This window comes from Ferribacterium limneticum (genome assembly GCF_020510565.1).
Taxonomy (GTDB): Bacteria; Pseudomonadota; Gammaproteobacteria; order Burkholderiales; family Rhodocyclaceae; genus Azonexus; species Azonexus limneticus_B.
This window is the reverse complement of sequence record NZ_CP075189.1, coordinates 4,023,734-4,080,237: the sequence shown is the minus strand read 5'-3', so window position 1 is coordinate 4,080,237 and position 56,504 is coordinate 4,023,734. Positions and strand designations below refer to the sequence as shown.

55 protein-coding genes and 1 other RNA gene (2 of these 56 running past the window's edge) are annotated in these 56,504 nt (G+C 62.1%); 24 read left to right on the top strand and 32 right to left on the bottom strand.

Going from position 1 to position 56,504, the window contains the following annotated elements:
* Together KI610_RS19625 and KI610_RS19620 are read right to left on the bottom strand one after the other, a co-directional pair.
* Positions 1-80: the 5' end (the start) of a DUF1631 family protein gene (locus KI610_RS19625; protein WP_226496617.1), read on the bottom strand. The gene continues 1,984 nt to the left of window position 1, outside the view; only the first 80 of its 2,064 coding nucleotides appear in the window; it begins with the start codon at positions 78-80; its stop codon lies off the left edge, out of view.
* Positions 81-88: 8 nt separating this feature from the next.
* The gene (locus KI610_RS19620; protein WP_226496616.1) at positions 89-2,020 is read right to left on the bottom strand and encodes a lytic transglycosylase domain-containing protein; all 1,932 of its coding nucleotides are present in this window, start codon (positions 2,018-2,020) and stop codon (positions 89-91) included.
* Positions 2,021-2,034: 14 nt separating this feature from the next.
* Here KI610_RS19620 and KI610_RS19615 point away from each other — a divergent pair, with 14 nt between their 5' ends.
* Positions 2,035-2,616 carry a 5-formyltetrahydrofolate cyclo-ligase gene (locus KI610_RS19615; RefSeq protein ID WP_226496615.1) on the top strand — a complete coding sequence of 194 codons (582 nt, stop codon included), beginning with the start codon at positions 2,035-2,037 and terminating at the stop codon, positions 2,614-2,616.
* Here the strand turns inward: KI610_RS19615 and KI610_RS19610 are convergent.
* The 3 genes from KI610_RS19610 to cysK are packed head-to-tail and all read right to left on the bottom strand — an operon-like array spanning position 2,597 to position 4,943.
* The gene (locus tag KI610_RS19610) at positions 2,597-2,887 is read right to left on the bottom strand and encodes a hypothetical protein (RefSeq protein ID WP_226496614.1); all 291 of its coding nucleotides are present in this window, start codon (positions 2,885-2,887) and stop codon (positions 2,597-2,599) included. The two genes, KI610_RS19615 and KI610_RS19610, sit on opposite strands and share 20 nt — an antisense overlap.
* Entirely contained in the window at positions 2,884-4,014 is a 1,131-nt protein-coding gene (locus tag KI610_RS19605; RefSeq protein ID WP_226496613.1) for a MalY/PatB family protein, read from the bottom strand. Before KI610_RS19605 ends, KI610_RS19610 begins: the two co-directional genes overlap by 4 nt.
* Entirely contained in the window at positions 4,011-4,943 is a 933-nt protein-coding gene (cysK, locus tag KI610_RS19600; protein ID WP_226496612.1) for a cysteine synthase A, read from the bottom strand. The genes KI610_RS19605 and cysK overlap by 4 nt, the downstream gene beginning before the upstream one ends.
* A 375-nt stretch (positions 4,944-5,318) precedes the next feature.
* Here cysK and KI610_RS19595 point away from each other — a divergent pair, with 375 nt between their 5' ends.
* Complete coding sequence (locus KI610_RS19595; protein WP_226496611.1) at positions 5,319-5,762, top strand: hypothetical protein; 444 nt, start codon at positions 5,319-5,321, stop codon at positions 5,760-5,762.
* A gap of 68 nt (positions 5,763-5,830) precedes the next feature.
* Here the strand turns inward: KI610_RS19595 and KI610_RS19590 are convergent, their stop codons facing one another.
* Complete coding sequence (locus tag KI610_RS19590; RefSeq protein WP_226496610.1) at positions 5,831-6,823, bottom strand: nucleotidyltransferase family protein; 993 nt, start codon at positions 6,821-6,823, stop codon at positions 5,831-5,833.
* A gap of 267 nt (positions 6,824-7,090) precedes the next feature.
* On the opposite strand from KI610_RS19590, the gene KI610_RS19585 reads away from it, so the two are divergent.
* Entirely contained in the window at positions 7,091-7,792 is a 702-nt protein-coding gene (locus KI610_RS19585; protein WP_226496609.1) for an AzlC family ABC transporter permease, read from the top strand.
* Positions 7,789-8,115: an AzlD domain-containing protein gene (locus KI610_RS19580; protein WP_226496608.1), complete on the top strand. Its 327-nt coding sequence runs from the start codon at positions 7,789-7,791 to the stop codon at positions 8,113-8,115. The genes KI610_RS19585 and KI610_RS19580 overlap by 4 nt, the downstream gene beginning before the upstream one ends.
* Before the next feature lie 73 nt (positions 8,116-8,188).
* On the opposite strand, the gene ilvA is transcribed toward KI610_RS19580, so the two are convergent.
* Entirely contained in the window at positions 8,189-9,721 is a 1,533-nt protein-coding gene (ilvA, locus tag KI610_RS19575) for a threonine ammonia-lyase, biosynthetic (protein ID WP_226496607.1), read from the bottom strand.
* Between the two features lie 38 nt (positions 9,722-9,759).
* Here ilvA and KI610_RS19570 point away from each other — a divergent pair, with 38 nt between their 5' ends.
* Positions 9,760-10,185: a YqaA family protein gene (locus KI610_RS19570; RefSeq protein ID WP_226496606.1), complete on the top strand. Its 426-nt coding sequence runs from the start codon at positions 9,760-9,762 to the stop codon at positions 10,183-10,185.
* Positions 10,186-10,331: 146 nt separating this feature from the next.
* Here KI610_RS19570 and KI610_RS19565 read toward each other — a convergent pair whose 3' ends face one another.
* Together KI610_RS19565 and KI610_RS19560 are read right to left on the bottom strand one after the other, a co-directional pair.
* Positions 10,332-12,302 carry a putative bifunctional diguanylate cyclase/phosphodiesterase gene (locus KI610_RS19565; RefSeq protein WP_226496605.1) on the bottom strand — a complete coding sequence of 657 codons (1,971 nt, stop codon included), beginning with the start codon at positions 12,300-12,302 and terminating at the stop codon, positions 10,332-10,334.
* The gene (locus KI610_RS19560; RefSeq protein WP_226496604.1) at positions 12,302-13,096 is read right to left on the bottom strand and encodes a PhnD/SsuA/transferrin family substrate-binding protein; all 795 of its coding nucleotides are present in this window, start codon (positions 13,094-13,096) and stop codon (positions 12,302-12,304) included. Before KI610_RS19560 ends, KI610_RS19565 begins: the two co-directional genes overlap by 1 nt.
* A 199-nt stretch (positions 13,097-13,295) precedes the next feature.
* On the opposite strand from KI610_RS19560, the gene KI610_RS19555 reads away from it, so the two are divergent.
* The 6 genes from KI610_RS19555 (at position 13,296) to KI610_RS19530 (ending at position 21,134) form a co-directional block, all read left to right on the top strand.
* Positions 13,296-17,171 (top strand): DUF3683 domain-containing protein, encoded by a 3,876-nt coding sequence (locus KI610_RS19555; RefSeq protein WP_226496603.1) that lies wholly within the window; start codon positions 13,296-13,298, stop codon positions 17,169-17,171.
* 110 nt (positions 17,172-17,281) lie between these two features.
* Entirely contained in the window at positions 17,282-17,713 is a 432-nt protein-coding gene (locus KI610_RS19550; RefSeq protein WP_226496602.1) for an HIT family protein, read from the top strand.
* A gap of 62 nt (positions 17,714-17,775) precedes the next feature.
* A complete protein-coding gene (locus KI610_RS19545; RefSeq protein WP_226496601.1) occupies positions 17,776-19,329 on the top strand; it encodes a hypothetical protein in 1,554 nt (517 codons plus the stop codon).
* Between the two features lie 62 nt (positions 19,330-19,391).
* Complete coding sequence (locus KI610_RS19540; protein ID WP_226496600.1) at positions 19,392-19,811, top strand: gamma-butyrobetaine hydroxylase-like domain-containing protein; 420 nt, start codon at positions 19,392-19,394, stop codon at positions 19,809-19,811.
* Between the two features lie 4 nt (positions 19,812-19,815).
* Positions 19,816-20,553, top strand: a complete 738-nt coding sequence (ubiE, locus tag KI610_RS19535; protein WP_319004197.1) for a bifunctional demethylmenaquinone methyltransferase/2-methoxy-6-polyprenyl-1,4-benzoquinol methylase UbiE — start codon at positions 19,816-19,818, stop codon at positions 20,551-20,553.
* Positions 20,554-20,564: 11 nt separating this feature from the next.
* Positions 20,565-21,134, top strand: coding sequence for a ubiquinone biosynthesis accessory factor UbiJ (locus KI610_RS19530; protein ID WP_226496599.1), 570 nt, complete (start codon positions 20,565-20,567; stop codon positions 21,132-21,134).
* A 66-nt stretch (positions 21,135-21,200) separates the two neighbouring features.
* On the opposite strand, the gene KI610_RS19525 is transcribed toward KI610_RS19530, so the two are convergent.
* The 15 genes from KI610_RS19525 to KI610_RS19455 all read right to left on the bottom strand — a co-directional run bounded on the left by KI610_RS19525 (position 21,201) and on the right by KI610_RS19455 (position 35,142).
* Positions 21,201-21,626, bottom strand: coding sequence for a F0F1 ATP synthase subunit epsilon (locus KI610_RS19525; RefSeq protein ID WP_226496598.1), 426 nt, complete (start codon positions 21,624-21,626; stop codon positions 21,201-21,203).
* A gap of 27 nt (positions 21,627-21,653) precedes the next feature.
* On the bottom strand, positions 21,654-23,054 hold the full coding sequence (gene atpD, locus KI610_RS19520) for a F0F1 ATP synthase subunit beta (protein WP_226496597.1): 1,401 nt from the start codon (positions 23,052-23,054) through the stop codon (positions 21,654-21,656).
* A gap of 31 nt (positions 23,055-23,085) precedes the next feature.
* The gene (atpG, locus tag KI610_RS19515; RefSeq protein WP_226496596.1) at positions 23,086-23,946 is read right to left on the bottom strand and encodes a F0F1 ATP synthase subunit gamma; all 861 of its coding nucleotides are present in this window, start codon (positions 23,944-23,946) and stop codon (positions 23,086-23,088) included.
* A 17-nt stretch (positions 23,947-23,963) separates the two neighbouring features.
* A complete protein-coding gene (gene atpA / locus KI610_RS19510; protein ID WP_226496595.1) occupies positions 23,964-25,502 on the bottom strand; it encodes a F0F1 ATP synthase subunit alpha in 1,539 nt (512 codons plus the stop codon).
* Positions 25,503-25,511: 9 nt separating this feature from the next.
* Positions 25,512-26,048, bottom strand: coding sequence for a F0F1 ATP synthase subunit delta (locus KI610_RS19505; protein WP_226496594.1), 537 nt, complete (start codon positions 26,046-26,048; stop codon positions 25,512-25,514).
* 3 nt (positions 26,049-26,051) lie between these two features.
* Positions 26,052-26,522, bottom strand: coding sequence for a F0F1 ATP synthase subunit B (locus tag KI610_RS19500; protein WP_226496593.1), 471 nt, complete (start codon positions 26,520-26,522; stop codon positions 26,052-26,054).
* Between the two features lie 40 nt (positions 26,523-26,562).
* Positions 26,563-26,823, bottom strand: coding sequence for a F0F1 ATP synthase subunit C (gene atpE, locus KI610_RS19495; protein WP_117610057.1), 261 nt, complete (start codon positions 26,821-26,823; stop codon positions 26,563-26,565).
* Between the two features lie 71 nt (positions 26,824-26,894).
* The gene (gene atpB, locus KI610_RS19490) at positions 26,895-27,695 is read right to left on the bottom strand and encodes a F0F1 ATP synthase subunit A (protein ID WP_226496592.1); all 801 of its coding nucleotides are present in this window, start codon (positions 27,693-27,695) and stop codon (positions 26,895-26,897) included.
* 16 nt (positions 27,696-27,711) lie between these two features.
* The gene (locus tag KI610_RS19485) at positions 27,712-28,068 is read right to left on the bottom strand and encodes an ATP synthase subunit I (protein WP_226496591.1); all 357 of its coding nucleotides are present in this window, start codon (positions 28,066-28,068) and stop codon (positions 27,712-27,714) included.
* Positions 28,069-28,187: 119 nt separating this feature from the next.
* Positions 28,188-29,042 (bottom strand): ParB/RepB/Spo0J family partition protein, encoded by an 855-nt coding sequence (locus KI610_RS19480; RefSeq protein WP_226496590.1) that lies wholly within the window; start codon positions 29,040-29,042, stop codon positions 28,188-28,190.
* A complete protein-coding gene (locus tag KI610_RS19475; RefSeq protein ID WP_226496589.1) occupies positions 29,039-29,800 on the bottom strand; it encodes a ParA family protein in 762 nt (253 codons plus the stop codon). The genes KI610_RS19480 and KI610_RS19475 overlap by 4 nt, the downstream gene beginning before the upstream one ends.
* On the bottom strand, positions 29,797-30,414 hold the full coding sequence (gene rsmG / locus KI610_RS19470) for a 16S rRNA (guanine(527)-N(7))-methyltransferase RsmG (protein WP_226496588.1): 618 nt from the start codon (positions 30,412-30,414) through the stop codon (positions 29,797-29,799). The genes KI610_RS19475 and rsmG overlap by 4 nt, the downstream gene beginning before the upstream one ends.
* A complete protein-coding gene (gene mnmG, locus KI610_RS19465; protein WP_226496587.1) occupies positions 30,411-32,342 on the bottom strand; it encodes a tRNA uridine-5-carboxymethylaminomethyl(34) synthesis enzyme MnmG in 1,932 nt (643 codons plus the stop codon). The genes rsmG and mnmG overlap by 4 nt, the downstream gene beginning before the upstream one ends.
* Before the next feature lie 156 nt (positions 32,343-32,498).
* A complete protein-coding gene (locus KI610_RS19460; RefSeq protein WP_226496586.1) occupies positions 32,499-33,821 on the bottom strand; it encodes a GGDEF domain-containing phosphodiesterase in 1,323 nt (440 codons plus the stop codon).
* Position 33,822: 1 nt separating this feature from the next.
* A complete protein-coding gene (locus KI610_RS19455; protein WP_226496585.1) occupies positions 33,823-35,142 on the bottom strand; it encodes an HD-GYP domain-containing protein in 1,320 nt (439 codons plus the stop codon).
* 160 nt (positions 35,143-35,302) lie between these two features.
* On the opposite strand from KI610_RS19455, the gene KI610_RS19450 reads away from it, so the two are divergent.
* From KI610_RS19450 to ssrA, 5 genes are all read left to right on the top strand, one after another.
* Positions 35,303-37,015, top strand: a complete 1,713-nt coding sequence (locus KI610_RS19450; protein WP_226496584.1) for a response regulator — start codon at positions 35,303-35,305, stop codon at positions 37,013-37,015.
* Between the two features lie 129 nt (positions 37,016-37,144).
* On the top strand, positions 37,145-39,505 hold the full coding sequence (locus tag KI610_RS19445; protein WP_226496583.1) for a DUF6600 domain-containing protein: 2,361 nt from the start codon (positions 37,145-37,147) through the stop codon (positions 39,503-39,505).
* 171 nt (positions 39,506-39,676) lie between these two features.
* A complete protein-coding gene (locus KI610_RS19440; RefSeq protein ID WP_226496582.1) occupies positions 39,677-40,270 on the top strand; it encodes a riboflavin synthase in 594 nt (197 codons plus the stop codon).
* A 4-nt stretch (positions 40,271-40,274) separates the two neighbouring features.
* Positions 40,275-40,802, top strand: coding sequence for a hypothetical protein (locus KI610_RS19435; RefSeq protein ID WP_226496581.1), 528 nt, complete (start codon positions 40,275-40,277; stop codon positions 40,800-40,802).
* A gap of 12 nt (positions 40,803-40,814) precedes the next feature.
* Positions 40,815-41,142, top strand: a transfer-messenger RNA (tmRNA) gene (ssrA, locus tag KI610_RS19430).
* A 129-nt stretch (positions 41,143-41,271) separates the two neighbouring features.
* Here ssrA and KI610_RS19425 read toward each other — a convergent pair.
* Entirely contained in the window at positions 41,272-41,952 is a 681-nt protein-coding gene (locus tag KI610_RS19425; protein WP_226496580.1) for an energy transducer TonB, read from the bottom strand.
* 127 nt (positions 41,953-42,079) lie between these two features.
* On the opposite strand from KI610_RS19425, the gene KI610_RS19420 reads away from it, so the two are divergent.
* Genes KI610_RS19420 through KI610_RS19395 form a run of 6 tightly spaced genes read left to right on the top strand, consistent with a single transcriptional unit; the run spans position 42,080 to position 48,030 of the window.
* A complete protein-coding gene (locus tag KI610_RS19420) occupies positions 42,080-42,745 on the top strand; it encodes an energy transducer TonB (protein ID WP_226496579.1) in 666 nt (221 codons plus the stop codon).
* 12 nt (positions 42,746-42,757) lie between these two features.
* Positions 42,758-43,492 (top strand): MotA/TolQ/ExbB proton channel family protein, encoded by a 735-nt coding sequence (locus KI610_RS20100; protein ID WP_319004196.1) that lies wholly within the window; start codon positions 42,758-42,760, stop codon positions 43,490-43,492.
* A 2-nt stretch (positions 43,493-43,494) separates the two neighbouring features.
* Positions 43,495-43,905 (top strand): ExbD/TolR family protein, encoded by a 411-nt coding sequence (locus KI610_RS19410; protein WP_226496578.1) that lies wholly within the window; start codon positions 43,495-43,497, stop codon positions 43,903-43,905.
* Positions 43,906-43,954: 49 nt separating this feature from the next.
* Entirely contained in the window at positions 43,955-46,363 is a 2,409-nt protein-coding gene (locus KI610_RS19405) for a TonB-dependent receptor (protein ID WP_226496577.1), read from the top strand.
* A 15-nt stretch (positions 46,364-46,378) separates the two neighbouring features.
* Positions 46,379-47,569 carry a sialidase family protein gene (locus tag KI610_RS19400; RefSeq protein ID WP_226496576.1) on the top strand — a complete coding sequence of 397 codons (1,191 nt, stop codon included), beginning with the start codon at positions 46,379-46,381 and terminating at the stop codon, positions 47,567-47,569.
* A complete protein-coding gene (locus tag KI610_RS19395; protein ID WP_226496575.1) occupies positions 47,566-48,030 on the top strand; it encodes a TlpA family protein disulfide reductase in 465 nt (154 codons plus the stop codon). Before KI610_RS19400 ends, KI610_RS19395 begins: the two co-directional genes overlap by 4 nt.
* Before the next feature lie 2 nt (positions 48,031-48,032).
* Here the strand turns inward: KI610_RS19395 and KI610_RS19390 are convergent, their stop codons facing one another.
* Complete coding sequence (locus tag KI610_RS19390) at positions 48,033-48,242, bottom strand: cyclic nucleotide-binding domain-containing protein (protein ID WP_226496574.1); 210 nt, start codon at positions 48,240-48,242, stop codon at positions 48,033-48,035.
* Between the two features lie 461 nt (positions 48,243-48,703).
* A complete protein-coding gene (locus KI610_RS19385; RefSeq protein ID WP_226496573.1) occupies positions 48,704-50,956 on the bottom strand; it encodes a TonB-dependent receptor in 2,253 nt (750 codons plus the stop codon).
* Between the two features lie 162 nt (positions 50,957-51,118).
* Here KI610_RS19385 and KI610_RS19380 point away from each other — a divergent pair, with 162 nt between their 5' ends.
* Entirely contained in the window at positions 51,119-51,706 is a 588-nt protein-coding gene (locus KI610_RS19380) for a tetratricopeptide repeat protein (protein ID WP_226496572.1), read from the top strand.
* 95 nt (positions 51,707-51,801) lie between these two features.
* Here the strand turns inward: KI610_RS19380 and ptsP are convergent, their stop codons facing one another.
* From ptsP to KI610_RS19360, 4 genes are read right to left on the bottom strand one after another with little or no spacing between them, the layout of a single operon-like run.
* The gene (gene ptsP / locus KI610_RS19375; protein ID WP_226496571.1) at positions 51,802-53,559 is read right to left on the bottom strand and encodes a phosphoenolpyruvate--protein phosphotransferase; all 1,758 of its coding nucleotides are present in this window, start codon (positions 53,557-53,559) and stop codon (positions 51,802-51,804) included.
* Between the two features lie 6 nt (positions 53,560-53,565).
* Positions 53,566-53,835 carry an HPr family phosphocarrier protein gene (locus KI610_RS19370; RefSeq protein WP_226496570.1) on the bottom strand — a complete coding sequence of 90 codons (270 nt, stop codon included), beginning with the start codon at positions 53,833-53,835 and terminating at the stop codon, positions 53,566-53,568.
* Between the two features lie 5 nt (positions 53,836-53,840).
* Complete coding sequence (locus KI610_RS19365; protein ID WP_226496569.1) at positions 53,841-54,230, bottom strand: PTS sugar transporter subunit IIA; 390 nt, start codon at positions 54,228-54,230, stop codon at positions 53,841-53,843.
* A gap of 24 nt (positions 54,231-54,254) precedes the next feature.
* Positions 54,255-55,142: a DMT family transporter gene (locus tag KI610_RS19360; RefSeq protein ID WP_226496568.1), complete on the bottom strand. Its 888-nt coding sequence runs from the start codon at positions 55,140-55,142 to the stop codon at positions 54,255-54,257.
* A gap of 83 nt (positions 55,143-55,225) precedes the next feature.
* On the opposite strand from KI610_RS19360, the gene KI610_RS19355 reads away from it, so the two are divergent.
* The gene (locus KI610_RS19355; RefSeq protein WP_226496567.1) at positions 55,226-56,134 is read left to right on the top strand and encodes a LysR family transcriptional regulator; all 909 of its coding nucleotides are present in this window, start codon (positions 55,226-55,228) and stop codon (positions 56,132-56,134) included.
* On the opposite strand, the gene KI610_RS19350 is transcribed toward KI610_RS19355, so the two are convergent.
* On the bottom strand, positions 56,118-56,504 hold the 3' portion of the coding sequence (locus tag KI610_RS19350; RefSeq protein ID WP_226496566.1) for a Tll0287-like domain-containing protein. It continues 180 nt past the right edge of the window; 387 of the gene's 567 nt are visible here — the last part of the coding sequence; its start codon lies beyond the right edge, outside the window; its stop codon occupies positions 56,118-56,120. The genes KI610_RS19355 and KI610_RS19350 overlap by 17 nt on opposite strands.

Sequence of the window (56,504 nt, the reverse complement as noted above, 5' to 3'; positions counted from 1 at the left end):
TGCAGCAAGGCGCCGAGGTGCTTGAGGAAAAGAGCCCGGGTATCGCTCAGGAGATGGAATGAGTCGGACTGCACCGCCATGTTTATTCCTAGGGGAGGTCTGCGTCTTTCATGCCTTCGGCGGTTTTGGCACCAACCACGCCGAGGCGAGTTTTCAGGGAATCGCTCTTGCCGTTGAACTGGGCCGAATAATAAACCGCGTTGCTCATGACTTTCTTGACGTAGTCGCGTGTCTCGCTGAACGGGATGGTTTCGGCGTAGATGGCGCCTTCGAGCGGCCGGTCGGCGCGCCATTTCTTGGCCCGGCCGGGGCCGGCGTTGTAGGCGGCGGAAGCGAGGACCGGGTGGTTGTCGAGGTTTTCCATGACCAGGCGCATGTAGCTGGTGCCGAGCAGGACATTGGTTTCTGTGTCGTTGACGCGGCCGTGGCTGAAATCGCGCAGGCCGATCTTTTTGGCGACCCATTTGGCGGTGGCCGGCATGAGCTGCATCAGGCCGGAGGCGCCGACATTCGACTTGGCGTTGGTGATGAAGCGGCTTTCCTGGCGCATTAGGCCATACACCCAGGCGTCGTCGAGCGACTGGTTCTGGGCGGCCGGGCGCACCGTTTCACCGTAGGGAGCGAGGAAACGCAGGGAAAAATCGTGTTCGTTGCGGGTCTTGTCGGCCGTGTTGATGGCGCGGTCCCAGATCTGGTTGCGCTTGGCCAGATTGGCCGCGGCGAGCAGCTCGCGGTCGTCCATGCCGCGCAGGGCCCAGTTCCATTCCTTGACCGCCTCGGTGCGCAGGTCGAGGCGGAAGAAGGCCATAGCGCGGCGGATGCCCGGGTTGTCGATGGCGGCCCTGGTTTCCTCGGCAGTCGTCGCCTTGGCCTTGGGCGGCAGCGTGATCTTGCGCTCGAGTTCCTCGTCGGCCAGGTTGCCGTAGAAATTGGGCTGGCCAGCGATCCTGTCGAACAGCGCGTCGGCTTCCGTCGTGCGGCCGCCGGATTTGAGGGCGCGGCCGAGCCAGTAGACCCACTCCGGCCTGGCGGCGAGTTCGGCCGACATGGCCTGGATGGCGTCGCGGACGACACCCCACTCCTGGGCGCGCAGGGCGGCGCGGACCTTCCACTGGGCGCCCTCATCGGACAACGGCGCCTTGCCGGCATTGGCGTACCAGTCGACTGTCTCGGGCAGGTGCTTCTTGGCGCCTTGCAGGGCGATCTGGGTCCACGCCCACTGGCGTTCGGAATCCTGCAGTTTTCCTTTGATCTTTTCCAGTTCGTCGGCGGCGACGCGCGGGTCATTGGCGGCGAGGCGCGAGATGGCGAAAGCGGCGAGTTCGCGCCCGGCCCGGCTGGCCGACCAGTTGCCCGGCTGGCGGACGAGGTAGCTCATGGCGCTGTTGATCGCGCTGTCGAAAGCCTTGCTGTCCGGCATCTGGCTTTCGGGCAGGTAATTGAGCGTGGTCTTGGCCCACCCCGGGCGATTGGCTTCGACCTGGCGGCGGGCGCGCGCCCAGACGTCGTCGGCCGTCTTGCGCTGGTTGGTGACGAGGGCGTCGAGCACGGGCCGGCAGGGCTCCGGTGGTTCGAGCTGGCTCAGCCACTGTTTTTCGGCTTCGGCCAGCACGCTCTGGTCGAAGCGGGCGAGCCGGGCTTGCTGGCTGTAGCAGATGACATCCGGTTCAGGGGCGAGCATTTTGGGGAATTCGGCGTCCACCTCGTTCCACGTCAGGCGCTTGCCGAGCCAGCGTATCCAGTCGGCGCGCAGCTTTTCGGCGACGTAGCTGCCTTCGTTGCGTTGCAGGAAGTCGCGCAGGTTGTTCGGGTCGCCCTGTTCCATCCACATGCGTAGCCGGTAACTCTCGACGTACACGGCCAGTTCATGGTTGCCGAGCTGGCTGCTGGCCCGTTCCAGCTTGGTGATGTTGCCGGCCCGGAAAGCATCGCGGGCGGTCAGGAAAGCGGTGTCGCCATTGCTCTGGGCAAGGACGGAAAACGGGAGGGCGAGGCCGATGAGGATGAGGCGAAACTTCATGCTAGATTAGTGCCATGGTTGAACCGAACGAGGATAACACGGCCTGGCGCCGGGCATTGCGACGCGACATGGTGGCGCGACGTGCGGCGCTGGGCGAGGCGGAGCATGCCGGACTCTCGGCGCGCATTGTCGAACACTTGCTGGCCGCCTTGCCGGTGCCGCGCATCGTCGCCTTTTGCTGGCCGATCAAGCACGAGCCGGATGTGCGGACAGTGGTTGAACGGTGGGCGGCGCTCGGGGCGCAGGCAGCCCTGCCGGTCGTCGTTGCCGAGGATGCGCCGCTGGCCTTTCGCCTGTGGACGGATGAAACGCCGCTGGAGCCGGATCGGTACGGGATTCCGACGCCGGTGGCCGGCGATTTCGTGCGGCCTGACCTGATTTTGCTACCGCTCAACGGTTTTGATGCTGCCGGTTATCGGCTGGGTTACGGCGGCGGCTATTTCGACCGGACGCTGGCGGCGCTCTCCCCTCGCCCACTGGCCGTTGGCGTTGGCTTCGAGATCAACCGGCTGGACAGCATCCGGCCGGAAAACCACGATCAGCGACTCGACTGGATCGTCACCGAGGCCGGCAGCTTCAAAATTTCAGCCGCCTGAGCTGCCACACGGCGAAGCTCGTCGCCAGCCCGGCGAGCATGACCAGCGTGGCCTGGCGGAAATCGTAAAGTCCCGTTTGCAGGGCGAGGTTGAGCGTGTAGCTGTGGTGCAGCGCGAGGAGCAGTGTGCCGATGCTAACTGCGACCCACAGGCGCCAGCGTTCGCGTGGCAGATCGCGCTGCAGCGATGACTTCAGGGCAAAAGCGCCGATCAGCGCCTGGCTCAGAGCGGCGATGAAGAGGAAATAGAGGCTCAGAAGGTAGGTGTTCATGCGGCCCGGCAGGCGGTGGTGAATCGCTTGAGCGCTTCTTCCAGCGTGCTGCGCGGGCAGCCGAAATTGAGCCGTAGCCAGCCCGGTGCGCCGAAATCGGCGCCGTCGGAAAGGCCGAGGCCATGCGCTTCGAAATGCGCGGCCGGCTTGGCCAGCCCGAGTTCGCGGACGTCGATCCAGGCCAGGTAAGTGGCTTCGACCGATTTCATTTTTGCCCCTTTTTCCCAGTTGACCGTAGCAATCACCAAATCGCGGTTGGCGCGCAGGTAGGTGATCAATTCACGATGCCAGTCGCCGCTGTCGCGGTAGGCCGCTTCGCAGGCAGCCAGCCCGAGGACATTCACATGCGGGACGATGCCGTGCATGGCGTGCTCGAAGCGGCGGCGCAGGCTGGTGTCGGGAATGACCGCGAAAGCGCAGCCGAGGCCGGGGATGTTGAAGGTTTTCGACGGCGCCATGAGCGTGATGCTGCGTTTGGCGGCCTCCGGCGACAGGCTGGCGAACGGGATGTGGCGCTTGTCGACGTCGAGGATCAGGCCGCAGTGGATTTCGTCGGAGCAGACGATGAAATCATTGGCTTCGGCCAGCGCGGCCAGTTCGAGCAGTTCATCGCGGCTCCAGCAGCGGCCGACCGGGTTGTGCGGGTGACAGAGCAGGAACAGCTCGGTAGCTGGCGTCAGCGCGGCTTGCAAGGCGGCTTGGTCAAAACGCCAGCCGTCGTCGGTGCAGGCCAGTTCGGCGCGATTAAGTTTGCGGCCGGAGAAATGCGGGGCGGAGAGGAAAGGCGGATAGATCGGCGTCGCCGTCAATACCTCGCCATCGACGGCCCGGCAGGCGACGTTGAGCCCGGTGACCAGCCCCGGCAACCAGACGATCCATTCGGCTTCAATTCGCCACTGGTATTCGCTTTCAAGGTGAGCGAGTACTGACTCCGTGAGCGAAGGCCACGGTCCGCCATAGCCGAAAACACCGTGCTCGATGCGCCGGTGCAGGGTCTCGATAACGGCCGGCGGCGCGGCGAAATCCATGTCCGCGACCCATAGTGGCAGGACATCGCGGCCGGCGTACTTGCTCCATTTGATGGAGTCGGAGTTGCGCCGGTCGATCGGCTGGTCGAACGGGCTCAAACTTCGAGGTGCTGAAAGAGCACGGTCGACAGGTAGCGTTCGCCGCAGGACGGAATGATGACGACGATGTTCTTGCCGGCGTTCTCCGGGCGTTTGGCGACTTCGACCGCGGCCCAGCTAGCGGCGCCCGACGAAATGCCGACGAGCAGCCCTTCTTCGGTCGCCATGCGGCGGGCCATGGTCAGCGCGTCGTCGTTCTTGACGCGGATCACCTCGTCGTAGATGGCCGTATTGAGCACGGCCGGGACGAAGCCGGCACCGATACCCTGAATCGGGTGCGGGCCTTTGGCGCCACCGGACAGTACCGGCGAAGCGTCGGGTTCGATGGCGATGATCTGCACCTTCGGATTCATTGCCTTGAGCGCCTCGCCAACCCCGGTCACGGTGCCGCCAGTGCCGACGCCAGCGATGAAGATGTCGACCAGCCCGGCCGTGTCGCGCCAGATTTCCTGGGCGGTGGTGTTGCGGTGCACGGCCGGGTTGGCCGGGTTTTCAAATTGCTGCGGGATGAAATAGCGGCTGTCGGCGGCGGCCAGTTCGGTCGCCTTGTTGATGGCGCCACCCATGCCATCCGGTCCGGGGGTCAGGATCAGCTCGGCGCCGTAGGCCTTGAGCAGCAGCTTGCGTTCGCGGCTCATCGTTTCCGGCATCGTGAAAGCGCATTTGATGCCGCGCGCCGCGCAGACCATGGCCAGGCCGATGCCGGTGTTGCCAGAGGTCGGCTCGAGGACGACGGTGTCCGGGCCGATCTTGCCGGCGGCCTGGGCGGCGTCGAGCATGGCCACCGCGATGCGGTCCTTGACGCTGCTGCCCGGGTTGAAGAATTCCAGCTTGGCGAGCACCGTCGCGGCGCAGCCGGCGGTAACGCGGTTGAGACGAACCAGCGGCGTATTGCCGACCAGTTCAGTGACATCGTTGGCGATTTTCATGGCAAGGCTCCGGATGGGGATGAGTGATTGTAGGCGACTCTGCGCCTGTCGTGGGTGGGGCGGCAGTCGGCTACGGGCGCCGCATAGGCAACCGCGGCCAGAGATAACCCAAAACTCACGTGCTTTCCGACGGTCAACCGGGAAATTCGGCCAAAAATGAAATGCGCGGGTGACGGGCGAGGCACCGGAAAAGCGCTTCGCACGCCTCGCATGGGCGGGAGTGGCGCTGGTGCAATAGCCGCATATGACCTTTGTCGGATTGACGGATGAATATTGCGATGACATTCTGGTCATCCACGGCACGCGGTATTTCAGGGAGCAGTGCCGGATAGGTCATACCGCTTGCCGGATGGCCCGGGCCAAAGGAGTCCAGACATGCGCATCCTTCTCGCCGCAATTTTTTCTGTTTGCATGCTGGGTCAGGCACAAGCAGCGCCCCCGGCCTACGATCTCTACCTGCTGGCCTGCGACGGACAGACCGATTGCCGTCGTGTCGCCACCTTGGTACTCGGTGCCGACGGGCAAAAGAATGAATACCCGACCCCTGGTATCAATGTCCGGATCGATCAGCTATCGACCCTGCCCCAAGGCGCCGTGATCCGCATGGCCCTGACCCTCAACCCGGCGCAGATCGACGCCGCCGGCAACCCGGGCAGTCCCGGCAAAGGCGGCCAGGTCAGCATCGAAGTCGATTCGACCATCCTGCGCCAGGACTACTACAGCTCGCTCGTCGTTTTTTCGACCACCGGCAAGGTCTATCAGCTCTGGGGGCGGCAGGTCGGCGCCCCGGCAGCGGCGAAGAGCTTGGCGTTGCGCTAGAACGCCAAGCTCAGTCCTGCCGTTCGGCAATGCCAGCCCGCCCGCGCGCGACCTGGTGGGGGGGAATCTCAGGGCGATGGGCCGCTCAGGCAGTCGGCGAGCAGATCCTGCAAATCCGGGTGAGCGGCGGCGCTGCTCAGCAGTATGTCGCGCTGCGGGCGAATGGGCTCGGTGATGGCAGACGGTGCGGCTTCCCAGGCGGTGAGCATGGCCCAGGGGTCTTGCGCGAGCAGGGCGGCGGCGAGGCTGAGCGCCAGGCGGCGTTCGCTGTCTTGGCTGGTGCCGAGTTGGTGCCAGACGAGCCGGGCCGCCTGCGGCAGGCGGACGGGGATGCAATGGCCGCCGGCGAGCAGCACGCCGGGCACGGGGGCGGCAGTCAGGTAGTCGTGATCGGGGATGGTCGTGGCCAGCCAGGCCAGGGCTGAATCGGAGGTGTTGGCGTGATCGCCGACGAGGAGGCCGGCCGGAATGGGGCTGAGACCGGGAAGCGCAATTGCGGCGTGGCAGGCTGACGGCGTGGATGACTCGCTGCCGGCGACCAGCGGCAGCTTGGCGGCGACGGCTAGGCTGAAGAAGTTGGCTGGCGCGAGCAGGTCGAGGCGGGCCGTAGCCGCGCTACCCGCCGGCAGGCGAACGCGGGCGCCGAGCTCGTTGAGCCAGGCCATGCAGGCGAGCCGGCCGGCGAGCAGCAGCCCGGCTTCGAAGGCGCCGAGGTTGTGCAGTTCGACCAGGGCGCGGGCGGTGGCCTTGTCGGCGACTTGAAAGCCGAGTTTGCGCAGCATGCCGACCTGGCGGGCGGTTGATTCGGCGAAGCCCATCTGCGTCCGCATGGCGTTTTCGGCGGTGCTATCACCTTCGCGCCCGACCAGCGTTTCGGCCTGCTTGCCGGGCACCGGATAATAGACCCGGTACCAGTAGGCGTAGCCGGTGCCTCGGCGTAGTTGCAAGGTGCCCGGAGTGCCGGGCAGCAAGGCGCCGGCGGTGAGCGACTGCTCTCTAAGTGCAGCGTATTGCTGGCGGAAAGCGGGCTGGTTCTGGCGATAGAGCGCCGGGGTTTTCATGGCTTACCCAATAAATACAAATATTGTTGGGTAAGTGTAGCGTGGTTGAGATTAATTACCCAATAAATTTTTCAGCTATGGGGTAAATTTGAGGTTAAAAGGTGGGTTTGCCACGGTCAACCGGAAAAACTAGCCAAAATTGAAATGGCTGACCGGGTTGGCATGGGCTTTTCCTCGCACAATCAGTTTCCTGAATTTCAGCCCGAATGAGCGCCTTGGTTGCGATGGATTAGGATGGCGGCTTTGCCGATTTCTCTGCCTGACCCGATGTTTGACCATTCTCCCCGCGCCGAATTTCTTGGCGGCGTTCGTGCCGAGTTGCCATTGCTGCTTGGCGTCGTGCCGTTCGGGCTGATTTTTGGAGTGCTCGGGCTGGCGGCGGGGTTGCCGGGATGGGCGGTGGTATTGAGCTCGTCGCTGATTTTTGCCGGCTCGTCGCAGGTGGTCTTCGCCCAGTTGTGGGGCGGAGCAACGCCGCCGCCGGTGATGGTGGCGACGGTCGGCGTGGTCAATCTGCGCCACCTGCTGTACAGCGCGGCGGTGGCTGAATATTTGCGCGACCTGCCGTGGCGCTGGAGGTTGTTGCTGGCCTACCTGCTGACTGACGAGGCGTTTGCTGCGGCGATCGGCCGCCTGCGCGACGGTCCGGCGACGGCGCATCGGCATTTCTTTCTGCTCGGTACCGGCTTCACGCTGTGGGCTGGCTGGCAGCTTTCCACGCTGGCCGGGGTGCTGCTCGGGACGGCGATTCCCGAGAGCTGGTCGCTGGATTTTTCGATTGCGCTGACCTTCATCGCCCTGCTCGTGCTTTCCGTAAATAAGCGTAGCGATGCGTGGGCTGCGATTGTCGCAGCGGCCGTCGTCCTGCCGGCACTGGCCTTGCCGCACAAGTCGGGCATGCTGGTGGCGGCTGGCGTGGGCGTCGCGGTTGGGCTGCTCATGGCGCGCTTCGACGGGAAAAAGCCATGAGCACGACAGCGCTGTTGCTGACCATGGCGGCCTGCGGGCTGGTCACCTTCCTGATCCGCCTGTCGTTCATCGCCTTCGGCCGCCACTTGCCGGACGATCCGCGCCTTTCGGCCGTGCTGCGCTACGTCCCGCCAGCGATTCTGGGCGCCCTGATCGCACCGGAAATTTTCATGGTCGGCGGCAGCCTGAATGCGACGCCGGATAACCCGCGTCTGTGGGCGGCGTTGATCGCGCTACTGGTCGCCCGGATGACGGGCAGCGTACTGGCAACGATTGCGGCCGGCATGGCGGCCTTGTGGGTTGTTCAAGCCTGGTTCGCTTGAGGGGCTGGCAGCCGGGATTCCGATTTTGGCCGTTTTTTCCGGTTGACCGTGGCAGTCAACCGGATCGAATTCATCAGCCCAAAAACAGCTTATAAGCCGGATTCTGGCTCTCGTCCCAGTGCGCGTAGCCGAGCTTCTGCAGGAATTCCTTGAATTTCCCCATGTCGCCCGGCGGCACCTGCATGCCGACCAGCACGCGGCCGTAGTCGGCGCCGTGGTTGCGGTAGTGGAAGAGGCTGATGTTCCAGCCGGCGCTCATCTGGGTCAGGAAATTCATCAACGCGCCCGGTTTTTCGGGGAATTCGAAGCGGTAGAGCAGTTCGTGCATGCCCTTTTCGCAGACCGCCGGGGCGTGGCCGCCGACCATGTGACGGATATGGTTCTTGGCCATTTCGTCGTCAGTCAGGTCGAGCGTCGGGTAGCCGTGCTTCTGCAGGCTGTCGACGAGTTTGAGCGATTCCTTGCGCTCGCTGACCTGCACGCCGACGAAGACATGGGCTTCGCTGGCGGTGTGGTAGCGGTAGTTGAATTCGGTGACGTTGCGTTTGCCAATCAGGGCCAGGAATTTTTTGTAGGCGCCCGGCTTCTCGGGCAGCGTTACGGCGAAGACCGCTTCACGCTGCTCGCCGAACTCGGCGCGCTCGGCGACGAAGCGCAGGCGATCGAAATTCATGTTGGCGCCGGAAGTCACGGCGATCAGGTTCTTGTCCTTGAGCTTGTGCTGGCGGGCGTATTCCTTAGCGCCGGCGACGGCCAGCGCACCGGCCGGTTCGAGAATCGAACGGGTGTCCTCGAAAACGTCCTTGATGGCGGCGCAGATGGCGTCGGTGTCGACGAGGATGACCTCATCGAGGTATTCCTTGCACAGGCGGAAGGTTTCCTCGCCAACCAGCTTGACGGCGGTGCCGTCGGCGAACAAGCCAACCTGATCGAGGCGAACGCGCTTGCCGGCGGCCAGCGACTGCTTCATCGCGTCGGCGTCGAAGGTTTCAACGCCGATGACCTTGATTTCCGGACGCAGGCGCTTGATGTAGGCTGCGACCCCGGCCGCGAGCCCGCCGCCGCCGATGGCGCAGAAGACAGCGGTGATCGGGCCATTGTGGCGCGAGTGCTGACGGAGGATTTCCATGGCGACGGTGCCCTGCCCGGCGATCACTTCGGGATCGTCGAAGGGGTGCACGAAGGTCAGCTTCTCGGTTTTTTCGAGTTCGACGGCGTGGGCGTAGGCTTCGTCGAAGGAATCGCCATGCAGCACCACTTCGCCGCCACGCGAGCGGACGGCATCGATCTTGATGCCCGGCGTCGAGGTCGGCATGACGATGACCGCCCGGCAACCGAGTTTTTTGGCCGACAGCGCCACGCCCTGGGCATGATTGCCGGCCGAGGCGCAGATGACGCCGCGCTTGAGTTTTTCGGCCGAGAGGCTGGCGATCTTGTTGTAGGCGCCGCGCAGTTTGAAGGAAAACACCGGCTGCATGTCTTCACGCTTGAGAATGATCTTGTTGCCGACCCGGGCGGAAAGGTTGCTGGCCAAGTCGAGTGGCGTTTCGACGGCCACGTCATAAACCTGTGCGTTGAGAACTTTTTCGAGATAATCCGGGTGCATTGGGCGCAACTCATTAAGGCAAAAGGGAGATTCTACGGGTGGAGTGGCTAAACGTCACGGCGGAAAGCGGCCTCTGGGGCCTGCTGGCGGCCAGTTTTCTCTCGGCGACGGTGCTGCCCGGTGGTTCCGAGGCGTTGCTGTGGGGCTTTTTGCGCCAGCATCCGGCTGAATACGGACCGGCGCTGGCCCTCGCCACGCTGGGCAACACGGCCGGCGGCATGACTTCCTGGTGGTGCGGCCGCTATCTGCCGCGCTGGCAGAAATTCGAAAACCTGCCGCAGCGCGACAAGCTCGAACGCTGGGGCAGCCCGGCTCTGCTGCTCGCCTGGGCACCGATGATCGGCGACGCGCTGTGTCTTGCCGCCGGCTGGCTGCGTTTGCACTGGCTGCCCTGCTGTCTGTTCATGGCCATCGGCAAGCTCGCGCGCTATTGGCTGGTCGCCCAGACGGCCGTGAGTTCCTGATGCCCACCGTTATCCCTTTCTGGGAAGCATTCCGCTTCTGGCTCAAGCTTGGTTTCATCCGCTTCGGCGGCCCGGCCCGGCCGGCATCGCGCTGTTTCGTTACCGGGCCAAGGTAATCCTGGTTTGTGCAGTGTGCGGCCTGCTGCTCAGGGGTTGGGTACTTTAGGCAGCGGTTCCGGCACGTGGCGGACGAAGCCCTGGGCGTAATCCACCCCAATTTCCTGAACGATGCGGTCGACCGTACCGTTGCAGACATATTCGGCGACGGTGATCAGGTCATGGGCGCGCGCCAGTTGCACGATGGCTTCGACGACGGCGTGGTCGCAAGGATCCTGGTCGATATTCTTGACGAACATGCCGTCAATTTTCAGGAAATCGACCTTGAACCGCTTGAGGTAGGCGAATGAGGAGAGCCCGCTGCCAAAGTCGTCGAGCGCCAGCGTGGCGCCAATGGCGTGCATCTGCTCGATGAATTCGAGCGCCTGGTCGAGGTTGGCGACGGCGCAGCTTTCGGTAATCTCGAAGCAGAGCATGGCGGGGTCGATGCCATGCTGCTCGATCTGCTGGCGGACGAAGGCCGGGAAGTCGTTGAGGCCCAGACTGGCGCCCGAGACATTGACGGAAAGGTGGCGGAACGGAAACGGCTTGCCGCTCTTTTGCCAGTCGCTCATGTAACGGCAGACATTCTCCACTACCCAGCGATCAATGTAGGGCATCAGGTTGTAGCGCTCGGCGGTTGCGATAAAGCGGCTGGGCGAATTGATCTTGCCGAGTTGGTCTGAAAGCCGCAGCAGCACTTCGGCGGTGACCGGCAGCCCAGGCTTTAGCGGTTCCTGACGCTGGTGGAAGAGCATGAAGCGGCCTTCCGCGATGGCTTTCGTCAGTTGCGGCATGGTCCGGAAGTCTTCGCTGCGCTGGCGATACCACTCGTCGGTCGGGGTGTAGATCTCGACGCGGTTGCGCCCTCTTTCCTTGGCGGCATAACAGGCGGTGTCGGCGGCGATCAGCAGATCGGTCACGCTCGTCATGTCGGGGCCTGAACGCACGACGCCAATCGACGCGCCGAGGCGGAAGCTGCGACTGTCCCACGAGAAGGGAAAGGCACAGATTTCGGCGATCAACTGGGTGGCGCGGCGTATGGTTTCCTGCGGGCTGCTGTTGCGCATGACAATGCCGAATTCGTCCCCGCCCAGTCGGGCCAGAAAACCGTAGGGAAAGCGCTCTTCGATCATCAGTGTCAGGCTGATCAGAAGTTCGTCGCCGGCGGCGTGGCCGCAGGTGTCGTTGACGACCTTGAATTGGTCGAGATCGAGGTAAAGCAGGGTCGCCGGATCTTCCGTCAGGTCTTCGGCCTTGAGGACGGCTTCAAGATGCGTTTCGAAGGCGCGTCGATTGAACAGGCCGGTCAGCGAGTCATGGTTGGCTTGATACGAGAGGTCAGCAATGCGCGCTTTGACTGCGTCGGTCATCGTGTTGAAATTCTGCGCGAGAACCGCCACCTCGTCCTCACCGGAAATCGCCATGCGCTCTTCGTAATGCCCATTGGCCACGCTGATGCTGGCCTCGGCCAGGGTGACCAGATGCCGGGTCAGCAGGTAGCCGATGATCGACAGCAAGACGAGCGACAGGACAATTTCGGCCAGCGCGATCAGGCCGCTTTGCCAGAGCAGTTCGGCCGAAGCCTTGTCCATGAAGGCGGTGGACATGCCGTAATGGATGTGACCGTAGATCTGGCCAAGGTAGTCGACGGGAAAACGGACGTGGCGGATCTGCCCCTCGCTCCGGTTGATCAGCGGCAAGGCGTCGCCGGGCGGCCATCCGGACGAGGCGAGAATGCGGCCATCGGGATCGGTGACTGCCAGGTAGGTGATGTCGGAAGCCTTGCGCCAGCCGTCGAGAATGTCGCGCAAGGTGGCGTAGTCCTTGGAGGCCAGCGGTACGGCAACGGCCGTCTTGTAGGCCAACTCGACAGCCTGGACGCGGGCATCGAGCTGTTGGGAAAGATGGTGTTCGATCAGGCGTACGCTGTTGCTGACCAACAGCGCCAGCATCAGCGCCTCGATGATGACGCTGGCCAGCAGCAACTTGGCCCGTAGCGAGCGCCGGATGTTGAACATCAGGTTGGGTGTCCAAGCAGCGCTTTGGTCAGCGTGACATAGGGGGCGAGCGACTCGATGTCTTCGGGCGTGATTGCCGCGTAGTTCTCATAGCCAGTGTCGCGGAAGAAGGCCTGGCCCGGCGCAGTGCTCCCGAATTTGAGCAGGGCGGAACGTATCCGCTTGAGTTCGGCCTTGCCCAGTCGATGGTGGCCGAGCGTCATCAAATGCGGGACGCTGACGTCGATGGGCAGGATGCTGACTTTGGCCCTGACATCTTCCGGCACCTGATGCAGCGGCGTGTGCGTCGTCAGGGCGGCATCCAGCTCGCCGACAGCCACGGCGGCGACAGCGGCGCCATGGGTGGCGCGTTCGAACAGTTGGTAATCGCGGCCCATCTGCATGCCGTGGTCGAGCAACCATTTGACCCCGCCAATCGAGGAAATCGAAAGACGGCTGGAGAGGCCGATGCGCTTGCCTCGCAGGTCGTCGAGCGAACGGATGCCGGAATTCGGACGAACGACGAAGACCGGCTGGAGCACGGCCTTGTAGCGAACCATCGCTTCATAGGACTGCAGGCACATCACGCCGAAATGCGGGCCGGTGATCAGGAGGTCGTATTCGCCGGCCAGCGAGCTATTCAGAAAGGTGAAGTAGTCGGCGGCGGTGAAAAGCTCGATGGGTCGCCCCAACTCGTTCTGCAGATACTGGCGCAAGGGCTGATGGGTCTTGAACAGGGCCAGCGTCGAATTGAAGGGCATGATGCCCAGACGCAGCGGACGGGACTCCACCCCTTCTGCAGTGGCGTACTGCATGAAGGGCAAAATGCCTAGCCATCTGAGGATGTGTCGCCGATGCATTTAGAATACCTATAACTTTTGTAATATTTTACTCCCCTCATCAATATAAGTAGAACATTTGGGGCTAATTTCTGTCGGAAGGTACCCGTGCTCGTTGCGTACCCCTCCGGTACGCTAAAATTCCACCTTTAACGCTATTGATTCTGGTCGCCTCATGACTGCTCGCTTGCGCGAAATACCTTACAACTACACTTCGTTTTCCGATCGCGAGATCGTCATCCGCCTGCTTGGCGCCGACAATTGGGCGGTGCTCGACGAGCTCCGTTCCGAGCGCGTCACCGGCCGTTCGGCCCGCATGCTCTACGAGGTGCTGGGCGACATCTGGGTCGTGCAGCGCAACCCGTATCTCGAAGACGACCTGCTTGACAATCGCGAGCGTCGCGATGCGCTGGTCAACGCCCTGCACCACCGGCTCAACGAGGTCGAAAAGCGGCGCGAAGCGACCGAAGGCGAGGACGTCGAACGGGCGGCCAAGGTCAAGCGTCTGGTCGACGCGGCGCGCATCGCGGTCAACCGCTTTGCCGAACGTTTTGGCGAAACCTGGGATTTGCGCCGCAAGGTCACGCGCATCCTGAGCAAGCACACGCGCAAGGACAACATTGCTTTCGACGGCCTGGCCCGCGTCTCGCACGTCACTGACGCAACTGACTGGCGCGTCGAATATCCCTTCGTCGTCCTCAATCCGGACACTGAAGAGGAAATCGGCCACCTCGTCCGCGGCTGTATCGAAGCCGGCCTGACCATCATCGCCCGTGGCGGCGGCACCGGCTACACCGGCGGCGCCGTGCCGCTGACGCCTTACGCGGCGGTCATCAACACTGAAAAGTTGATCGACATCGGCCCGGTTGAAGAACTGGTGCTGGCCGGCCATGAAACGCCCTACGCTACCATCCGCACCGGCGCCGGCGTCGTGACCGACCGCGTTTCCGAAGCCGCTTCGCTGGCTGGCCGCGTTTTCGCCGTTGATCCGACTTCGGCCTCCGCTTCCTGCATCGGCGGCAACATCGCCATGAACGCTGGCGGCAAAAAGGCCGTGCTGTGGGGCACCGCGCTCGACAATCTGGCCTGGTGGAAGATGGTCGATCCGGACGGCAACTGGCTGGAAGTCGAACGCGTCAATCACAATTTCGGCAAGATTCACGAACAGGAAAACGTTGAATTCCGCCTCAAGCGCTTCGACCCGAGTGGAAAGAAGCTGCTCGGCGAAGAAATCCTGACTTTGCCGGGCGCCGCCTGCCGCAAGATCGGGCTGGGCAAGGACGTCACCGACAAGTTTCTCGGCGGCATTCCCGGTGTGCAGAAGGAAGGCACCGACGGCATCATCGTCGCCGCCCGCTGGGTGCTGCACAAGATGCCGCCGATCTCGCGCACCGTTTGCCTGGAGTTCTTCGGCCAGGTCCGCGAAGCCGTGCCGGCCATCGTCGAGATTACCGATTACTTCAAGCCGGGCGGTGCCGGGCACGCCGCCGGCGTCCAGCTGGCCGGTCTGGAGCACCTTGACGAACGTTACGTGAAGGCCGTCGGCTACGCCACCAAGGCCAAGCGCCACGGTCGGCCGAAGATGGTCCTGATCGGCGATCTCGTCGGTCACGACGAAAACGCCGTGATGGCTGCCGCCTCGGAAGTTGTCCGCATGTGCAACCTGCGCGCTGCTGAGGGTTTTATCGCGGTAAACGCCGAAACGCGCAAGAAATTCTGGCTCGACCGTTCGCGTACCGCTGCCATTTCACGCCACACCAATGCCTTCAAGCTCAACGAGGACGTGGTCATCCCGCTGCCGCGCATGGGCGATTACTGCGACGGCATCGAGCGCATCAACATCGAGCTGTCGACGCAGAACAAGCTGGCGCTGTGCGACGCGCTTTCTGAATTCCTCAAGGGCGACCTGCCGCTGCATCGCGGCGATACGACGCTCGATACCGACGTGCTGATCGGCGACCGCCGGCAGGCGGCAATCGATTACGTCGAAGCCGTGCGTCTGCGCTGGGAATGGCTGCTCGAAAACCTCGACCTGCCGCTGGCCGAAGCCGAATCGCGCTTCGCGTCTTATGGTGTGGTGGCCGGCGAACTGACCAACCGGGCCGAAAATCCGACCTTGTTCCACCGCCTGCAGGATTACTCCGTCCGCACGTCGTGGAAGCAGGAACTGCACGCCCGGCTGGCCAAGATTTTCGACGGCGGCGTCTATCGCCCGATAATTGAGCGCATCGAAGCGATCCACAAGGAAGTGCTGCGCGGCCGCGTTTTCGTCGCGCTGCACATGCACGCCGGCGATGGCAACGTGCATACCAACCTGCCGGTCAATTCTGACAATTACGAAATGCTGCAGACAGCCAACAAGGCGGTTGAGCGCATCATGCACATCGCTCGCGGGCTGGATGGCGTGATTTCCGGCGAACACGGCATCGGTATCACCAAGCTCGAATTCCTGACCGAAGAAGAACTCGGCCCCTTCCGCGCCTACAAGCAGAAGGTCGACCCGGAAGGCCGCTTCAACAAGGGCAAGCTGATGCCCGGCGGCGACCTCGGCAACGCCTACACGCCGTCGTTCAGCCTGCTCGGTACCGAATCGCTGATCATGGAACAGTCTGAAATCGGCAAGATTTCCGACATGGTCAAGGACTGCCTGCGTTGCGGCAAATGCAAGCCGGTCTGCTCGACGCACGTACCGCGGGCCAACCTGCTCTACTCGCCGCGCAACAAGATTCTGGCGACCTCGCTGCTGGTCGAAGCCTTCCTCTACGAAGAGCAGACCCGGCGCGGGATTTCGCTCAAGCATTTCGACGAATTCAACGATGTCGCCGACCATTGCACGGTCTGCCATCGCTGCGTCAAACCATGCCCGGTCGACATCGATTTCGGTGATGTTTCGGTCGCCATGCGCAATTTTCTGCGCAAGCAGGAGAAAAAGCGCTTCAGCCCCGGCACCTTTGCGGCGATGACTTACCTCAACCTCAAAGATCCGGCGACCATCAAGCTCATGCGTTTCGGCATGATGGACTTCGGCTTCAAGGCCCAGCGCCTCGCCCACAAGGCGGCCAAGGCGCTTGGTTTCGTCCAGGATAGCCGCAAACATCCGCCAGCGACGGTCGGCGCGCCGACGGTCAAGACGCAGATCATCCACTTCCTCAATCGCCCGATGCCGGGCAATCTGCCCAAGCGCACCTCGCGCGCCCTGCTCGATATCGAGGACGACAAGGTCATCCCGGTCATCCGCAATCCGCGCAAGACGACCGAGGAATCGGATGCCGTCTTCTATTTCCCCGGATGCGGTTCCGAGCGCCTGTTCTCGCAGGTCGGTCTGGCGACGCAGGCGATGCTCTACGAAGTCGGTGTGACCACCGTGCTGCCGCCGGGTTACCTGTGCTGCGGCTATCCGCAGACGGCTTCGGGCGACGAAGACAAGGGCCAGAAGATCACGACGGACAACCGCGTGCTCTTCCATCGCGTCGCCAATACGCTCAACTATCTCGACATCAAGACGGTCATCGTTTCCTGCGGCACCTGCATGGATCAGCTGCAGAAGTACCAGTTCGAGAAGATATTCCCCGGTTGTCGCCTGCTCGACATCCACGAGTACCTCATGGAAAAGGGCGTAAAGCTCGAAGGTGTCAGCGGCACGCGCTACATGTACCACGACCCCTGTCACACGCCGATGAAGGCCTACGCCCCTCTCGCCGTGACCAAGGCGCTGATGGGCCAGGAAGTGCCGCTGACCGACCGTTGCTGCGGCGACGCCGGTTCTTTCGCCTATTCCCGGCCGGATGTCGCCACGCAGGTCAAGTTTCGCAAGCAGGAAGAAATCGAGAGCGGGGCTGCCAAGCTGCGCGTCGACGGTTTCAAGGGCGACGTCAAGATTCTGACTTCCTGCCCGGCCTGTCTGCAGGGCCTTTCCCGTTACGACGACGATGCCGGGACCAAGGCAGATTACATCGTGGTCGAACTGGCCAAGCACCTGCTAGGCGAAAACTGGATGGCGGATTACGTCGGAAAGGCCAATACGGGCGGGATTGAACGGGTTCTTCTTTGATTTTTGCCCGTTTTTTCCGGTTGACCGTGAAATAGCCGGTTCTTTTGCGGGGCGGCTTGTGATATTTCTACTTCGGTGTAATCCTTCGTGGATATCCGGAGCGAGATGGCATGGGTAACGACATTCAGTCCTGTGATTTGTGCATGAACCCCGGCGGGGCCATTCTCTGGCAGTCGGCGCTTTGCCGCGTCGTCAGGGTGGACGACCCGCATTACCCGGGTTTTTGCCGCGTTATCTGGAAAGATCATGTCCGCGAGATGACCGATATGGCGGCAAATCATCAACTCATGCTGATGCGCGTCGTTTTTGCTGTCGAATCAGTTGTTCGCCAATTATTCATTCCGGATAAAATGAATCTGGCCAGTTTCGGCAACATGGTTCCGCATGTCCATTGGCACGTCATTCCGCGCTGGCAGGACGACCGGCATTTTCCCGAACCGGTGTGGGGAGGGGTCCGGCGGGAGGGCCTGGCGCCAAGGCCTGTGGTTAGTGATGCCGTTCTGGCGCAGGCATTGGCCGAAGCGCTGGAAAATATCGAATAAGGCTGGGGATCATGAACACGACCGCCGTTGAAGTTCCCGTAATTTCAGACATACAAAGCGGGATGAACTATCTCTCCCAGTTGTCGTTGGCCAATCCGATTGTCGCCGAGCGACAGCTGATGAGCTTCATTGACTCGCTGCTCATCGCTCCACCCGATTCCGGGGTACTGCTCGCCCTGCTCGAACAGGCGCGGGCGCCGATGTGCTTCGTCGAAGAGGAAATGGCCAGGCGTTATCACAACCGGGCGCTGCCGCTGGCAGACGAAGAAGAGTCTTATTTCCAGCAGGTAGTCACCGCCTGGCGCAAGATGGGCAAGGCCTATGCACTGTGCGCCCAACGCGAGGAACCGGATTCGGAGAGTGCGCAATACCTCTCCATGATGGCCACCATTCTGCACCGTTGTCTGTATTACACGGGCATGGTCATCCTCGAGCACTACCGCGCGCGCCGCGATTTGCCGCCCGGTATCTGGCTGGACCTGCACGGTTTCTACGAAACTGCCGAGGAATGGGGCATCGCCTACACGCCGGTCGAGGATGCTCTCGAGAACAGCCTGCAGGCAACTCATTGCGCCGCCGCCTACACGACCTTGCTGCTCATCGACATTGCCAGCCCCTACAGCAACAGCGTCCGCAACCTCAACCTGATCCGGCGCTGGGCCGGCATGTGGGCGCCGTTGGTCTCCATTCACAAGCTGGAAGATGACCTCGAGGTTCCGGCCTACGTCATCGAACTCATGAAGGATGCGCCGCTGCACCCAACAGCCGTTGCCGACGAGCCATCTGCCGACACGCGGCGGCTCGATACCGCACGGCTGGGGCTGCAGATCAATCACATGCTGAGCCAGCTTCGTCAACGTATGACGCCGTCGCAGCTTGGTCTCGGTGAGGAAACCAGTGGTCACGTTATCGGCCTGCTCGACCACCTTTCCCGGCCCTGGACGCAGTCTGCTTCGCCGCGTCGTTTTCGCCGTTTTTCCACCGAGGGCATTGCCCGGGTCGCGGTTGGTTTCGAGGCAATCCACTTTTGCATCACTGGCAAGGAGTTTGAACAGCCCGATTCGGCCGCTGCCTTCTCGCGCGGAGAATTCGACCAGTTGTTCACCTTCGGCGAGCGTGTCGATTCAGATCAGACGCCCGCCATCAAGCCGCTGATCAGCTATCCGATCGACCAATGGTCAGTGATTAATCATTCGGCTAACGGCTTCCGCCTAGGGCGCAGTTGCGCCGGGATGCGGATATCGCATGGTCAGCTCATGGTGGTCTGTCCGCACGACGGCGATCACTTTCTGCTGGTCCAGGCGACGTGGCTGATGCAGGAAGACGATGGCGGATTGATCGTCGGTGTAGCCACTCTGCCCGGCATGCCGACCGGTATCGCTGTGCGGGTTGCAACGATGAAGGCCGGCAACAACGAGCGCTTTGTGCGCGCTTTCCTGCTGCCGCCGGTGCCGGCGATCAAGGAAGAAGGATCAATTGTTCTGCCGCCGGGAATGTATCAGGCTAGCCGGATACTGGATGTCTCTTCCGGGGAGGAGACGCCTTGGCAACTGCGGATGAACCATATTCTTCAGCGCGGCACCGATTATGACCGTATCAGCTATCAGGTGATTTGACCTATCCCGGCATCGCCCGGCGATGAGTGCGCTAAACTAGCGCCCTCATTCTGGAGAAAACTATGGCTGGTATTGATCGAGACACCCCGATACCGAGCGAAATCAAGCTGCACCAAAAGTCCCGTCGGCTGGAGTTGATCTACGCCGAAGGTGAAAGCTATGCGCTGGATTTCGAATTTCTGCGCGTCTATACGCCCTCAGCCGAGGCGCGCGGTCATGGCCCAGGCCAGGAAACCCTGCAAACAGGAAAGCGCAATGTCGACATTGAGCGGATCGAACCCGTCGGTACGTATGCCCTGCGCCTTGTCTTCTCTGACGGTCATGACAGCGGCCTCTATTCGTGGGACATGCTCTACAACCTGGGAAAGCATCATGACGAGTTGTGGCAGGAATACCTGACGCAAATCGAAAAACAGGGGCTGTCGCGCGATATAGACACCTCATCACGTCCGGCTGGCGGAAGCTGCGGCCATCATCACTGAAATCATGAACAACGATAAAACCCATTTTGGCTACGAAACCGTCGCCGAGCAGGAGAAGGCCCGGCGGGTCGCCGACGTATTCGATTCGGTCGCCAGTCGCTACGACCTGATGAATGATTTGATGTCGGGCGGTATGCACCGACTTTGGAAAGCTTTCACCATCCAGCGCAGTGGCGTTCGCGAAGGTTCACGCGTACTCGATGTGGCTGGTGGCACCGGCGACCTGTCACTGGCCTTCGCCAAGCGTGTCGGTAAAAGCGGCCAAGTGTGGCTGACCGACATCAACAACGCGATGCTGGCCCGCGGCCGCGATCGCCTGCTTGACAAGGGATACATGCTGCCGGTGGCGCAGTGCGACGCGGAGAAGCTCCCTTTCCCTGACGACTGGTTCGATTGCGTCACTGTCGCCTTCGGCTTGCGCAACATGACGCACAAGGATGCCGCGCTGGCCGAAATGCGACGTGTCCTGCGTCCCGGTGGCCGCCTGCTGGTACTCGAGTTCTCGCAGGTCTGGAAGCCGCTAGCGCCGCTTTATGATTTCTATTCCTTCAAGGTCATTCCGCAGGTTGGCAAATTGGTCACCAACGACTCCGACAGCTATCGCTACCTCTCGGAGTCGATTCGCGTCCACCCCGGGCAGGAGGAACTGAAAACCATGATGGAGCAGGTCGGCCTCGAAAAAGTCGAGTATTTCAATCTGGCTCTGGGTGTCGTCGCCCTGCATCGCGGATTCAAGTTCTAGGCTTGCATTCAATGGAAGCGCTTAATCCACTGGCTATTCGCGCCCTGAATCATTTGATTCAAGGTGAAAGTTGGGCGCAGGCACGGCTAATTTCGCACTCCGGCGCACAGCTACTGATTGATTCCGGGTTTTTTGTTCTCCGGTTGAGCATCGACGAGCGAGGCCTGTTTCAACCTGGTGACAAGGCGCTCCAAGCCGATGTCAGCATCACCTTGCCATCGGATTTGCCGGCTCGTTTTCTATTCAAGCGCGACACGCTGTTCTCGTCAGTGAAACTTGGTGGTTCCGCCGATATCGCCGAAAGCCTGGCGTTCGTGTTGCGCAATCTGCGATGGGATGCCGAGGCCGATCTCGCGCAACTGGTCGGCGACATCCCGGCTCGACGCCTTGCCCGGCTTGGTCAGACACTGGCTGCGGCAATTCAGGATGCCGTCGGACGGGTTGCCGAGAATTTCTCTGAGTACGCTGTTGAGGAGTCCGGAATGCTGGCACCAAATCGCGAGGTAACAGTATTTGGAGGGGACGTGAGTTGTTTGCGGGATGATGTGGCGAGACTGGAAAAGCGTATTTCCCGGCTGTAATTGTTTCCGCCGGATAGAAATAAAAAAGGCAGCCTAGGCTGCCTTTTTTGATCCGGAATTCCGGAATTAGTGCGTGTGCTTGCGCAGGCGCTGGATTGCTTGCAACTGGGCAACAGCTTGTGCCAGTTCGGCTTCAGCCGTGGCGTAATCCATTTCGGCGTTCCGATTGGCGAGAGCCTCTTCGGCACGCTTCTTGGCTTCCATTGCCTTGGCTTCGTCCAGATCATGGGCACGAATCGCAGTATCAGCCAACACGGTAATCATGTCGGGCTGAACTTCCAGCATGCCGCCGGAAACATACACCAATTCAAACTCGCTCTGGTTCGGCACCTTCAAACGAATGGTGCCGGGCTTGATGCGAGTCAGCAGCGGTGTGTGCCGCGGAAGAATGCCGAGTTCCCCGGCTTCGCCGGGAAACACTGCTATTTCTACCAGGCCGGAGAAGATCGATTCTTCAGCACTGACAACATCACAATGAACAGTCATAGCCATTACTAACTCCTATGCGACGTTGTGTAATTACAGCGTCTTGGCCTTTTCGAGGACTTCCTCGATACCGCCCACCATGTAGAACGCTTGTTCCGGCAGATGATCGTACTCGCCAGCGCAAATGCCCTTGAAGCCCTTGATCGTTTCCTTGAGAGAGACGAACTTGCCCGGCGAGCCGGTGAAGACTTCAGCCACGTGGAATGGCTGGGACAGGAAACGCTGAATCTTACGAGCGCGGGACACGGCCAGCTTGTCTTCCGGTGATAGTTCGTCCATACCCAGAATCGCGATGATGTCACGCAGTTCCTTGTAGCGCTGCAGATTCATCTGCACGGCACGGGCAACGGCGTAGTGCTCTTCACCGACGACCTGCGGGTCGAGCTGGCGGGAGGTGGAGTCGAGCGGATCGACGGCTGGGTAGATACCCAGCGAAGCGATGTCACGCGACAGCACGACCGTGGAGTCCAAGTGCAGGAAGGTGGTAGCCGGGGACGGGTCGGTCAAGTCATCGGCTGGCACGTAAACGGCCTGGATGGAGGTGATCGAGCCAACCTTGGTCGAGGTGATACGCTCTTGCAGACGGCCCATTTCTTCAGCCAGCGTCGGCTGATAGCCCACGGCGGAAGGCATACGGCCGAGCAGTGCGGAAACTTCCGTACCGGCCAGCGTGTAGCGGTAAATGTTGTCGACGAAGAACAGAATGTCGCGGCCATCATCACGGAAACGCTCGGCCATGGTCAGACCGGTCAGCGCGACGCGCAGACGGTTACCCGGCGGCTCGTTCATCTGACCGAACACCATCGCGACCTTATCGAGAACGTTGGAGTCCTTCATTTCGTGGTAGAAGTCGTTACCTTCACGGGTACGCTCACCCACGCCAGCAAACACGGACAAGCCGGCGTGCTGTTTGGCGATGTTGTTAATCAGTTCCATCATGTTGACGGTCTTGCCGACGCCGGCGCCGCCGAACAGGCCGACCTTGCCGCCCTTGGCGAACGGGCAGATCAAGTCGATAACCTTGATGCCGGTTTCGAGCAGATCGACGGAGGAAGACAGTTCGTCGAACTTCGGCGCAGCAGCGTGAATTTCACGCAGCTCGTTGGAGTCGATCGGACCAGCTTCGTCGATCGGACGACCAAGCACGTCCATGATGCGACCGAGGGTGCCCATACCAACGGGCACGGAAATACCGGCGCCGGTGTTGTTCACTTTCATGCCGCGACGCAGACCGTCGGAGGAACCCATGGCGATGGTACGAACGACGCCGTCACCGAGTTGTTGTTGTACTTCGAAGGTCAGGCCATCTTCTGCCATGCCGTTTGCTTCAGAAGCATCCAGCTTGAGGGCGTCGTAGACCTTCGGCATCGCGTCGCGCGGGAAGTGGATGTCCACAACGGCGCCGATGCACTGAACGATTGAACCTTGACTCATATTCAAATCCCCAAAAATAAAAATCTACGCGTCACACCGCGGCGGCGCCGCTGACGATTTCCGAAAGTTCTTTGGTAATCGCAGCCTGACGGGCCTTGTTGTAAACCAGCTTCAAATCGCCGATAACGGTCTTGGCGTTGTCCGATGCCGACTTCATGGCAACCATCCGGGCGGACTGCTCGGAGGCCATGTTTTCAGCGACGGCCTGATAAATCAAAGCTTCGACATAACGGATCAGCAAATCGTCGATCACAGCCTTGGCATCGGGTTCGTAGACGTAATCCCATTTGTGCGAAGCCGTACCGACTGTAGTGCTGGACAGCGGAAGCAGCTGTTCGAACACCGGCTCCTGCTTCATCGTGTTGATGAAGCGGGTATAGCCGATATACAACGCGTCGATCTCGCCCTTCATGTAGGAATCAAGTTGAACCTTGACCGCCCCGATGAGCTTTTCCAGATGGGGCGTATCGCCCAATCCGGTTACGTGCGAGACAACTTTCGCGCCAGCGCGCTGCATGAAGCCGAGACCTTTGTTGCCGATGCAGGTGGCCTGAATTTTATTGCCCTTGGACTCGAACTCCTTCATCTTGCTTACAGCCAGACGAAGAAGATTGGAGTTCAGACCGCCACACAGCCCTTTGTCCGAGGTGATCAGAATCATGCCGACAGCGGCTTGTTCACGATTCACCAGGAAAGGGTGACGGTATTCGGTCAGAGCATGAGACAGGTTACCTGCTACGCGCCGGATCTTCTCGCCATAGGGACGGGCAGCCCGCATCCGGTCTTGCGCCTTGCGCATTTTGGATGCGGCCACCATCTCCATGGCCTTGGTGATCTTGCGCGTGTTTTCGACGCTCTTGATCTTGTTGCGAATTTCCTTGCCGCTAGCCATGTAATTCTCCTAGCTAATCAGGCCCAGCTGCTCTTGAAAGCAACGATGCCAGCGGCAAGTTGCTTCTCGGAGTCGGCGCTCAGGTCGGCTGTGGACTCCATCGTGTTCATGAGGTCAGCACAGTTGGCTTTCAGATAACCAATCATGGCCTTTTCGCACTCCAGGGCACGCTTGACTTCGACATCATCGAAGTAGCCCTTGTCAGCTGCGTACAGCGTGACGGCCATTTCGGAGATGCTCATCGGCGAGTACTGGGCTTGCTTCATCAGCTCGGTGACCAGACGACCACGTTCCAGCTGCTTGCGGGTTGCTTCGTCGAGGTCGGAAGCAAATTGCGCAAAAGCGGCGAGTTCGCGGTACTGAGCCAGGGCCAGACGGACACCGCCGCCGAGCTTCTTGATCAGCTTGGTCTGGGCAGCACCGCCGACGCGGGACACCGAGATACCGGCATTGATCGCAGGACGGATACCGGCGTTGAACAGGTCGGTTTCAAGGAAGATCTGGCCGTCAGTAATCGAGATCACGTTGGTCGGAACGAAAGCGGACACGTCGCCAGCTTGCGTTTCGATGACCGGCAGAGCGGTCAGGGAACCGGTCTTGCCCTTGATTTCGCCATTGCTGACCTTTTCGACCCAGGCTTCGGAGACGCGAGCAGCGCGTTCCAGCAGACGGGAGTGGAGATAGAAGACGTCGCCCGGATAGGCTTCGCGGCCCGGCGGACGGCGCAGCAGCAGGGAAACCTGACGGTAGCCCCAAGCTTGCTTGGTCAAGTCGTCATAAACGATCAGTGCATCTTCGCCGATGTCGCGGAAATATTCACCCATCGTGCAGCCAGCATACGGTGCGAGATACTGCAGCGCAGCGGATTCGGAAGCCGGGGCGGCGACAACGATGGTGTTTGCCATCGCGCCGTGCTCTTCGAGCTTGCGTACGACGTTGGCAATGGTGGAAGCCTTTTGGCCGATAGCAACATAAACGCAGAACAGACCCTTGTCTTTCTGGTTGATGATGGCATCGACTGCAACGGCGGTCTTGCCGGTTTGACGGTCACCAATGATCAGCTCGCGCTGACCACGGCCAACCGGAACCATTGAGTCCACACACTTCAGACCGGTCTGAACAGGCTGGGAAACAGACTTACGCCAAATAACGCCTGGCGCAACCTTTTCCAGCTTGTCAGTCAGCTTGGCGTTGATCGGGCCTTTGCCGTCGATCGGCTGACCGAGGGAGTTGACCACGCGGCCAAGCAATTCACGGCCGACGGGAACTTCCAGAATGCGACCCGTCGTCTTGACGATGTCGCCTTCGGAAATGTGTTCGTATGCACCAAGAACCACGGCACCAACGGAGTCACGCTCAAGGTTGAGCGCCATACCAAAGGTGTTGCCGGGGAATTCCAGCATTTCGCCCTGCATAACGTCTTGCAGGCCGTGCACGCGGCAGATACCGTCGGTGACGGAAACTACGGTGCCCTGCGTGCGCACTTCCGATGCGCCCTGCAGGTTCTGGATCTTGCTCTTGATCAGTTCAGAAATTTCGGAAGGATTCAACTGCATGAAATTCTCCTAGTTGTTCAGCGCCGTAGCCATGGCGTCGAGCTTGCCGCGGACTGAAGCATCCAGCATCTGGTCGCCAACGATTACCTTGATGCCACCAATCAGGGTCGGATCAACCGACACTGAGGTCTCGAGCCTGGTCTTGAAGACGGTTTCGAGTTGGGGCACCAGGGCTTTCACCTGGTTGTCATCGATCGGGAAGGCCGAAATGATTTCGGCTTGCTTGGTGCCTTCCTCGGCGCGCTTGTAGCTTTCGTACAAGCCGGCGATTTCCGGCAACAGCCCCAGACGGTCGTTGTTGGACAGCAGCTGGATGAAGTTCGCCAGTTCCGCATCTACCGCCGTACCGCAGGCAGACCGGAAGAGGTCGACCAGTTGCGGGGCCGCCACATTGGGATCGCCGATAGCCGCACGGACTTCGGGACTGGCGGCCACCTGGGCGAGCGTTGCAGCTTGCTCGGCCCACTTGGCCAGATTGCCGCTTTCCTTGGCCGCGCGAAACAGGGCTTCGGCGTAAGGGCGGGCGATAGTGACGGATTCAGCCATTGCTTACAGGTCCTGTTTCAGGGCGACCAGCATGTCGGCATGCGCGGACGCGTTGATTTCCTTGCGCAGGATCTTCTCGGCACCAGCAACCGCCAGTTCGGCGACGCGCTCACGCAACTGCTGCTTGGCGCGTTCGACTTCCTGATCGATTTCGGCTTTGGCGCCGGCGACGACCTTGTCGGCCTCAACCTTGGCGGTGCCCTTGGCTTCTTCGACGATCTGTTGCGCACGCTTTTCGGCTTGAGCGATGAGGTCCGAGGATTTCTCCTTGGCTTCCCGCAACGCGTCAGCGGAACGCTTGGCAGCGAGTTCTTGCTCGTGCTTGCCGCGTTCAGCTGCAGCCAGGCCATCAGCGATCTGTGCTTGACGGTCTGCCATCGCTTTTTGCAGCGGCGGCCAGACGTACTTCATCGTGATCCAGATGAAGAGAGCAAACCAGATTGCCTGGCCAATCAGTGTAGCGTTGATATTCACGCTAACCTCCTGGTTATAAGGGTTACAGGGGCGCGGTTAATTACTTCAGCAGAGCCAGGAACGGGTTTGCGAAGAGCAGGAACAGAGCGATACCAACACCGATCATGGTCACGGCGTCGAGCAGACCGGCGACGATGAACATCTTGACTTGCAGCGTGGGGATCATTTCCGGCTGGCGAGCAGCACCTTCCAGGAAACGGCCACCCAGGATACCAAAGCCAATAGCGGTACCCAGAGCGCCGGCGCCGATCAGGATGGCTACAGCGATAGCGGTGTTGGAGAGGACGGTTGCGAGTTCCATGTTTACTCCTCAGTAAGGTAGGTTTGTTGCGGGGTTAAAGTTAAAAACTACTGAAAAACTGCTACTACGACTTAGTGCGACTCTGCCGCCATCGACATGTACACGATGGTCAGCATCATGAACACGAAGGCTTGCAGGGTAATAATCAGAATGTGGAACAGTTCCCAAGGCAAAGCCAGGGGTAGCTGGTAGATGCCGAGCAGGGCGATCAGGATGAAGACCATTTCGCCGGCGTACATGTTGCCGAAGAGTCGCAGGGACAACGAGATCGGCCGGGCGATTTCCTCAACGATACGGAACAGAAGGTTGATCGGAGCGAGTTTGAGACCAAACGGGACAGCGAACACTTCGTGCATGAAGTGACCGAAACCCTTTACCTTGAGGCCCATGACGATCGATATTACGAACACGGTGAGTGACATGGCGAATGTCAGGTTGGGGTCGGTGGTCGGGACAAACTTGAAGGGCATTTCATGATTGCCGGTGGCAGCTTGCAGCGCGACGGGCAGGAAATCGACCGGAATCAAGTCCATGGCGTTCATGACGAACACCCAGACAAAAATGGTAATGGCCAGCGGGGTAACCAAAGCGCTCTTGCCATGGAAGGTGTCGCGCACTTGCTGGTCGACCAGGCCGACCACCATCTCGACAAAGTTCTGGCCGCCTGACGGAACACCCGCAGTGGCCTTGCTTGCCAGCATGGCCATCAGGCCGAAAACCACCAGACCCAGAATGCCGGAAACCAGCAGGGTGTCGAGGTGGAAAGTCCAGAAACCGGTACAGACCCCATCGACCTTTGCGCTGTCTGCACAGACAGCGAGATTGGTCAGGTGGTGTTGAATGTAGCCAGTGGTGCCGCCTTCTGCGCTCATGTTTTCTCCAGTCAGCCTAGCGTTGCTTCAGCAGTGCCATCCAGTAGATGACGAAGGTTGATGCGTATCCAAGAAAGAGCGGCAGAACCGCCACCTCCTTGTACCCTAAAAACACTAGCGCAAAGCCGACGAGAGTGAGCAGAAACTTGAACCCCTCTCCGGCGGCTTGCGCCCGATATGCCTTGACCGGGTCGGCGCTCGAACTCATTCGCAAGGCTCTCAGGACGTATCCGAGATTGGCGATGAATCCGATTGATCCCCCGATCAGAACCGAGACTGCCGCATTTGTGCTGACAAACAAACCAGCCGCGATGGCCAGTACCGTTGTTAGCGCCGCCTGGCGACTGAGTATCCAGCTTACCTGCGGATGCAAGACATGCCTCGATCAATAACCGTGCGAGTGTAACGGAGTCTTATAGAGGAGTCAATTTCCGCAGTGCAAAAATTGAGGGTTTTCCCGTACTTTCTGTGGGTTACGATTAGTGACATGGCTTACGAATTCAGTCGTGAAATGAGGCCGTCGAGTTGATCCAGGCTCGAAAATTCGATGGTGACTTTGCCGGCGCCCTTTTTGTTGGAGCGAATGGCGACATTGGCGCCTAGCCCGTCGGATAGACGTTCCTGCAGACTCAACAGGTCGCGGCCGATGGTTTTTTCGGGCGCATGTTTGGGCGGATTCAATAGTTGCTGGACCAGTCGTTCGGTTTCGCGGACTGACAGGCCCTTCTGCACGATGCGCTGAGCAACGCCGACCTGCTGGCCGCTGGAAATTGGCAACAGGGCACGGGCATGGCCCATGTCGATCTGGCCTGTCATCAGCAATTCCTGAACCGGCGCGGTCAGTTGCAGCAAACGCAGTAAATTTGAGGCGGCTGGGCGGGAGCGGCCCACGGCATCGGCTGCCTGCTGGTGGGTCAGGCCGAATTCATCGATGAGGCGTTGCAAGCCCTGGGCTTCTTCGAGTGGATTGAGGTTCTCGCGCTGGATGTTCTCGATGAGCGCCATGGCCAGCGCCTGTTCGTCCGGAATGCTGCGGACAAGTACTGGAACTTCCTTTAGACCGGCCAGTTGGGAGGCGCGCCAGCGGCGTTCGCCGGCGACGATTTCATAACGCTCGGCACCGGGCGTGTTGTTGACGGCGCGCACGAGAATCGGCTGCATGACGCCCTGGGCCTTGATCGAGGCGGCGAGTTCGGCCAGCGAGTCCTGATCCATGTGGGTGCGCGGCTGGTATTTGCCAGGTTTCAGGCGTTCGACCGGCAGGTTGCGCAGTTCGTCTTCGGGCTTGGCATCGCTGCCGGAGAGCAGCGCGTCGAGGCCGCGGCCGAGTCCTTTCATCTTGATCATGCTGCGGTCCTTTCGAGGATTTCCTGGGCGAGGGCGCTGTAGGCTTGGGCGCCCTTCGAGTTCTTGTCGAAGGCGATGACCGGCTTGCCGTAGGACGGCGCTTCGGCCAGGCGGACATTGCGCGGCACGATGGTCTTGTAGACCTTGTCGCCGAAGTGGCTTTCGAGTTCGCTGGAAACCTGCTGGGTCAGCGTGCTTTGGCCGTTGTACATGGTGCGCAACAGGCCTTCGATTTCGAGGCGGGAGTTGAGGTGATGGCGCACCTTGCGCAGCGTTTCGACCAAGTCGGACAGACCTTCCAGCGCGTAGTACTCGCACTGCATCGGGATCAGCACGGAATCGGCGGCGACCAGGGCGTTGACGGTCAGCATGTTGAGGGCTGGCGGGCAGTCGATCAGGACGAAATCATACTCGGCGTGGTTTTGCGCCAAGGCCTTTTTCAGGCGGTATTCGCGTTGGTCGAGCTCGATCATTTCGACTTCGGCGCCGGCCAGTTCGCGGTTGGCGGGGAGTATATCGAAGTCAAAAGCAGTCGCGATGCAGACTTCGAGCAAGGTCGCGGCGCCGATCAGCAGTTGATAGACGGTGGGCAGTGTTTCTTTCTTGGGTATGCCGGACCCGGTCGTCGCGTTGCCCTGCGGATCCATGTCGATGAGCAGGACGCGCTTGCCCTCGGCGGCCAGCGACGCCGCCAGATTGACTGCGGTGGTCGTCTTGCCGACGCCGCCTTTCTGGTTGGTTATGGCGAGTACTTTCATGACCCGGCTTTCAAAATGATCAAATGTCGTTCGGCATCCAGCCCGGGCACGCTGAGCGGGATGATTGATTCAACCGTGATATCGGCCGGCAGGGCCTTGAGTTCGTCGTCCGGTCGCACCCCTTTCATGGCCAACCAGCGACCGTTCGGGGCGAGCAGGTGGCGGGTCAGGCTGATGAAAAGGCCGATTTCGGCAAAGGCGCGCGAGCTGATCTGGGCGTATTGTCCGTGCATTTCCTCGACCCGGGCGTGGTGCACCGTAACATTCCTGAGCGCCAGTTCGATGACGGCTTGCTGCAGGAAGGTGGTTTTCTTTTGCACGGTGTCGACCATGCTGACGGAGAGTTCAGGTCGGGCAATGGCCAGCGGAATGCCGGGCAGGCCGCCGCCGCTGCCGACATCGAGCAGATTGCCGGCGCCGACATGGGGCAGGATGGCCAGCGAATCGAGCAGGTGGTGCGAGATGGCCTGGGCAGGATCGCGCAGCGCGGTCAGGTTGTAGGTCTTATTCCACTTGAGCAGCAGGTCGCGGAAGGCGAGCAGCTTGCTCTGCGCCTCGGCCGGCAGCGTAATGTCGAGGGCGGCCAGGCCGCTGGCGAGGGCGTTCTGACTCATGCGGCTTGCGACAGGTTGTGGCGCTTGAGGTGAATCAGCAGTAGCGAAACGGCAGCTGGCGTAATGCCCTGAATACGCGATGCCTGGCCGATGGTCTGTGGCTTGTGCTGGTTGAGCTTCTGCTTGACCTCGTTGGACAGGCCGGCGACCGTGGTGTAATCGAGATCGGCCGGTAGCGCGGTGTTTTCGTAGCTGGAAGACTTGGCAACTTCCTCGGCCTGACGGTCGATGTAGCCCTGATACTTGGCGGAGATTTCGAGTTGCTCGACGACCGCCGGGTCCATTTCAATTTTGGGCAAATTTTCCGGTTGACCGTGAAATTCGGCTTCGCCGCCGGTTTCGTGAATCGGCAGGGTGATGAGCGCTGCGTAGGACACCTCGGGCCGGCGCAGCAGTTCGAACAGGTTGTATTCGTGTTCGATTGGTTTGCCCAGTACGCGGATGCAATCTTCGGCCGGGGTCAGTTTGGGATTGACCCAGGTTGATTTCAGGCGTTCCTGCTCGGCGGCGATGGCGTCGCGCTTCCGGCTGAAGGCTGACCAGCGGATATCGTCGACCAGACCGAGGGCGCGGCCCTGTTCGGTCAGGCGCAGATCGGCGTTGTCTTCGCGCAGGCTTAGGCGATATTCGGCGCGGCTCGTGAACATCCGGTAGGGGTCGGAAACGCCGCGCGTGATCAGGTCGTCGACGAGCACACCGAGGTAGGCTTCGTTGCGTTTCGGGCACCAGCCGGCTTCGTCGCGCACGTAGCGGACGGCGTTGATGCCGGCCAAAAGGCCCTGCGCCGCGGCTTCTTCGTAACCGGTGGTGCCGTTGATCTGGCCGGCGAAGAACAGGCCGTTGATGGCTTTGCTTTCCAGCGTGTCCTTGAGGCCGCGCGGGTCGTAGAAATCGTATTCGATGGCGTAGCCGGGGCGCAGGATGTGCACGTTTTCCATGCCGCGGATCGAGCGGACCAGCGCCAGCTGAATGTCGAAAGGCAAGCTGGTCGACACGCCGTTCGGGTAAATCTCGTGCGTGGTCAGGCCTTCCGGCTCAAGGAAGACGTTGTGCTGGTTCTTGTCCGCGAAGCGGTGGATCTTGTCTTCGATCGACGGGCAGTAGCGCGGCCCGACGCCTTCGATGACGCCGGTGTACATCGGCGAACGGTCCAGCCCGCTGCGGATGATGTCGTGCGTCCGTTCGTTGGTTTCCGTGATCCAGCACGGCAGTTGGCGCGGATGCTGGGCGGCGTTGCCAAGGAAGGAAAAGACCGGCATCGGGGTGTCCGAGTGCTGCTCTTCCATCACCGAAAAATCGATGGTCTTGCCGTCAAGACGCGGCGGCGTGCCGGTTTTCAGGCGGCCTTGCGGCAGATTCAATTCCTTGAGACGGGCGGCCAGCGAATTCGAGGGCGGATCACCCATGCGGCCGCCGGTGTAGTTCTCCAGCCCGACGTGGATCTTGCCGTTGAGGAAGGTACCAGCGGTCAGCACAACGGCGCCGGCCATGAAACGAATGCCCAGCTGCGTCACGGCACCAACGACACGTTCGCCTTCGACGATCAGGTCGTCGCAAGCCTCGGCGAAAATGGTCAAATTGGGCTGATTTTCCAGTCGACCGCGGATGGCCTGTTTGTAGAGCACACGGTCGGCCTGGGCGCGGGTGGCGCGCACCGCCGGGCCTTTCGAGGCGTTCAAAATGCGGAACTGGATGCCGGCCTCGTCGGTCGCCGCTGCCATCGCCCCGCCCAGCGCATCGACTTCGCGGACCAGATGACCCTTGCCGATGCCGCCGATCGACGGGTTGCAACTCATCGCCCCGAGCGTGTCGAGATTGTGCGTCAGCAGCAGCGTGTTCGCACCCGCCCGGGCTGCGGCGAGCGCAGCCTCGGTGCCGGCGTGACCGCCGCCGACGACGATGACATCGAAACGGGTAGGATAGAGCATGAATTTGGCTTTGTTGCGGTGCAATAGCGGACTGCGGATTTTACTTCAGGGCGCTGAAATATCACAGGTTTTTGCCGGACCACCGTTCATGGAAACCACTCGGGGTTGAAGGCCATGCCCGATGCGTCACTGCTTTCGGGGCGCTGCCGTGCCGCCTTATTTTCCCGAGGTCAGGTTGGCTTTGCACCAGATGATGAAATCCGGGAGCGCTAGCGCCGGCGAGAACAGATAACCCTGGGCAAAGCGGCAGCCAAGAGCTTGCAGCTCATCGAGCGTTTCCTTCGTCTCGACCCCTTCGGCGACGATGGTCATCCCCAGTTTGCTGGCCAGTTGGATCACCGAGGCGATAATTTCGCGCGCCTTGTCCGAATCGACCACCTGCCGAACGAAAACCTGGTCGATTTTCACTTCCTGCACCGGTAGCCGTTGCAGGTAACCCATACCGGCGTAGCCGGTTCCGAAATCGTCGATCGACAGACGCAGGCCAAGCTGGCGTAGCCGGTTCAGGACATCCATGACCTGCCAGCTCTCCTCGATCATCATCGTTTCGGTGATTTCGAGCAGGAATTTCTGCGGTGGCAGATCCCAGGTCGCCAGCGCCTGGCCGATCATGTCCGGGAGTTCGACGTCGAGCAGATCGTTGGCCGAGAGATTGAGCGACAGCACGATGTCGATCCCTTGTTCAACCAGTTGCTTCTGGATTTGGGGCGCCTGATGCAGCAGCCAGCGATTGAAGGTCTGGCGCTCGCCAAGGCGGTCTATGGCTTCGAGAATGCGCGGCGGCGCCACCCATTCGCCGTTGCTGCGCTGCCAGCGCAACAGGGCTTCGGCACCAATACAGCGACCGCTGACGATGTCGACCTGTGGCTGCAGATAGAGCGCCAAGCCATGATTGTCGCTGAGCGCCTGGCGCAGTTCGGCGAGCAGTCCGTGCTCGTTTTCCCCCTCGGATTCCATCGATGGCTGGTAGGTCCGGATGTCGGGGCTGCCCTGTGCGGCAAGCAGGCGGGCGATACGCGCCGACTGCACGAGAAACAGCGCGTCGTCGCCATGGTCCGGCCAAATTGCAGCGCCCAAGGCCAGGCGGGGCAGGTGGCTGATGCTTCCGGTCTGGCCGGAAATAGCCATCAGGCTGTCGCGCAGGCGGATCATCGCCAGCATCGGGGCGGCGCTGCTGATCAGGTTGGGCTGGATAATCAGCCACTCCTCCTGGTTGACGGTATAGACGCGATCCTGTGGGCGTACTGTTGCCAGAATTTGGCGGCTGGCCAGAATGCGCAGCTTGTGGATGGCATCGGTCGATTGACGGAGGAGTTGCGGGTCAGGAACGATCGCCAGGGAAATGATGCCGAGTTGGCGTTCCGCTGCATTCTCCCGGATCATTTTGGGCAGATCGGCCAGGGCGCTGGCCAGCAGGGGAAGTCCCGTCGTCTGGTCGATACGGTCGCGCTGGCGGTTGACGAATGGGCGAGGACGCATGTCAGGTCAGATAGAACTCGCCGGGATCGATTCCGTAGGCATTGGCCGGCAGGGCGTGCAGGATTCGGTAGGGGGCGCCGGTTGGGGTCAGGGGATCCATGATCAGGTCGAGTGTGATCGGATGGCGCTCGATGCTCTTGTCCGGGCCAAGCAGGATCATCAGGCGCGGCTTCAGGCGGCGTACCTGGTTTTGTTGAATGACGACGCCAACCTCGCCGGTATTGAGTTCGACCAGGCTGCCGATCGGATACAGGCCGATGCACTGGATGAACTGGTCGATGACCGCGTCGCGGAACTTGGTACCGCGCATGCGAATCAGCGCTTCCAGTGCCTTTTGCGACGAAATGGCTGTGCCGTAGGCCCGGTCGCGGGTCATCGCACAATAGGTATCGACGACGCCGGCCAGTTCGCCGTGAAAGGAAATCCGCTCGCCTTTCAAGCGCCGGGGATAGCCGCTGCCATCAGCCCGTTCGTGGTGACTGGCCACGATCTCCAGGATGTGGTTGGGGAACACTTCCTGGCCGAGCAGCATTTCGAGTGAGCTGGCGACGTGGGACTGCACCAGCCGGTACTCTTCCTCAGTCAGGTTGTCGGGTTTGTTGAGGATCTCGGTCGGGATGTCGATCTTGCCGATGTCCTGCATCAGCCCGGCCACGCCGACCTGCTCGATGAGCTTGGAAGAAAGGCCAAGGAAACGGGCGAAAACCATCAAGTGCACCGAAACATCAAGGGCGTGATCGTATGAATACTGGTCGGTCGAGCGCAGGCGGGCCAGCCAGATCATCGCTTCCGGGTTGCGTTCGACGCTGCGCGCCATGGCGGAAACCTGCTTGCCGATCTCGTTGAGCGATATGGTTTCAGCGCTGGCAATGGCATCGCGGATTGATTTCAGCGTTCGCTTGACGTCATCGACGATCGGCGCCGAATAGAGCAGCTCGGCTTCCAGATGGCTTTGCTGGTCGGTCGAGTCGAGCTCGGGCGAATAGCGGTAGCGGCGTAGTACGGGCTCCATGCGCAGGTGGCGACAGATCGATGCAAAGTCGTTCGGCTGAGCATCGCTCACTTGCCGAAAAACAGGCAGGGCCCCTGGCTGGCGAGGTGCGTCGCGGCCGTGGTCACGCGGCGCATAGGCGTCGCCGAGCGAACGGCTACGATCGACCGTGACCTGTTGGCAATGTTGCTGCAAGGTGGCGATCTGGGCTTCGTTTTCGATCAGCAAGCCCTGCATGGGAAATGGCGTCTCGATCCAGGGGCGGTCAAGGTCGCTGACGAACATGCCGATCTGGAGGTCAAGGGTGAGAACAGTTGTTTTGTGCGACATTCCGGCCGGTTTGTGCGATCGATGCCAAGGATGGAACAATAACACGCGACTTTGCCCTGGACAGCCGGTTTGCATATGCCTTTCACCCTCTTTGTGCCGAATTACCGGGGCTTTTTGCCGATTCCTTGCCCTGTCCGGTGAACTCAAGTAAGTTTGCATAATGAGTACAAGCCAAGCCAAAGGGCCCAGCCCTCTCGACAACGACGAGATGCTGCTGGTTTTGCAGCAGTCGCTGACTAAAAAGAGGGTCCTGATCGTCGATCGCCATTCGCCGGCGCGCGATTCCCTGCGCCTCATGCTCGGTGCGCTCGGCGTGACGCTGGTACACGGGGCCGGCAATTCGGCCGAGGTCATCCGTCAGGTCAAGACCAACCGTTTCGACATCGTGCTTTCCGACTTCGTCCTCGACGACGGCCGGGACGGCCAGCAACTGCTCGAAGAACTGCGCCACGCCCACCTCATCCCGTTGTCGACGGTGTACATGATCATCACCAGCGAGCGCGGTTACACCAACGTCGTTTCGCTGGCCGAGCTGGCCCCCGACGATTACCTGATCAAGCCGTTTACCGCCGAGCAGTTGAAGGCCAGGCTGGTCCGATCAATCTACAAAAAACACGTGTTGCGGCACATCTACGAGCAAATCGAGCGCGGGGCCCTGCAGGAAGCCATCGTCGCCTGTGATCGCGTCATTCATCAGCAGCCGCAATACATGTACGACGCCCTGCGGTTCAAGGGCGATCTGCTGCATACGTTGGGCAAGACCCATGAGGCCGAAGAGATTTTCCGGCGTGTCCTCGAAGGGCGCGTTGTGCCCTGGGCCAAGATGGGGCTGGCCATGGCCCTGCGCGACCGGGGGGCGCTTGACGAGGCCGAACAGCTGGCCGAACAGGTCACGGCCGAGGCGCCTGACTACCTGTCGGCCTACGATTTCCTGGCCTCGGTGCACGAAGCCCAGGGCAAGCTGGAGGCGGCGCAGCAGACCCTGCAGCGGGCGGCCGATGCTTCGCCGCACAATACCGTTCGGCAGCGGCTGGTCGGCGACGTGGCGGCCCGCAACAACGATTTGCTGGCGGCCGAGAAGGCTTACGGCAAGGTTATCGAGCGCAGCAAGGGATCGAGCCTGCGGACGGTGGACGACTTTGCCAACCTGTCGCGCGTGCTGGTCGAGCGGGGTAACGTCAGCGCCTCGCGCAAGATTTCGGCGGAGATGAAGCGCGAATGGCGCGGCGACATGCAGGCTGAGCTGGCGGCGCTGGTGACCGAAAGCCTTTGCCTGAACAGCGAAGGCGCGGCCGACAAGGCCCAGCATCTGGTTGATCAGGCGCTGGCCTTGCAGAAAATGATCGTCGACGAGGCGGCCGAAAAAGGCAAGCATGTGTCGCAGCGGCTGGCGGTCGATCTGGCCCACGCCTGCTACGCCACCGGCAAGGAAGGCGAGGCGACGAAGATCATGCGTCAGGTCGCTGCCGAAAACCATGAGGATGCCCACCTCATCAACCACATCACCAGCGTCTTCGAAAAAACCGGCCAGCCCGATGCCGGCAAGGCGATGCTCGACCAGGTTGGCAAGGAGATTGTCGAACTCAACAACAAGGGCGTTCTGGCAGCCCGCAGCGGCGATCTGGAAGGTGCCGTGAAGTTGCTGATCCAGGCCGTCGAGCAAGTGCCCAACCTGCAATTCCTGGTCAATGCCGCCAAGGCCATTTTCGCCTTGATGGACAAGAAAGGCTGGGATGCTGAACTGGCGGCCCGGGCACTCGACTACCTGCAGCGCGCCCAGCGCAAGGACCGCAAAAGCGCCAAGGTGGCCTCGGCCCGCGAACTGTACGTCACGGTCGCCAAGAAGTACGGAATTGCCACCGACAAAACCTGAATAGTCGGCGCGGCAACATTTTGAAACCATTTAGTTGCCCCGCTGACTCATCCTTTCTCGTGCTGGCGCGTTGATTACACAGCGGTCCGCCTTTTCGTGCGGGCGGCGCTTTCCCTTCGGGAGTCCACGATGCTGCAATCCCTGCAAAAAATACTTGTCGCACTGACCATGGCGGTTGCCCTGCCCGCCCTGGCGCAGAGCGATCCACCGGCCCGCGTCGGGCGCCTGGCCTATTTTGAAAATCAGGTCGATTTTCGGGTTGACCGTGGCGATGAGGGCGGCCCGGCCACGCTCAACTGGCCAATCAGCAGCGGCGCCGTTCTCGAAACCGGGCAGCGCGGCCGGGCCGAGGTGTGGATCGGTTCCACCGCCTATCGGCTGGCCGACGACAGCCAGGTCGAGTTTCCTGTCGTCGACGATGCACGGGTCGATGTCCGCGTCAGCGGCGGCAGCCTGGCGGTCAGCATCCTCGACCGCGATCAGGTCGATGACGTGGTGATCGCCACGCCCGATGGCAATGTCCGTTTCCTGACGCCGGGGCGCTATCGCATCGACGTCTTCGCTGATCGCAGCGAACTGAGCGTGCAGGCCGGCCGCGCCGTTTTCGATGACGGCCAGCGGGCGACACCGGTTGCTGCGGGCCAGAAGGTCAGCCACTGGAGCGATGGCAACGAGCAGCTCGATGCCGACCGCAGCAACGATGCCTTCGACCGCTGGGTGGCCAATCGCGAGAATGTGACGCTGGCCAGCCAGTCCCGCCGCCACGTTTCGCCGCACATGACCGGCTACCAGGACCTCGACGCCTACGGCGACTGGCAGACGGCGCCCGATTACGGTTCCGTCTGGTATCCGCGCGCCGTGGCCGACGACTGGGCGCCCTACCGCTATGGCCGTTGGGCCTGGGTCGCCCCCTGGGGCTGGACGTGGATCGACCAGGCGCCGTGGGGGTTTGCCCCCTTCCACTACGGCCGTTGGGCAATCATTCATGGCCGCTGGGGCTGGGTCCCCGGCCGCCTCGCCGCTCGCCCGGTTTACGCGCCGGCCCTGGTCGCCTGGATTGGCAACCCGGGCTGGAGCGTTGGCTTCAGCTTCGGTGCCGCCCCGGCCGTCGGCTGGTTCCCGCTCGCCCCGCGCGAAGTCTATGTGCCGGGTCATCGGCACAGTTCCAACTATGTCCGCCAGATCAACGTCATGCACGTACACGACGTCAAAATTATCGACCGCGCGATGCGTCCCGGCGGGCATGCCCCCTTTGCCCACCACGCCTTGCCGCGTGCCGTGACGGTTGTTCCAGCCAATCTGGTCCGCGAAGGCCGGTCGATCACCTCACGCGAAATTCAGCGGCAGGAGCGCCCGGCGCTGGGCCGTGCCCCGCTGGCCCGTTCCGCACCGAATGCCGACTGGCTGGCTCCTGCCCAAGGTGCCGTTCGTCCGCGCAACGACGAAAGACGCGAACCGATCAACCGGCCACGCCGCGATGTCGAATCCCCGCGGCTCAATGTCCAGGAGCGCGGCGCTCCGCGGTCAGAACCGATGCCGCGCGGTGCCGATCGCCCGGCTTTCCGTCAGCCGACGCCGGAAGCCGGGAATGCACGCGACAGCGAAACGCGCCGTGAAAACGGGCGCGGCTTCCCCGACATGCGCCCGGGAATTGAGAATCGTGGGCGTCCGGTTGAAGTTGCACCAGCTCCCACGCCACAACGTCGCGAGGCTGTGCCGCCGGAAATTCGCCGGCCAGTGCCGGAAGCTGGTCAGACTCAGCAATTCGACGGGCGCCGTGGCGGGTTCCGCCGCCCCGGAGACGGGCAGCCTGCGGTCGAAGCCGGCAAGATGCCGGGGGATGAACCGCCGGTCCGCCGTGAGATATCGCCGCCGGAGCAGCGTCAGGCAGCGCCCGATGCAGGCAGATCACCGCCGGCCGATGCGTCACCGATACAGCGTCGCGACGGTTTCCGCCGTCCGGGTGAAGCGCGTCCCGAATCGGAGATGCGTGGCCGCTCGCCAGAGGCAGCTCCGGTGCCGATGCGTCGCGACACGCCGGCGCCCGAAATGCGTAGCGAGGAGCGTCAGCCGCGGCCGATGATGGCGCCGCAGGAAAGAGAGCCGCGTCGCGAAGTGCGGGACATTCAGCGCATCGAACGTCCGGCACCACCGCCCCGCGAACGCGAAGCGCCGCAACCCATGCGCCAGCCGGAAATGCAGCGGCCGGCTCCGGAAGTCAGGATGCCCGCCCCGCCACCGGTACGCGAAATGCCGCAGCCGCGCGCCGAACCGCCGCGCCAGGAGTTCCGGGCGCCAGCTCCGGCCCCCATGCCGATGCCGCAGCAACGGGCTGAGCCACCGCGCCAGGAATTCCGGGCACCTCCTCCAGCCCCGGCCCCGATGCCCCAGCCGCGCGCCGAACCGCCACGTCAGCCGGCGCCGCAAGGCGGCCCGCAGCCGGAGAAACGTCGGCATCAAGGTGATGGAGACGACCATCGTGGGCGTTAAACGCTGAATGTGGTGACCGGGGCCGCGGCTGGCCCCGGTTACGCGTCGTTCGGCGGCCCGCTTGCCGGTACCGGCAAAGCGCGGGAATTGGCGCTCAGAGTTGCCTTCGCACCAGCCGGCGGCTCGATCGGGCGTGATAAAGTCCGTTTTTTGCCTACGCCAGGAACAGCCATGTTTTCAGGAATCATCGCGGCAGTCGGCCGCATCACTCACCTCACCCCGCGTGAAGTCGGCTACCGTCTGCATGTCGAAGGCGGCGGCCTCAAGCTCGACGATGTTTCGCTTGGCGATTCGATCGCCCACAACGGCGTTTGCCTGACCGTGGTGGCCAGGGAAGGCAATACCTTTGCCGTCGATGTGTCGCCGGAAACCTTGTCGTGCACCGTCGGGCTCGATGCACCCGGCCCGGTCAATCTGGAAAAGGCGCTGCGCCTCAACGACGTGATCGGCGGCCATCTGGTATCCGGCCACGTCGATGGCGTCGGCGAAGTGCTGCGCTTCGATCCGGTCGGCGACAACCGTCTGCTCGAAATCCGCGCCCCGAAGGCCATCGCCAAGTTCATCGCGCGCAAGGGCTCGATCGTTGTCGACGGCACCAGCCTGACCACCAACGAGGTTAACGGCACCGATTTCACCATCAACCTGATCCCGCACACGCTGGAGAACACCACGCTCAATCGGCTCCAGCCGGGCAGCAAGGTCAATCTCGAAGTGGACCTGATCGCCCGCTACTGCGAGCGTCTGCTCGCTGCCGACCGCGAGTAAGACGATGCCGGGCCGAATCCTTGTCGTAGCGCTGCTCACCGCTCTGCTGGGCGCTTGCGCGGCCTATGACGGATTCGGTCTGCAACCCGGAACCGCGCGGGTCGAGGACATGGAGCGCGTCATGGGCCAGCCGGCCGTGCGCTGGAATGAAGCCGATGGCGGCGAGACGCTGGTCTACCCGCGCGGCCCGATGGGCTATCACACCTATTTCGTCCGTATTGATGCCCGGGGCACTGTGCTGAGTCGTGAAAACGTGCTCGATACCCGGCACTTTGCCCGCATTCAGGCGGGCATGACGGCAGACGAGGTGATGCGCATCCTGGGGCCGTCCGTTGCCGCGTGGACCGTTTATTTCAAGGCGCGTGACGAACTGGTCTGGGAGTGGCGTTATTGCGACGACTGGAACGAACCGGCCCGTTTCAACGTGTTGTTCGATGGCACCTCGCTGCGGGTGCGCTCAACCCTGGCCTCGCCTGAAAGTTTGCGCGGTAGTTTCGGTGACGATGACCGCCGTGGCTGGTGCAGCCACTGAATTTGCCCGCCGTGGCGAATCCTCGCTTGAAAAACCACCCCCCCGCCCCCATAATTCTAAGCATGGTTGTAATTCCGGCAATCTGGAGGCGTTCTGGACAGGGGTTCGATTCCCCTCACCTCCACCTAAGCGCATTGTGGTGTGTTTAGTTGGGGGTGTACTGGCTTCGACAGGGCGGGCAAAGGTGCGCAGGCAACTCGTCAGGCGATCGACGTTAATGAAGCAAATCCATAATTGCCAATGATGAGCAATTCGCTATTGCCGCCTAAAAACGGTTAGCCGGGGCTGCTAGAGCCTTGTTACCAAAGATAGCCGGCGGGGACTTCGGTCCCCGTCGTCACGTCCGGGGCGCCTGTTTCGCTGCCTTTTCCGGATGCTCCGCATTTCGCCGCGCTCCGGTGACGCCTACGGTCAACCGGAAAAAACGGCCAAAAATGAAATCCTTGCCGTTGATCTGGCGCGCTAGCGCCTAGTTGTCCAGCCGGAAAACCACGGGCACGATGACCGTCGCCTCGATGGCCTCATCGCCGCGCCTGGCCGGCACGAAGCGCCAATGTGCCACGCCCTGTCGCGCCGCCTCGTCCAGCCGGTCGAAATTGCTGCTTTTTTCGATGTCGACCGCAGCAGCGCGGCCGTCCGGCATGACCCGAACCCTGAGCAGCACCTTGCCTTCCTCGCCTAGCCGCCGCGAAAGCGATGGGTATTTTGGTTCCGGATTGTTCAGGTAAGCGGCGTTGAAGCGGGCGGCGGTGACCGCCGGCTGGGTCGAACTGGCAGCTGGCGCTGCGGCCGGTAGTGAAACGGGCGGGGCGCTGACCGGGGCGGGCACTGAAAATGTCGGTGGAGCGCTGGCTTGTTCCGGCGCCAGGGCGATGACCGGACGCCCCGTCTGGGCAGGCTTTTCCCGGGGAACCGGCTTTGGCGCCGCGACCTTTTCCGGTGGCGCCGGTGGTATGGCCTGAACCGCCGAAACGCGCTCGGTCAGCTGGACTTGCACCGGGGCAGGTGGCGTCACTTCGAGTTGGTCGACGCTCAGCGTCAGCGGATAGAACAAAACCAGTCCGTGCAGGGCCAGCGCGATCAGCAAATAGCGACCGCTATGCAGCCATCCGGGGGGTTTCGGCTGAGGGAGAGGGGCGCCGGCAGACATCTTCCGATTATATCCGTGGCCCCTGTGACAATTTGCCGCATCGGCAAGCCGGGCCTGAATGCTTAGAATCCATACCTCGTTAAGTTTCTGTTTTTCAACGTTTTTTGATATGGATCAAGCGCCTCCCGTGACTGCGGTTGTTTTGCCTCCACTCGACTGCCGGGAACAAGCCTTGTCTCGTGGCGAACGCCTGGCGAACGCGACGATGGTCGTGTTGTTGCACGCCATGCTGGGGTACGCCATGTTGTACGTCTCGGTCAAAAACGACTTGATCCAGTTGCCGCCCAGCATCAGCGTGCGCTTGCTGCCGATGATAGAAGAGAAGCCGGAGCCGGCCAGGCCATTGCTGCCCCCGCCCAAGCCGCAAGTGCGCAAGCAACCGGTCGCCCAGCCGCAGCCGGTTCTCGCCGTGGCCAGCCCGACGGCGACGAGCAGCTTTGCCGTGGCGCCGCAACCGCCGGCCCCGCCGCCCCAGCCGGTCGTCGCTCCGCCGGCACCAGCGCCGGTGGCCGTCGTCGCCGCCCGTTTCGATGCCGATTATCTGCACAACCCGAAGCCGGTTTACCCGGCGCTGTCGCGGCGCATGAACGAAGAGGGCAAGGTTTTGCTGAAAGTCCGCGTCAGCGCCCAGGGAACGGCGCTCGACGTGGCCATTTCGAAATCGAGCGGCTTCCCGCGGCTCGATGCCGCGGCTGTCGACGCCGTCACCCGCTGGCGTTTCGTGCCGGCCCGGCGGGGCGATGAAGCAGTTGATTCTTCGGTGATCGTGCCAATCACCTTCGCATTTGAGTAGGAAAGGGAAAACATGAACTCGCAAATGGGCCTCGCCCACTTCTGGAGCCAGGGCGACCTGGTTACCCACATTACGGCGGTGATCCTCGCCGTGCTGTCGCTGGCCTCGTGGTCGGTGATTCTGAGCCGGCTGATGTCGGCCTGGCGCGCCTCGCGCTCGCAGGAAAGGGCGCTGGCGGCCTTCTGGGATGCCAACTCGCTGCCCGAAGCGCTCGAAGTCCTGCGCCGCGACGATCCTTCCGGGATTTTCGCCGGCCTGGCGCTGACCGGCGCCCATTCGGCCCAGGCGCACCAGCAGAACGCCGCCCGCGGTATCGGCGCCGGGGTCAATGCCAGCGAGTTCGTCACCCGCTCGATGCGCTCGCACATCGTCAATACGCAGGCGCGCATCGAACGCGGCCTGACCTTCCTTGCCTCGGTCGGGTCGACCGCGCCCTTTATCGGCCTGTTCGGCACCGTCTGGGGCATCTACCACGCGCTGGTCGGCCTTTCCGGGGCGACGCAGGTGGTCCTCGACAAGGTGGCCGGCCCGGTTGGCGAGGCGCTGATCATGACGGCGGCCGGCCTCTTCGTCGCCATTCCCGCCGTGCTCGCCTACAACGCCTTCACCCGCGCCAATCGCCTGGTCGCCGTGCAGCTCGACGGCTTCGCCCACGACCTGCACGCCTACCTGACGACCGGCGTGCGCGTTGGTGGCAACGTCAATTTGGTCGATATCGGCGCCGCCCGCGCCAGCCGGCAGGTCTGATCATGGCCTTCGGAAGCTTCGACGAAGCCGGCGTGACCCAGCCGATGGCCGAAATCAACACGACCCCGTTGGTCGACGTGATGCTCGTGCTGCTGGTCATTTTCATCATCACCGCGCCGCTTTTTCATCAGGCAGTGCCGATCGATCTGCCGCAGGTCAATGCCACCAAGCTCGACGACAAGCCGGAAGTGATCCAGCTCGCCATCGACGTCGACGGCAAGGTTTTCTGGAACGGCGAAGCCATCCACCGCGACGCGCTCGACGCCCGTTTTGCCGCCGCCAGTGCCCGCCAGCCGGAACTGCACCTGCGCGCCGACCGCAAGGTGGCTTACGAAAAGGTGGCCGATGTCATGGCCGCCGCGCAGCGCGCCAGCATCGTAAAAATTGCTTTTCTGACCGAAGCGGCGCGCTAGACGCCGTCTTTCAACGCCCGGCACCGGGCGATTTATTGGGGTTCATTGCGTGAATAACGGGATTTTCAGATTCAGCGGTATTTTCCTGGCGCTCGTCGCCGCCTTTACACCGTTGCCAGCCGCCCAGGCGGCCGAGCCGGAAAACGACAAGCAGCTCGGCGAAATGGTCATCAAGAGCGACAAGCCTGCCGTGCCGGCCAATGTGCCGTCGACTACCGAGAGCGTGACGGCCCGGCAGATCGCCGAAAGCGTCAATTCGGTGTCCTCGGCCGGTGCCCTGCAATACGTGCCTAGCGTCCATGTCCGCGAGCGTTTCATCGGCGACGTCAATGGCGGCCTGGCGATGCGCATGTACGGCGTCAATTCCAGCGCGCAGACGATTGTTTACGCCGATGGCCTGCTGCTCTCCAATTTCCTGACCAACAGCTGCTGCCCCGGCCCGCGCTGGGGTGTCGTGTCGCAGCACGCCATCGACCGGGTCGACGTCATGTATGGCCCGTTCTCCGCACTCTATCCGGGCAATTCGGTGGGCGGCGTCGTGCTCATGACGACCCACATGCCGAGCAAGCTCGAAGCGCATGCCCAGATCGATATCTTCAACGAGCGTTTCAAGCTCTATGGCACCGACGACAACTTTACCGGCGGCCATGTCGCCGGCACCGTCGGCAACAAGGTCGGCGACTGGTCGTTCTGGCTCAGTGCCGATCGTCTGGACAACGATAGCCATCCGACCGATTTCACGGCAGCCACCGCCAAGACCGGCGCCCCGGCGGCGGCTGGCCAATACACCGAGGTCACCGGCGCCCACGTCGACCGCAATATCGCCAACGCCACCCGTGTCAATACGGCGGCGACCAGCGCCGATCACACCATCAAGAACAACGGCACGCTCAAGCTGGCCTACGATTTCTCGCCGTCCGTTCGCGCCACCTACACCTTCAACGTCTGGCAAAACACCTCCGACAAGCTGGTGGACAGTTATTTGCGCGATGCCGCGGGCAATACGATCTATGGTTCGACTTCGACGGCCGGTGCCTATCGCTACCTGCGGATCAATGGTCTGGATTATTCGGTGACGGCGCCCAGTGTCAGCCATGCCGAAGCCGAGTACTACATGCACGGACTGTCGGTGAAATCGGAGACTGGCGGCACCTGGGACTGGGAGCTGACGGCCAGCCTCTTCGACCAGAGCAAGGACGTGACCCGCGCTTCGTCGGGCAATTTCGGCACGACGCCGAGTACGGCGGCGACAGCAGGCACGCTCACCATCCTCGACGGCACCGGTTGGCACAATCTGGATCTGCGCGGCGAATGGCGCCCTGGCGGCAACCGGCAGAGCGAGCATCAGGTCAGCTTTGGCTTCCATACCGACAGCTACACGACCAGGTCGGATCAATACACGCTAGGTGCCGGCAACTGGCAGAGCAGCGCGGCCGGCGCCCTGAACACCAATTCGCGCGGCGTGACCTCGACCGATGCGATTTACCTGCAGGATGCCTGGCAGATGACGCCGAGCTGGAAGCTGGTGGTCGGCGGCCGAGCCGAAAAATGGACAGCCTCGGACGGCAGCAATTACGCCAATGGCAGCAACGTGAGCTATGCGGACAAGACGGTGCAGGCCTTCTCGCCCAAGGCCTCGCTGACCTGGCTGCTCTCCGACGACTGGTCGCTGCGTGGTTCTTACGGCCGCGGCGTGCGCTTTCCGACGGTCAATGAACTGTTCAAGAATGTCGGCATCAAGACGAGCAGCGGTGGAAACCCGACCCCGGCCGAGATTGCCGCTTTCCCGGCGCCGTACAATGTCGCTTTGACCAATAACCCGAATCTCAAGCCGGAGACGGCCGAATCCTGGGAGTTCGCCCTCGAGCGCTTCCTGCCCAACGGCCTGTGGCGGACCTCGCTGTTCGGCGAGGAAAAGCGCAATGCGCTGGTCTCGCAAAGCGACGTGACGACCCTGCCCGGCTTCAGCATCAGCAGCGTGCAGAACATCGACCGGGTGCGCAGCTATGGCGCCGAAACCTCGCTGCAGTCGCGCGATCTGCTGATCAATGGCCTCGACCTGTCGGGCAGCATTGCCTACATCCATAGCCGGATTGTCGAGGACAAGGCCAACCCCGGGCTGGAGGGCACGACGTTGCCGCTCATCCCCGTCTGGCGCGCTTCGCTGCTCGGCGTTTACCATGCCTCGGACGCCCTGTCGTACAGCCTCGGCTGGCGTTACAGCGGACGGCAGCACAGCGGCCTGGCCAACGCCACGACCGGGGCCTATCCCGATCCCAACCCGAACGTCTATGGCGGGCGCAGCAGTTTCAGCGTTTTCGACGTCAAGCTGCGCTACAAGATCGACAAGCAATGGTCGGCTTCGCTGGGCATCGACAACATCGGCAACGTCAAGTACTACACGCTGTACCCTTACGCCCAGCGAACCCTTTTTGCCGGCATCAAGTTCGATCTCTGATCCATGCGAGGCGACATGAAACACTTCGACGCTTTCCTTCGAGCCCTGCTCCTCGGGCTCGGCCTGCTCGCCACGGCAGCCATGGCGGCCGACGCCATGCCCGCCATGGCCAAGAAGGCGCGGCCGGAACTCGGCTCATCGGCCGCCTTTGCGCCGGACGGCAGCCTGCTCGTGGCCGCCAGGCAAGGCGAGCACGTGATGCTTTACCGCAGCGCCGATGAGGGCAAAACGTGGTCGGCACCGCTTGCCGTCAACGCCCAGCCGGAGGCCATTTCGGCCGATGGCGAGAACCGCCCGAAAATCGCCTTCGCGGCCGATGGCGGACTGCTCGTTTCGTGGACGCATCCTTTCCCCAAGCCGAATACCGGCGCCGTCCGTCTGGCGCGCTCGGCCGACGGCCAGCGTTTCTCGCCGCCGCTGACCGTGCATCAGGACACGGCGATCATCACGCATCGCTTCGAATCGATGCTGGCCCTGCCCGACAACCGGGTCATCCTGGCCTGGATCGACAAGCGCGATCTCGAGTCGGCCAAGGCGAGCAAGACGCCCTACCGCGGGGCGGCGATCTACGCGGCTATCTCGACCGACGGCGGGCGCAGCTTTCAGCCCGAATACAAGCTGGCCGACCATTCCTGCGAATGTTGCCGGGTGACCAGCGCCATTGACGGCGACGGTGCGCCGCTCTTCATGTGGCGCCACGTTTATGCGCCGAACGAGCGCGACCACGCGATTACCCGCCTGAAGCCCGACGGTACGGCGGAGAGCGTGCAGCGCGCCACCTTCGACCGCTGGAAGGTGGACGGCTGCCCGCACCACGGCCCGTCGCTGGTCGTCGATGAAAAGGGCGTCCGCCACGCCGTCTGGTTCAACCAGAAGGACGGCGAGGGCCGCGTCTTCTACGGTCGACCGGAAATTTCGGGCAAAAATGAAATCGACGGTCAGCGTCCGGTCGGCGGCCCGCGCGCGGCCCATGCCGACATGGCGGCGGCTGGCGGCAAGCTGGCCATCGCCTGGAAGGAATTCGACGGCGAGCGGACGCAATTGCGCGCCATGGTTTCCAGCGACGGCGGCCAAAGCTTTACCGATATCGCCCTCGCCGCTACCGACGGCGCTTCGGATCAGGCCCGTGTCATCCGCCGCAAGGACCAGCTTTTCACCTTCTGGCGCACCGAACAAGAAGGTTTCCGTTTATTCCCGCTGCCATGATCCGTCGATTTTTACCCCTGTTTTTCCTGCTCGCTGCTGGCCCGTTGGCCGCTGCCGATTTCACGCCGCTTGATCGCCTGACAGCAAAAAAATTGCTCAGTCCGGAAAGCCACCAGCAAGCGACCATCGTCGCCCTGTGGTCGTCCGACTGCAACTACTGCAAGAAAAACCTCAAACTGCTGTCCAGCCTGACCAAAAATAACAACAAGCTGCGCGTCATCACCGTTGCCGCCGAGCCAGAATCGGCCCAGCTCTGGCCGATGCTCAAGCCCTACGCGCTAAGCGGGCCAAGCTACGCCTACGGCAGCGACAACCCGGAGGCCATTGCCTATGCCATCGACCCGAAATGGGGCGGCGAATTGCCGCGGACTTTTCTCTTCGACGGGCGCGGCGGCAAAGCCGTTATCGCTGGTGTCGTCTCGACAGCCGCCGTTGAAAAGGCCACCGGCTTGCGTTTCTGAGCTTAGGCGGTAGCCGCCAGATCGACCCGGAAACTGCGTGTGGCGTGCACGCCTTCGACCTTGATCGGCAGCAGGACCTTGGTCCGTTCCAGCGTCTTGATGATGCGCGAGATGGTTTCGAAGCGCAGGTCGGTGATGTCGGCAATATCCTGCCGCGTCGGCAGCACGACCTGGCCGGCGCTGTCGGTGAATAGCCGGATCAGGCCAAGCACCCGATCCGCCGCTTGGCCGCCGCGCAGCGCAACAACTTCGGCCGCCCGTTGCTGGGCCTGGGCGAGCGAGGCAAGCAGCGATTCGCCGGCCAGCGCCCCGGCGCCTTCCGGCCATGGCGACAGCTGGCACTGGGTCAGTGCCGTGGCCGAAAAGGTGTAGCAGCCAAAGAGCAGCGTTTCGCAGCCGAGGATGTCGCCGGGGACGGCGAGGCTGGCAAATGAGGCGTCGCTCGCTGAGCTGACGTTGTCGAGCCGGACGACGCCACTATTGAGCCGCCAGGCAAGGCCATCGGCGCCGGCGTGGTAGATGCTTTCGCCGGCCGCCAGTTGGCGTCCGGCGCGCTGGGTGCCGGGAGGAATGCTACGGTCGACCGGAAAAAACAGGTTAATTTGAAATCTCCTTACCGGGCCATTCGCCGCCCCGATGCATGCCGGGGCGGCGAATGCCGTGGATGGGTCGATCAGAACTTGACGTTGAGGCCGGCATAGAACGAGCGGCCCATGCCGGGAACGGCGATACCGTAGGGCGTTGCCGTCGCGCTCATGGTCGTGCCCTGGCCGACATAGGCACCACCGAGCGGCAGGTAATAGAACTTGTCGAACAGGTTTTCGACGCCAAAGTCGATGCGGACGCTTTTCCAGGTGTAGCTGGCGCGCAGGTGGGTCAGGCTGTAGCCGGGGGTGCTGATTTCATTGCGAACGCTCGACACGTCATCTTTGCCTTGAACCGAGACGAATTCGATGGCGTTGTTCCAGCCACCCATTTGCTGGGTCAGCGACAGCTTGAGATTGAGCGGCATGATGTTGTAGAGATTGCCGCCGGTATCGCGGTTTTCGCCGCGTGTGTAGTTGAGCAAACCCTTCAGGCCGAATTCGCCGAATCCCGTGCTGGCCAGCGGCATGCGACCGGAGAGGTCGAGACCGTAGAGGCGGGCGGACTGGTTCATGTATTTGAGGACCACGAACTGGTTGCTCACCGGGGTCGCAGTGGCGGTATTGGAGGTGGCTGTCCACTGAATGGCGTCGATGTAATCGTCGACGTGGGTGTAGAACGGCGTGGCCTTCACTTCCCAGCGGCGGTCCGGGGCGTGGAAGTCGAAGGTGGCCGAGGCGGTGTAGGCCTTTTCCGGCTTCAGCTCGGGATTGCCAATGTAGCCGTTGCCGTCGCCGACAAAATTGTTCATCACCGCAGCCATCGTCCAGGTGGACCAGGTGTAGCGTTCGTACAGGTTGGGCGAGCGGACCTTGCGCGCGACGCCGAACTCGATATCGGTGGTCGTGCTGGGCGTGTAGCGGGCGAGGGCGGTCAGGTCGACGTTGTCATCATCGCGTTGGCGGTCGAGGGCATTGAAGGCGGTGGCATCGCGATACTGGAAGCCCGTCGCGGCCAGTGCTGTGTTGTAGCCACGGACGTCGCCGGCATCGCTGGAAACGCGCTCGTAGCGGGCGCCGAGCTGGGTCGTCCATTGCTTGCCGAAGCGGCCTTCCCATTCGGCGAACATGCCGAGGCGACCGCGCTGGCCATCGTTGATGTTCCAGAACGTGCCGGGCGACATACCGCCGCCTGATGGCGTCCACCAGTCGTCCAGCGTGTAGTGCTGGTAGAGCGCGCCGACACGCAGCAGGGTGTTGGCGCTGAGGTCGATGTCGGCCTTCAGATTGACGCCGGTCGTTGTGCTGGCTGAGTACATGGGCATGCCGGAGGCGCATCCCCCCGGAGCCGGTGTACAGGGTGCGCCGTTGTACGACGGGTTACCCGAGAAGTACCAGTACTTCTTGTCGGCGCCGAAGTCCATGAAATGGTCGACGTCTTCGTAATAGGCACGGGCTTCCAGCATGCCCCAGTCGAACTGGCCGAGGTAGCGCACGTTCACGCGTTTCTGCTCGTTGCCCAGCATGTCCATCCGCTGGTTCGGGTAGAGCTGCTCGGGGACGTCCTGATAGCCGAACTTGGCTTCGACGAGGTGGTTGCCGCCGCGCAGGGCGAAGCCGAGCGTGTGCGTTTGCGACTCGTAGGCAGTCGAGCCGACTTCGTCGAGCGGCAGTGTGTGGCCAAGGCGGCCGGTCGCGGTGGTGGTCTTGAAATTGCCGCCAGCCGTGTAGTTGTCGGCCTTGGTATAGGCGCCGGTGTAGCTGACGTTGAAGTTTTCGGTGGCTGCCGTGGCGCCGACATTGCCGCCCAGCGCGTTGTTGTTGCTGCGGAAGAAGGCACCGACCTCACCCTTGGTGAGCAGGCCCTGGCCGGGCGCGGCGAATTGGGGGGCGGCCGTTTCGGCGATGATGGTGCCGCCGATGCTGTCACCGCCGACACTGACCGGGGTGATGCCGGCGTAAACCTTGATCTGGCTGACGGCATTCGGGTCGAGGTAGGCGAGCGGCGGGTTCATGTGGTTCGGGCAGGTGGCGATGAAATCCATGCCGTCGACGCTGATGCGCAGGCGGTCATCGGCCAGGCCGTGGATGGAGGGCAGGCTGGAGACGCCGCCGGCGCCGTAGAGGCTGACGCCGGGGACATCCTGCAGCAGGGCGGCGGTGTCACGGGTGACGGCATGTTTGGCGGCGATTTCGGCTTGGCCGATTTGGCGTGGCGTGCTGGCTTCCGGAATCCGGCCGGCATTGACGACAACCTCGTTCAATGTGCTTTGAGCGAAGACGGCCGGTGAGGAAAAGACGACAGCCAGCGCGGCAGTCAGCGGACGAATGCGGTACCCCATGAAACTCTCCCTGAATTATTGGTATTTAAGCGCGCGCTAATTGTCCGGAAGTTGGGGGTGGCCGGGAATGCGACAAATTGTCGCGCGGCAATTTGTCTAATTCCAATGGAGGTAGTGGCACCGTAGGATTCCACGCTTGTTTTTTCGCCCAGGAGTCTGTCCATGTCAGGAATGCCGATCCGTTTTCTTGTCGCCCTTTGGCTCTCGGTGACCAGCCTTTCTGCCGTGGCCGGTACGGCCGACGACGACCTGCGTGTGGCGGCGATGGCGCACCGGGGTGGTGAGACCGGACGAGCCGTGGCGATCTGGCAGGACTGGGCGGCCAAGGGGAATGTGGATGCGGCGTACAACCTGGCGGTGATCCATCAGTACGGCGATGGTGTGCCGCTCGACTACGCGGTGGCAATGCGCTGGTACCGGCAGGCGGCCGAGCAAGGTGACAAGGTTTCGCAGATGCAGATCGGGCTGATGTACCAGATCGGTCAGGGCGTGGCGGCTGACGAAGCCGAGGCGCATCGCTGGTTTACGATGAATCGCAAACATCATCTGCACCACGAACATGAGCCGCAAATGGTCGCCTGGCGCCAGCAGGCGCTGGCCTTGATCGAGGAGCGCGATCGCCGCGAACAGGTGGCGGCTTCGCGGGCAAGCTCAGCCCTGGTTGTCGCCGAACTCCGGCGCCGGGCCGGGATGGATGCCGGGCGTCCGACCGAAACGGCGGTGCTGGAAGCGGCAACGACGATCCGTTGAGGACGGCCAGCATTTCAATTTTGGCGGTTTTTCCCGGTTGACCGTGGCATCCGCTTCGGCCGGTCATTTGGTGAGCCAGCCGTCCAGAATCCGCCTTAGCTGGCGGCGGTAACGCCGTTGAGCTTGTCGAGCGCTTCGCGCAGTTTGCCCGGCTCGTCGAGGCGCAGCATCTTGCGGACGTTGGGGGCGATATCGTTGACGTCGGACTTCAGGACGCGGTTCTTGACCTTCAGAATCTGCGACGGGTGCATCGAGAAAATGCGCAGGCCCATGCCGAGCAGCAGGCGGGTCAGGTCGGGATCGCCGGCCATTTCGCCGCACACCGAAACCGGAATCTCGGCTTTTTCCGCCATCGACAGCGTGTGGGCGAGTAGCATGAGCACGGCCGGGTGCAGCGGGTCGTAGAGGTTGGCGACCTGTTCGTCGGAGCGGTCGATCGCCAGCGTGTATTGAATGAGGTCGTTGGTGCCGATCGACAGGAAGTCGAGGCGGCGCAGGAAGATGCCGATGGCCAGCGCGGCGGCGGGGATCTCGATCATGCCGCCGACCTGGATGTTTTCGTCGAAGGTCACCTTCTCGCCGCGCAGGCTCGATTTGGCCTGTTCGAGCGCGGCCAGCGTCTGGTCGATCTCGTGAGCGTGGGCCAGCATCGGGATGAGCAGCTTGATCGGGCCGTGTTTCGAGGCGCGCAGGATGGCGCGCAACTGCGTCTGGAACATCCGCGGCTCGGCCAGCGACAGGCGGATGGCCCGGCGGCCGAGCGCCGGGTTGGTCTGCACGCGGTCGCCGGCGCTGTTGTTCGGGCGCAGGTCCTTGTCGTTGCCGAGGTCGAAGGTGCGGATGGTGACCGGCCGGCCGCCCATGCCCTTGACCACTTTCTTGTAAGCCTCGTACTGCTCGCGCTCGTCGGGCATGTCGCCGCGGTCGAGGAAGAGGAATTCGGTGCGGAACAGGCCGACCCCCTCGGCACCGCAATCCAGCGCCATCGGCACGTCGCCGGGCAGCTCGATGTTGGCGAAGAGCTGCACCGGAATGCCGTCAATGGTTTCCGATTTGGCCGTCTTGAGGCGCTTGAGCTTGTTCCTCTCGAGCTCGATCTGTTCCTTGCGCAGCTGGTACTCGTCCAGCACGCGCTGGTCGGGATTGACGATGACGACGCCGCGCATGCCGTCGACGATGAGCAGCTCGTTGTCGCGGATCAGGCCGCGGGCGTTTTCCAGGCCGAGCACGGCGGGGATCGCCATGCTGCGGGCGAGGATGGAGGTGTGCGACGTGGCGCCGCCGACATCGGTGATGAAGGCAGCGAAACGGTGGTCCTTGAAGGCGATGGTGTCGGCCGGCGAGAGGTCGTGGGCGACGATGATCAGCGCCTCTTCCTTCGAGTTCTTGGCTGCCTTGATGGTGGCGCGACGGGGGTGGCCGAGCAGTTCCTTGACGACGCGCTCGACGACCTGCACGACATCGAATTTGCGTTCGCGCAGGTAAAGATCGTCAAATTGTTCGAACTGGTCGACCAGATGCTCCATCTGCTGGACCAGCGCCCATTCGGCATTGCACCGGCGCTCACGGATGATGTCGCGCGGCTTGACCGCCAGTTCCGGGTCTTCGAGGAACATGGTGTGGATGTCGATGAAGGCATTGAGCTCGGCCGGCGCGTGCTCTGTGTTCTCCTTCATCTGGATGAGCTCCTCCTTGACCGCCTTGATGGCGTCGTCGAAGCGCTCGATTTCCTTGTCCAGCATGCGCGGTGCGAGGGTCAGGTGGGCCACCTCGAGCGTCGCATGCGACATGAGCATGGCCCGCCCGATGGCGATGCCGCCGGAAACTCCAAGACCGTGCAGGATGAAGCTCATGGCGGCTTATTCTCCCTCGCCGAAATAGTCGGCGATCAGCGCCAGCAGGGCTTCCATGGCTTCAGCTTCATCGGCGCCATTGGTTTCCAGCGTCACCTTCGAACCCTTGCCGGCGGCCAGCATCATGACGCCCATGATGCTCTTGGCGTTGATGCGGCGGGTGCCCTTGCTCATCCACACCTCGCACTTGTACTTGCCGGCCATCTGGGTCAGCTTGGCGGAGGCGCGGGCATGAAGGCCGAGCTTGTTGATGATGTCGGTTTCGGTAGTCAGCATATTTTTCAGTGGTCCAGCATGTTGATGATGCCGTCGCGGCCGCCATCGCGGGCACGAACGAGCAGGGTTTCCATGCCCTTGTCGCGGTAAGTCAGGGCGCGCAACAGCATGGGCATATTGACGCCGGTCAGACCTTCGACGCGGCCACGTTCCAGCAACTTTAGCGCAAGGTTGGCCGGAGAGGCGCCAAAAATATCGGTCAGGATCAGCACGCCGTCGCCCTTGTCGACCAAGGCGAGTATCTCGCGCGCCATGGGCAGGATGTCGAGCGGGTCATCCTGCGATGTGAGACCGAGCTGCATCACCTGCGGCGGGCGCTTGTTGAGCACATGGCAGACGTTCTGGACGAGCGCCTCGCCGTAGCTGCCGTGGGTGATGAGAAGGATGCCGATCATGCACGGGATTCTACCCCGAGCTTTTTACCGGCGGCTGACGATCAGTATGCCGATGACGACCAGCCCGGCGCCGGCCATCTGGGCCAGCGAAATCGCTTCGCCGAGCAGCCACCAGCCGAAACCGATAGTCAGAATCGGCCCGACCATGCCGAACAGCGAAGCCCGCCCGGCGCCAATCCGGCGAATCGCCGCCGACTGGGCGAAGACCGGGACGATGGTGGCGAACACGGCCATGGCCAGCCCCCAGCCATAGACCGGCAGCGGCTGGATGAAGGCGGTGATCGGGTGCGAAGCCGAGAAATGGGCCAGCGTGACGGCCGACGAAACGAGCATGGCCAGCGCCGAAAAGCGCATGGCGCCAAGCCGGGCGATCATCGTCCCGCTGCCCGACAGATAGAGCGCATACGAGACGCTGGAGCCGAAGACCAGCGCGCCGCCGATCCAGACGTTGCGGGCATCGCCGAGGCCAAGGTCGTGCACGAAGGCGAAGCCGATGCCGAGGTAGCACAGCGCCACGGCGATCACTTCGCGGCGGGTGAAAGGCTTGCCCTGAAAAAGCACGCCAATCAGGATGGTCAGCGTCGGATAGGTGAACAGGATCAGCCGTTCGAGGCCGGCCGAAATATATTCCAGACCCCAGAAATCGAGAATGCTCGCCCCGTAATAGCCGAGGCAGCCGAGAGCGAACAGCTTGAGCCAGTCGTCGCGCGTCAGGCTGGCGCCGGCCCGCTGCCCGGCCAGCCCGATCCACAGGAAAACCGGCAGCGCGAAACCCATGCGCAGGGCGAGCAGCGTGATGGCATCGACGCCATACGGATAGGCTAGCTTGACGAAAATTGCTTTCAGCGAAAAGCCGAGCGCTGCGATGAGCGCCAGACCTGCACCGTAAGCATTCGATTTTTCCAAAACCATTCCCGGGTTGATGTTGGCCAGATGCCATTAAAAACGCCATTGGCGCGACGGGCAATTGGTATTATCCAAACCAAGCATTCGTTATGGACGAAACCATGCGCTACGATCTACCCGACCTCCGGCTCGTCGCCGCCATCGCCGACAGCGGCAGCCTGACCCGTGCCGCCGAACAGGTCCATCTCGCCCCGTCTTCGGCCAGCCATCGGCTGACGCAGCTTGAAGCCGCCCTCGGCGTGCCGCTCTTCGCCCGCCATGCCCGCGGCCTGACGCCGACGGCGGCCGGCGAATCGCTGCTCCGCCACGCCCGGCAAGTCTTCGCCCAGCTCGAACAGATGCACGCCGATCTGGCGCCCTACGCCAGCGGCCTGAACAGCCAGGTGACCGTGTTTGCCAATACCAACGCCATCAACTGCTTCCTGCCCGAAGACCTCGGCGATTTCCTGCGCGAACATCCGCGTGTCCGGGTCAGCCTCGAAGAGCAGCCGAGTCCGGCCATAATCCAGGCCGTCGCGGCCGGGCAGGTGGATATCGGTGTCGTGGCGTCGGAGGTTGGGCTGACCGGCGTCGAAACGCGCCCTTATCGGCAGGACCGGCTGGTCCTCATCGTCGCCCCCGGCCACCCACTGGCCGACAAAAGCCAACTGGCCTTCGCCGATGTGCTGAGCGAACCCTTCGTCTGCCTGCACGCCGGCAGCGCCATTCACACCTTCATGATGAACCATGCCGCCCGCCTCGGCAGCCGGCTCGACGTGCGCATTCAAGTGCGCAGTTTCAGCGCGGTCTGCCGCATGGTGGCGGCTGGAGTCGGCATCGGCATGGTGCCGCGTTCTGCCACGGTCGACGGCATAAAAACGATAGAAATCACCGACCCGTGGGCGCCACGCGATCTGCAGCTATGCGTTCGTTCGCGCGCCGCGCTGAGCCCGGCGGCGGCCGCCCTTTTCGACCATCTGGCCGGCAAGGGCGGCACTGAAATTACAGCGGGCGCTTGACGGTCAGCGCGCCGCGAATCTGCCCCTTGCTGTAGCCGGTGGCCTGATCGTGCGGGTAGCTCTCGGCCAACTTGGCCTTGAGGCCGGCTTCCATGCCATCGGCCGCGCCGTGACACTTCAGGCAAACGTCACCGACCGGCAGCGCCTTCATGTAGCGGAAGACCTGCTTGCCGTCGATGCTGACGATCTCGCTCTTCTCCATCGTGTCGATCTTCTCGCCATTGGCGGCGCGGATATTGAAATCGGCCAACTGGCGAACTTCCCACAAATCCGGCGTGCCGCGCTCGGCGTTGCGCGTCTTGAGGCTGACGCGGCGGATGTCCCAGCCTGTTTCTTTACGCTTGGCCTTGATCAGCTCCGGCGCCTGTTC

Coding starts and splice junctions, on each gene's coding strand:
- KI610_RS19590 (WP_226496610.1), bottom strand. CDS start 6,823: ATGAAAACCCCGGCGCTCTATCGCCAGAACCAGCCCGCTTTCCGCCAG.
- cysK (WP_226496612.1), bottom strand. CDS start 4,943: ATGAAAATCGCCAACGATGTCACTGAACTGGTCGGCAATACGCCGCTG.
- KI610_RS19385 (WP_226496573.1), bottom strand. CDS start 50,956: ATGGGGTACCGCATTCGTCCGCTGACTGCCGCGCTGGCTGTCGTCTTT.
- KI610_RS19540 (WP_226496600.1), top strand. CDS start 19,392: ATGGCTGGTATTGATCGAGACACCCCGATACCGAGCGAAATCAAGCTG.
- KI610_RS19565 (WP_226496605.1), bottom strand. CDS start 12,302: ATGTTCAACATCCGGCGCTCGCTACGGGCCAAGTTGCTGCTGGCCAGC.
- KI610_RS19610 (WP_226496614.1), bottom strand. CDS start 2,887: ATGAACACCTACCTTCTGAGCCTCTATTTCCTCTTCATCGCCGCTCTG.
- KI610_RS19365 (WP_226496569.1), bottom strand. CDS start 54,230: ATGATCGGCATCCTTCTCATCACCCACGGCAGCTACGGCGAGGCGCTC.
- KI610_RS19410 (WP_226496578.1), top strand. CDS start 43,495: ATGGCCTTCGGAAGCTTCGACGAAGCCGGCGTGACCCAGCCGATGGCC.
- KI610_RS19480 (WP_226496590.1), bottom strand. CDS start 29,042: ATGATCAAGATGAAAGGACTCGGCCGCGGCCTCGACGCGCTGCTCTCC.
- KI610_RS19370 (WP_226496570.1), bottom strand. CDS start 53,835: ATGCTGACTACCGAAACCGACATCATCAACAAGCTCGGCCTTCATGCC.
- KI610_RS19355 (WP_226496567.1), top strand. CDS start 55,226: ATGGACGAAACCATGCGCTACGATCTACCCGACCTCCGGCTCGTCGCC.
- KI610_RS19475 (WP_226496589.1), bottom strand. CDS start 29,800: ATGAAAGTACTCGCCATAACCAACCAGAAAGGCGGCGTCGGCAAGACG.
- KI610_RS19560 (WP_226496604.1), bottom strand. CDS start 13,096: ATGCAGTACGCCACTGCAGAAGGGGTGGAGTCCCGTCCGCTGCGTCTG.
- ilvA (WP_226496607.1), bottom strand. CDS start 9,721: ATGCACCCGGATTATCTCGAAAAAGTTCTCAACGCACAGGTTTATGAC.
- KI610_RS19550 (WP_226496602.1), top strand. CDS start 17,282: ATGGGTAACGACATTCAGTCCTGTGATTTGTGCATGAACCCCGGCGGG.
- KI610_RS19360 (WP_226496568.1), bottom strand. CDS start 55,142: ATGGTTTTGGAAAAATCGAATGCTTACGGTGCAGGTCTGGCGCTCATC.
- KI610_RS19585 (WP_226496609.1), top strand. CDS start 7,091: ATGTTTGACCATTCTCCCCGCGCCGAATTTCTTGGCGGCGTTCGTGCC.
- KI610_RS19395 (WP_226496575.1), top strand. CDS start 47,566: ATGATCCGTCGATTTTTACCCCTGTTTTTCCTGCTCGCTGCTGGCCCG.
- KI610_RS19620 (WP_226496616.1), bottom strand. CDS start 2,020: ATGAAGTTTCGCCTCATCCTCATCGGCCTCGCCCTCCCGTTTTCCGTC.
- KI610_RS19580 (WP_226496608.1), top strand. CDS start 7,789: ATGAGCACGACAGCGCTGTTGCTGACCATGGCGGCCTGCGGGCTGGTC.
- KI610_RS19380 (WP_226496572.1), top strand. CDS start 51,119: ATGTCAGGAATGCCGATCCGTTTTCTTGTCGCCCTTTGGCTCTCGGTG.
- KI610_RS19595 (WP_226496611.1), top strand. CDS start 5,319: ATGCGCATCCTTCTCGCCGCAATTTTTTCTGTTTGCATGCTGGGTCAG.
- rsmG (WP_226496588.1), bottom strand. CDS start 30,414: ATGAGTCAGAACGCCCTCGCCAGCGGCCTGGCCGCCCTCGACATTACG.
- atpE (WP_117610057.1), bottom strand. CDS start 26,823: ATGGAACTCGCAACCGTCCTCTCCAACACCGCTATCGCTGTAGCCATC.
- KI610_RS19400 (WP_226496576.1), top strand. CDS start 46,379: ATGAAACACTTCGACGCTTTCCTTCGAGCCCTGCTCCTCGGGCTCGGC.
- atpB (WP_226496592.1), bottom strand. CDS start 27,695: ATGAGCGCAGAAGGCGGCACCACTGGCTACATTCAACACCACCTGACC.
- ubiE (WP_319004197.1), top strand. CDS start 19,816: ATGAACAACGATAAAACCCATTTTGGCTACGAAACCGTCGCCGAGCAG.
- KI610_RS19450 (WP_226496584.1), top strand. CDS start 35,303: ATGAGTACAAGCCAAGCCAAAGGGCCCAGCCCTCTCGACAACGACGAG.
- ptsP (WP_226496571.1), bottom strand. CDS start 53,559: ATGAGCTTCATCCTGCACGGTCTTGGAGTTTCCGGCGGCATCGCCATC.
- KI610_RS20100 (WP_319004196.1), top strand. CDS start 42,758: ATGAACTCGCAAATGGGCCTCGCCCACTTCTGGAGCCAGGGCGACCTG.
- KI610_RS19425 (WP_226496580.1), bottom strand. CDS start 41,952: ATGTCTGCCGGCGCCCCTCTCCCTCAGCCGAAACCCCCCGGATGGCTG.
- mnmG (WP_226496587.1), bottom strand. CDS start 32,342: ATGCTCTATCCTACCCGTTTCGATGTCATCGTCGTCGGCGGCGGTCAC.
- atpA (WP_226496595.1), bottom strand. CDS start 25,502: ATGCAGTTGAATCCTTCCGAAATTTCTGAACTGATCAAGAGCAAGATC.
- KI610_RS19455 (WP_226496585.1), bottom strand. CDS start 35,142: ATGTCGCACAAAACAACTGTTCTCACCCTTGACCTCCAGATCGGCATG.
- KI610_RS19525 (WP_226496598.1), bottom strand. CDS start 21,626: ATGGCTATGACTGTTCATTGTGATGTTGTCAGTGCTGAAGAATCGATC.
- KI610_RS19530 (WP_226496599.1), top strand. CDS start 20,565: ATGGAAGCGCTTAATCCACTGGCTATTCGCGCCCTGAATCATTTGATT.
- KI610_RS19440 (WP_226496582.1), top strand. CDS start 39,677: ATGTTTTCAGGAATCATCGCGGCAGTCGGCCGCATCACTCACCTCACC.
- KI610_RS19615 (WP_226496615.1), top strand. CDS start 2,035: ATGGTTGAACCGAACGAGGATAACACGGCCTGGCGCCGGGCATTGCGA.
- KI610_RS19555 (WP_226496603.1), top strand. CDS start 13,296: ATGACTGCTCGCTTGCGCGAAATACCTTACAACTACACTTCGTTTTCC.
- KI610_RS19505 (WP_226496594.1), bottom strand. CDS start 26,048: ATGGCTGAATCCGTCACTATCGCCCGCCCTTACGCCGAAGCCCTGTTT.
- KI610_RS19445 (WP_226496583.1), top strand. CDS start 37,145: ATGCTGCAATCCCTGCAAAAAATACTTGTCGCACTGACCATGGCGGTT.
- KI610_RS19460 (WP_226496586.1), bottom strand. CDS start 33,821: ATGCGTCCTCGCCCATTCGTCAACCGCCAGCGCGACCGTATCGACCAG.
- atpD (WP_226496597.1), bottom strand. CDS start 23,054: ATGAGTCAAGGTTCAATCGTTCAGTGCATCGGCGCCGTTGTGGACATC.
- atpG (WP_226496596.1), bottom strand. CDS start 23,946: ATGGCTAGCGGCAAGGAAATTCGCAACAAGATCAAGAGCGTCGAAAAC.
- KI610_RS19435 (WP_226496581.1), top strand. CDS start 40,275: ATGCCGGGCCGAATCCTTGTCGTAGCGCTGCTCACCGCTCTGCTGGGC.
- KI610_RS19545 (WP_226496601.1), top strand. CDS start 17,776: ATGAACTATCTCTCCCAGTTGTCGTTGGCCAATCCGATTGTCGCCGAG.